At 61.6% G+C, this 57,671-nt stretch carries 48 protein-coding genes and 1 tRNA gene (1 of these 49 running past the window's edge); 24 read left to right on the top strand and 25 right to left on the bottom strand.

From position 1 onward, the window contains the following. Nucleotides 1-437: the 3' portion of an AlkZ-related protein gene (locus B5G16_RS10060; protein ID WP_087263613.1), read on the top strand. 256 nt of this gene lie to the left of the window's left edge; only the last 437 of its 693 coding nucleotides appear in the window; its start codon lies beyond the left edge, outside the window; it ends in the stop codon at nt 435-437. Nucleotides 438-496: 59 nt separating this feature from the next. Here B5G16_RS10060 and fsa read toward each other — a convergent pair whose 3' ends face one another. The 4 genes from fsa to pyrH all read right to left on the bottom strand — a co-directional run bounded on the left by fsa (nt 497) and on the right by pyrH (nt 3,253). Further along, complete coding sequence (gene fsa / locus B5G16_RS10055) at nt 497-1,156, bottom strand: fructose-6-phosphate aldolase (protein ID WP_087263612.1); 660 nt, start codon at nt 1,154-1,156, stop codon at nt 497-499. 145 nt (nt 1,157-1,301) lie between these two features. After that, a complete protein-coding gene (gene frr, locus B5G16_RS10050) occupies nt 1,302-1,859 on the bottom strand; it encodes a ribosome recycling factor (RefSeq protein ID WP_087263611.1) in 558 nt (185 codons plus the stop codon). Nucleotides 1,860-1,932: 73 nt separating this feature from the next. Then, on the bottom strand, nt 1,933-2,541 hold the full coding sequence (locus tag B5G16_RS10045; RefSeq protein ID WP_087263610.1) for a TlpA family protein disulfide reductase: 609 nt from the start codon (nt 2,539-2,541) through the stop codon (nt 1,933-1,935). 4 nt (nt 2,542-2,545) lie between these two features. After that, nucleotides 2,546-3,253 carry a UMP kinase gene (gene pyrH / locus B5G16_RS10040; protein ID WP_087263609.1) on the bottom strand — a complete coding sequence of 236 codons (708 nt, stop codon included), beginning with the start codon at nt 3,251-3,253 and terminating at the stop codon, nt 2,546-2,548. 79 nt (nt 3,254-3,332) lie between these two features. On the opposite strand from pyrH, the gene dxs reads away from it, so the two are divergent. Next, on the top strand, nt 3,333-5,231 hold the full coding sequence (dxs, locus tag B5G16_RS10035; RefSeq protein ID WP_087263608.1) for a 1-deoxy-D-xylulose-5-phosphate synthase: 1,899 nt from the start codon (nt 3,333-3,335) through the stop codon (nt 5,229-5,231). A gap of 109 nt (nt 5,232-5,340) precedes the next feature. On the opposite strand, the gene B5G16_RS10030 is transcribed toward dxs, so the two are convergent. Together B5G16_RS10030 and B5G16_RS10025 are read right to left on the bottom strand one after the other, a co-directional pair. Further along, the gene (locus B5G16_RS10030; protein ID WP_087263607.1) at nt 5,341-6,096 is read right to left on the bottom strand and encodes a YaaA family protein; all 756 of its coding nucleotides are present in this window, start codon (nt 6,094-6,096) and stop codon (nt 5,341-5,343) included. A gap of 36 nt (nt 6,097-6,132) precedes the next feature. After that, on the bottom strand, nt 6,133-6,906 hold the full coding sequence (locus B5G16_RS10025) for a radical SAM protein (RefSeq protein ID WP_087263606.1): 774 nt from the start codon (nt 6,904-6,906) through the stop codon (nt 6,133-6,135). A 49-nt stretch (nt 6,907-6,955) separates the two neighbouring features. Between B5G16_RS10025 and B5G16_RS10020 the strand changes: the two genes are divergently transcribed. Continuing rightward, nucleotides 6,956-8,122, top strand: coding sequence for a dicarboxylate/amino acid:cation symporter (locus tag B5G16_RS10020; protein WP_087263605.1), 1,167 nt, complete (start codon nt 6,956-6,958; stop codon nt 8,120-8,122). A 39-nt stretch (nt 8,123-8,161) separates the two neighbouring features. After that, nucleotides 8,162-9,133: an acyltransferase gene (locus B5G16_RS10015; protein WP_087263604.1), complete on the top strand. Its 972-nt coding sequence runs from the start codon at nt 8,162-8,164 to the stop codon at nt 9,131-9,133. Nucleotides 9,134-9,139: 6 nt separating this feature from the next. Here B5G16_RS10015 and B5G16_RS10010 read toward each other — a convergent pair whose 3' ends face one another. Further along, nucleotides 9,140-10,018, bottom strand: coding sequence for a hypothetical protein (locus B5G16_RS10010; RefSeq protein ID WP_087263603.1), 879 nt, complete (start codon nt 10,016-10,018; stop codon nt 9,140-9,142). Between the two features lie 65 nt (nt 10,019-10,083). Here B5G16_RS10010 and B5G16_RS10005 point away from each other — a divergent pair, with 65 nt between their 5' ends. Together B5G16_RS10005 and B5G16_RS10000 are read left to right on the top strand one after the other, a co-directional pair. Next, nucleotides 10,084-11,013 carry a glycosyltransferase family 2 protein gene (locus B5G16_RS10005; protein ID WP_087263602.1) on the top strand — a complete coding sequence of 310 codons (930 nt, stop codon included), beginning with the start codon at nt 10,084-10,086 and terminating at the stop codon, nt 11,011-11,013. A gap of 19 nt (nt 11,014-11,032) precedes the next feature. Beyond that, nucleotides 11,033-11,896 (top strand): alpha/beta hydrolase family esterase, encoded by an 864-nt coding sequence (locus B5G16_RS10000; RefSeq protein ID WP_087263601.1) that lies wholly within the window; start codon nt 11,033-11,035, stop codon nt 11,894-11,896. Nucleotides 11,897-11,995: 99 nt separating this feature from the next. Here B5G16_RS10000 and clpB read toward each other — a convergent pair whose 3' ends face one another. Beyond that, entirely contained in the window at nt 11,996-14,593 is a 2,598-nt protein-coding gene (clpB, locus tag B5G16_RS09995; RefSeq protein WP_087263600.1) for an ATP-dependent chaperone ClpB, read from the bottom strand. Between the two features lie 180 nt (nt 14,594-14,773). Continuing rightward, on the bottom strand, nt 14,774-15,196 hold the full coding sequence (gene uraH, locus B5G16_RS09990; protein WP_087263599.1) for a hydroxyisourate hydrolase: 423 nt from the start codon (nt 15,194-15,196) through the stop codon (nt 14,774-14,776). 201 nt (nt 15,197-15,397) lie between these two features. Between uraH and B5G16_RS09985 the strand changes: the two genes are divergently transcribed. The 12 genes from B5G16_RS09985 to B5G16_RS09935 all read left to right on the top strand — a co-directional run bounded on the left by B5G16_RS09985 (nt 15,398) and on the right by B5G16_RS09935 (nt 36,019). After that, nucleotides 15,398-17,347 carry a DNA polymerase III subunit gamma/tau gene (locus B5G16_RS09985; protein WP_087263598.1) on the top strand — a complete coding sequence of 650 codons (1,950 nt, stop codon included), beginning with the start codon at nt 15,398-15,400 and terminating at the stop codon, nt 17,345-17,347. A 76-nt stretch (nt 17,348-17,423) separates the two neighbouring features. Further along, a complete protein-coding gene (gene tyrS / locus B5G16_RS09980) occupies nt 17,424-18,728 on the top strand; it encodes a tyrosine--tRNA ligase (RefSeq protein WP_087263597.1) in 1,305 nt (434 codons plus the stop codon). 1 nt (nt 18,729) lies between these two features. Further along, nucleotides 18,730-19,083, top strand: a complete 354-nt coding sequence (folB, locus tag B5G16_RS09975; RefSeq protein ID WP_087263596.1) for a dihydroneopterin aldolase — start codon at nt 18,730-18,732, stop codon at nt 19,081-19,083. 64 nt (nt 19,084-19,147) lie between these two features. Further along, complete coding sequence (locus tag B5G16_RS09970) at nt 19,148-20,500, top strand: sodium-dependent transporter (protein ID WP_087263595.1); 1,353 nt, start codon at nt 19,148-19,150, stop codon at nt 20,498-20,500. Nucleotides 20,501-21,438: 938 nt separating this feature from the next. Next, nucleotides 21,439-22,821: a sulfatase-like hydrolase/transferase gene (locus tag B5G16_RS09965; protein ID WP_087263594.1), complete on the top strand. Its 1,383-nt coding sequence runs from the start codon at nt 21,439-21,441 to the stop codon at nt 22,819-22,821. A gap of 72 nt (nt 22,822-22,893) precedes the next feature. Further along, the gene (locus B5G16_RS12905) at nt 22,894-23,196 is read left to right on the top strand and encodes a metallophosphoesterase N-terminal domain-containing protein (protein WP_239406081.1); all 303 of its coding nucleotides are present in this window, start codon (nt 22,894-22,896) and stop codon (nt 23,194-23,196) included. A 24-nt stretch (nt 23,197-23,220) separates the two neighbouring features. Further along, nucleotides 23,221-24,300 carry a calcineurin-like phosphoesterase C-terminal domain-containing protein gene (locus tag B5G16_RS09960; protein WP_335340998.1) on the top strand — a complete coding sequence of 360 codons (1,080 nt, stop codon included), beginning with the start codon at nt 23,221-23,223 and terminating at the stop codon, nt 24,298-24,300. Nucleotides 24,301-24,343: 43 nt separating this feature from the next. Beyond that, complete coding sequence (locus B5G16_RS09955; protein ID WP_087263593.1) at nt 24,344-26,533, top strand: calcineurin-like phosphoesterase C-terminal domain-containing protein; 2,190 nt, start codon at nt 24,344-24,346, stop codon at nt 26,531-26,533. Nucleotides 26,534-26,552: 19 nt separating this feature from the next. Then, the gene (locus B5G16_RS09950) at nt 26,553-29,195 is read left to right on the top strand and encodes a BACON domain-containing protein (protein ID WP_087263592.1); all 2,643 of its coding nucleotides are present in this window, start codon (nt 26,553-26,555) and stop codon (nt 29,193-29,195) included. An 82-nt stretch (nt 29,196-29,277) separates the two neighbouring features. Beyond that, the gene (locus tag B5G16_RS09945) at nt 29,278-32,613 is read left to right on the top strand and encodes a SusC/RagA family TonB-linked outer membrane protein (protein ID WP_087263591.1); all 3,336 of its coding nucleotides are present in this window, start codon (nt 29,278-29,280) and stop codon (nt 32,611-32,613) included. 13 nt (nt 32,614-32,626) lie between these two features. After that, on the top strand, nt 32,627-34,300 hold the full coding sequence (locus B5G16_RS09940; RefSeq protein WP_087263590.1) for a SusD/RagB family nutrient-binding outer membrane lipoprotein: 1,674 nt from the start codon (nt 32,627-32,629) through the stop codon (nt 34,298-34,300). A gap of 21 nt (nt 34,301-34,321) precedes the next feature. Further along, the gene (locus B5G16_RS09935) at nt 34,322-36,019 is read left to right on the top strand and encodes a BACON domain-containing protein (RefSeq protein ID WP_087263589.1); all 1,698 of its coding nucleotides are present in this window, start codon (nt 34,322-34,324) and stop codon (nt 36,017-36,019) included. Between the two features lie 408 nt (nt 36,020-36,427). On the opposite strand, the gene B5G16_RS09930 is transcribed toward B5G16_RS09935, so the two are convergent. The 4 genes from B5G16_RS09930 to B5G16_RS12895 all read right to left on the bottom strand — a co-directional run bounded on the left by B5G16_RS09930 (nt 36,428) and on the right by B5G16_RS12895 (nt 38,734). Beyond that, nucleotides 36,428-36,700: a DUF721 domain-containing protein gene (locus B5G16_RS09930; protein WP_087263624.1), complete on the bottom strand. Its 273-nt coding sequence runs from the start codon at nt 36,698-36,700 to the stop codon at nt 36,428-36,430. 14 nt (nt 36,701-36,714) lie between these two features. Beyond that, on the bottom strand, nt 36,715-37,803 hold the full coding sequence (gene recF, locus B5G16_RS09925) for a DNA replication/repair protein RecF (RefSeq protein ID WP_087263588.1): 1,089 nt from the start codon (nt 37,801-37,803) through the stop codon (nt 36,715-36,717). A 149-nt stretch (nt 37,804-37,952) separates the two neighbouring features. Beyond that, nucleotides 37,953-38,360 carry a helix-turn-helix transcriptional regulator gene (locus tag B5G16_RS12900; RefSeq protein WP_239406079.1) on the bottom strand — a complete coding sequence of 136 codons (408 nt, stop codon included), beginning with the start codon at nt 38,358-38,360 and terminating at the stop codon, nt 37,953-37,955. After that, nucleotides 38,336-38,734, bottom strand: a complete 399-nt coding sequence (locus B5G16_RS12895) for a hypothetical protein (protein ID WP_239406078.1) — start codon at nt 38,732-38,734, stop codon at nt 38,336-38,338. The genes B5G16_RS12900 and B5G16_RS12895 overlap by 25 nt, the downstream gene beginning before the upstream one ends. 153 nt (nt 38,735-38,887) lie before the next feature. On the opposite strand from B5G16_RS12895, the gene B5G16_RS09915 reads away from it, so the two are divergent. From B5G16_RS09915 to ribH, 3 genes are all read left to right on the top strand, one after another. Then, complete coding sequence (locus B5G16_RS09915) at nt 38,888-39,559, top strand: YczE/YyaS/YitT family protein (protein ID WP_087263587.1); 672 nt, start codon at nt 38,888-38,890, stop codon at nt 39,557-39,559. 121 nt (nt 39,560-39,680) lie between these two features. Further along, complete coding sequence (locus B5G16_RS09910; protein ID WP_087263586.1) at nt 39,681-40,367, top strand: tetratricopeptide repeat protein; 687 nt, start codon at nt 39,681-39,683, stop codon at nt 40,365-40,367. 15 nt (nt 40,368-40,382) lie between these two features. Continuing rightward, the gene (ribH, locus tag B5G16_RS09905) at nt 40,383-40,913 is read left to right on the top strand and encodes a 6,7-dimethyl-8-ribityllumazine synthase (RefSeq protein WP_087263585.1); all 531 of its coding nucleotides are present in this window, start codon (nt 40,383-40,385) and stop codon (nt 40,911-40,913) included. 522 nt (nt 40,914-41,435) lie between these two features. On the opposite strand, the gene B5G16_RS09900 is transcribed toward ribH, so the two are convergent. From B5G16_RS09900 to B5G16_RS09890, 3 genes are all read right to left on the bottom strand, one after another. After that, on the bottom strand, nt 41,436-42,638 hold the full coding sequence (locus B5G16_RS09900) for an OmpA family protein (protein ID WP_087263584.1): 1,203 nt from the start codon (nt 42,636-42,638) through the stop codon (nt 41,436-41,438). Between the two features lie 173 nt (nt 42,639-42,811). Further along, complete coding sequence (locus tag B5G16_RS09895) at nt 42,812-45,367, bottom strand: adenosylcobalamin-dependent ribonucleoside-diphosphate reductase (protein ID WP_087263583.1); 2,556 nt, start codon at nt 45,365-45,367, stop codon at nt 42,812-42,814. A 225-nt stretch (nt 45,368-45,592) separates the two neighbouring features. After that, a complete protein-coding gene (locus B5G16_RS09890; protein WP_087263582.1) occupies nt 45,593-45,967 on the bottom strand; it encodes a RidA family protein in 375 nt (124 codons plus the stop codon). A gap of 74 nt (nt 45,968-46,041) precedes the next feature. On the opposite strand from B5G16_RS09890, the gene B5G16_RS09885 reads away from it, so the two are divergent. Then, the gene (locus tag B5G16_RS09885; protein WP_087263581.1) at nt 46,042-46,470 is read left to right on the top strand and encodes an META domain-containing protein; all 429 of its coding nucleotides are present in this window, start codon (nt 46,042-46,044) and stop codon (nt 46,468-46,470) included. 218 nt (nt 46,471-46,688) lie between these two features. On the opposite strand, the gene B5G16_RS09880 is transcribed toward B5G16_RS09885, so the two are convergent. The 5 genes from B5G16_RS09880 to B5G16_RS09860 form a co-directional block, all read right to left on the bottom strand. After that, nucleotides 46,689-47,687, bottom strand: a complete 999-nt coding sequence (locus B5G16_RS09880) for a malate dehydrogenase (protein ID WP_087263580.1) — start codon at nt 47,685-47,687, stop codon at nt 46,689-46,691. A 28-nt stretch (nt 47,688-47,715) separates the two neighbouring features. Beyond that, on the bottom strand, nt 47,716-48,312 hold the full coding sequence (recR, locus tag B5G16_RS09875; protein ID WP_087263579.1) for a recombination mediator RecR: 597 nt from the start codon (nt 48,310-48,312) through the stop codon (nt 47,716-47,718). Nucleotides 48,313-48,325: 13 nt separating this feature from the next. After that, nucleotides 48,326-49,171 (bottom strand): tetratricopeptide repeat protein, encoded by an 846-nt coding sequence (locus tag B5G16_RS09870; RefSeq protein WP_087263578.1) that lies wholly within the window; start codon nt 49,169-49,171, stop codon nt 48,326-48,328. Nucleotides 49,172-49,178: 7 nt separating this feature from the next. Next, a complete protein-coding gene (locus B5G16_RS09865; protein ID WP_087263577.1) occupies nt 49,179-51,032 on the bottom strand; it encodes a BatD family protein in 1,854 nt (617 codons plus the stop codon). A 232-nt stretch (nt 51,033-51,264) separates the two neighbouring features. Beyond that, a complete protein-coding gene (locus B5G16_RS09860; RefSeq protein ID WP_087263576.1) occupies nt 51,265-52,878 on the bottom strand; it encodes a fumarate hydratase in 1,614 nt (537 codons plus the stop codon). Between the two features lie 191 nt (nt 52,879-53,069). On the opposite strand from B5G16_RS09860, the gene B5G16_RS09855 reads away from it, so the two are divergent. Next, on the top strand, nt 53,070-54,071 hold the full coding sequence (locus tag B5G16_RS09855) for a class II fructose-bisphosphate aldolase (protein WP_087263575.1): 1,002 nt from the start codon (nt 53,070-53,072) through the stop codon (nt 54,069-54,071). 112 nt (nt 54,072-54,183) lie between these two features. Here B5G16_RS09855 and B5G16_RS09850 read toward each other — a convergent pair whose 3' ends face one another. From B5G16_RS09850 to B5G16_RS09835, 4 genes are all read right to left on the bottom strand, one after another. After that, the gene (locus B5G16_RS09850; RefSeq protein WP_087263574.1) at nt 54,184-54,444 is read right to left on the bottom strand and encodes a hypothetical protein; all 261 of its coding nucleotides are present in this window, start codon (nt 54,442-54,444) and stop codon (nt 54,184-54,186) included. Then, nucleotides 54,441-55,139: a hypothetical protein gene (locus B5G16_RS09845; RefSeq protein WP_087263573.1), complete on the bottom strand. Its 699-nt coding sequence runs from the start codon at nt 55,137-55,139 to the stop codon at nt 54,441-54,443. Before B5G16_RS09845 ends, B5G16_RS09850 begins: the two co-directional genes overlap by 4 nt. A 104-nt stretch (nt 55,140-55,243) precedes the next feature. Next, nucleotides 55,244-56,218 (bottom strand): alpha/beta hydrolase, encoded by a 975-nt coding sequence (locus B5G16_RS09840; protein ID WP_087263572.1) that lies wholly within the window; start codon nt 56,216-56,218, stop codon nt 55,244-55,246. Nucleotides 56,219-56,307: 89 nt separating this feature from the next. Further along, on the bottom strand, nt 56,308-57,258 hold the full coding sequence (locus tag B5G16_RS09835; RefSeq protein ID WP_087263571.1) for an NAD-dependent epimerase/dehydratase family protein: 951 nt from the start codon (nt 57,256-57,258) through the stop codon (nt 56,308-56,310). A gap of 111 nt (nt 57,259-57,369) precedes the next feature. Here B5G16_RS09835 and B5G16_RS09830 point away from each other — a divergent pair. Then, nucleotides 57,370-57,441: transfer RNA gene (locus B5G16_RS09830), tRNA-Thr, on the top strand. Nucleotides 57,442-57,671 lie beyond the last annotated feature (230 nt).

Raw genomic sequence — 57,671 nt, 5'->3', positions numbered from 1 at the left:
ACCGGCGTTCGCGACCGCTGGCCCCCGACGAGGACACCGCGGCGCTGGACGACGTGGTCATGCAGACCATCCTGACCGAGGGCACGGCCACCATCCGGGAGCTGCGCCGGATGCTCGGATTCGCCAGGGGCCGCGGACGCCGCACGGCGGCGGATCCCGAAGCGGATGTGGCCGAGGAGGAGAAAATCGCACTGGACCCGATCCTGACGCGGTTGCAGATGGAGATGCGGCTCGTGATCGCCGATTTCGAATACAACCTCGACCGCCACGGCAACCCTTACGGCTGGGGCGTAGCCCGCTATACGGCGCCGGAGACACTCTATGGCCGGCTTGCAGCCGACTGCCCGCCGTCCGAATCGTTCGCACGCCTGTACGACCATTTCCGGCGGCTGCTCCCCGACGCTCCCGAAAGCCGGCTGCGGAAAATCATCGGATAAGCGAAAGGCGGCATGCTCTCGGAGCATGCCGCCTTCGGTTCAGGAAGACCCCACGTCCGTCACGCCTGATTCACGCGGGCATGGTCGGCCAGGAACTGTTTCAGACCGCTCTCGGTGAGCGGATGTTTCAGCAATCCCAGGATGGCGGCAAGCGGACACGTGACCACGTCGGCCCCGGCATCCATGCACTGCACGATATGGCGGGTATGGCGGATGGAGGCGGCCAGCACCCGGGTTCTGAATCCGTAGGTGCGATAGATGCGGACGATGTGCGCGACCAGCTCTACGCCGTCCTCCGAGATGTCGTCGAGGCGCCCGACAAAGGGTGAAACATAGGTTGCGCCGGCTTTGGCGGCCAGCAGCGCCTGCCCGACCGAAAAGACCAGCGTACAGTTGGTCCGGATACCCATCTCCGTAAAGCGGGTGATGGCGCGGATGCCGTCGGCCGTGCAGGGGACCTTGACGACGATGTGCGGATCGAGGGCGGCAAGGGCTTCGCCTTCACGCAGCATGCCCTCGAAATCGGTCGCAATCACCTCGGCGCTCACATCGCCGCCGACGATGCGGCAGATTTCGACGTAATGGCGGTTGCAGGCCTCCTGCCCGCGGATGTTTTCCCGGGCCATGAGCGACGGATTGGTCGTCACACCGTCGAGCACGCCCAGTTTGTGGGCTTCGCGAATCTGTTCGAGATTCGCCGTGTCGATAAAGAACTTCATAGGAACGAGGTTTAGGGTTGGCTGAATAAAGATACGAAAAAATCCTGCTCTCCCGTCGACACGGGCACAAAAAATCCCGGCAGCCGTCTCCGGCAGCCGGGAAGCCGACAGGGGATCCCCTTCCGACGGGAATCCCGACGGTGCATTATACCGTCATGATCTCCTTCTCCTTCTTGGCCAGCACCTCGTCGAGGGCTTTCGAGAACTTTTCAAGGAGTTTCTGCAACTGGGTCTCGCCGTCTTTCGACTCATCCTCGGGCATGCCCTCCTTCTGCGCCTTCTTGAAGGCGTCGACGGCTTCGCGCCGGGCGTTCCGCAGGCTGATCCGGGCCGTTTCGGCCTCGGCGCGCACCTGTTTCACCAGCTCCTTGCGGCGCTCCTCGGTCAGCGGCGGAATCGTCAGGCGGATGGTCTCTCCGTTGTTCGAGGGGGTCAGTCCGATGTTGGAGTCGATGATCGCCTTTTCGATCGGACGCAGCATGTTCTTGTCCCAGGGTTGGATCAGGATGGTCTTGGCATCGGGAACGGTGACGCTGGCCGTGCCCGACACGGGCATCTGCGAGCCGAAATAGTCGACCATCACGCCGTTGAGCACATTGGGTGAGGCTTTGCCGGCACGCACGTTGAGCAGTTCCTCCTCCAGGTGGTCGATGGCTTTCTGCATGCGCGCGGAGGCGTCGTTGAGAATCGTTTTGGTATCCATAGCGGTATCAAATTTGAATTATTGGCATCTGCATATCTCCCCGTCCCCGGCAGTTGCGGGAGGCATCCGCGCCCTACTTTTCGCAGGGCGTATCCTCGCCGAGCGCGGCCTCGACGGAGCGGATCAGCTCCTCGAATTCGGACTTTTCGAATCCGACCGTGGCCGAGACGACCCGGCCGTCGGCGTCGATGAGGAAGTTGCGGGGGATGTAATTGGCGGCGTAGCGTTTGTAGACGCTCTGCGTGGAGTCGAGGCCCATGGGGAATTCATAACCGGTTTTCTCCCGGAAGGCGGCGACGGTTTCGCGGCTCTCTCCGCGCGAAACGGGCAGGAAGACGAACGGACGTCCGGCGAAACGGTCGATGAGCTCCGTCTGGACATGCGTCAGCTCCTCGCGGCAGGGCGGGCACCACGTGGCCCAGAAGTTGAGCAGCACGACCTTGCCGCGGAGATCGGCGAGCGTGACACGGCTGCCGTCGAACATCTCCACGGTGAAGTCGGGCGCCTGATCCCCGGCCTTGACGAGCGTCGCGGCCTCGATTTCGGAGTCGGGGTTCCGGTCGGGAGCGGCCGCACCGTCGCCCGAAGGCAGCAGCGCGATGACGGCGATAACGGCGACGAGCAGCGCCAGGAGGATCCACAGCTGGCGGTTGTTTTTTCTGCGGGGTTTCCGGATGGTCATGGCATCAGTGTTTTATGAGGGTTCCGATGGGTTCTCCGGCAAGGACCTTGCCGAGGTTGCCCGGGGTGTCCATGTCGAAGACGATGATTTCGAGTCCGTTCTCGCGGCAGAGCGTGAAGGCCGTGAGGTCCATGACTTTCAGTCGGCGGTCGAGGACCTCCTCGAAGGTGATCTCGGCGAATTTCGTGGCCGCAGGATCCTTCTCGGGATCGGCCGTGTAGACGCCGTCGACGCGCGTGCCCTTCAACAGCACGTCGGCCTCGATCTCGATGCCGCGCAGCGCCGAGGCCGAGTCGGTGGTGAAATAGGGATTCGAGGTCCCGCCGCCGATGATGACCACGTAGCCGGCTTCGAGGTACTCGATGGCGCGGGCCTTGGAGAAGTACTCGCCGATGGGCTCCATGCGGATCGAGGTGAGCACCTTGCACTTGACGTCGTTGTCTTCGAGCGCCGATTGAAGAGCCAGGGAGTTGATGACCGTGGCGAGCATGCCCATCTGGTCGCCCTTCACACGGTCGAAGCCCTTTCTGGCCCCGGAGAGCCCGCGGAAAATGTTGCCGCCGCCGATGACGATGCCGATCTGCACGCCCGTCTGCACGGCGTCGCGGATCTGCGCGGCGTAGGATTGCAGCACCTCGGGCGAAAGCCCGTATTTCTGGGTTCCTTGGAGCGATTCGCCGCTCAATTTCAGGAGAATCCGTCTGTATTTCATGTGCGAGTCGATTTACCGTAATGCGAAGATAGGAAAATTTTCGAAAAAATTCCCTATAATTTCGTATCTTTGTCTGCTCATGGCTTCCGAAGATTACAAACTGCTCGGACGGGTTTCGTCGCCGCAGGAGCTCAAAAGGCTCTCGCCGGAGGAGCTGCGCCGTTATTGCGACGAGCTGCGCCGCTACATCATCGAGGAGTGCTCGGTCAACCCGGGGCACCTGGCGTCGAGTCTCGGAGCCGTGGAACTGGCCGCGGCGCTGCACTACGTCTTCGACACGCCCGAAGACCGGATCGTCTGGGACGTCGGACACCAGACCTACGCCCACAAGATCATCACCGGACGCCGCGAAGCCTTCCGCACCAAACGCCAGCTGGGCGGCATCAGCGGATTCCCGCGCATGACCGAAAGCGAGTACGACGCCTTCGGGGGCGGACACGCCTCGGTGTCGATCTCGGCAGCCTTCGGCATGGCCAAAGCCGCGGAGCTGCGCGGCGAGAAACACCAGGTGGTGGCCGTGATCGGCGACGGCTCGATGACCGGCGGCCTGACCTTCGAGGGGCTCAACAACGCAGGAGCCTCGAAACAGACCAACCTGCTGGTGATTCTCAACGACAACCACATGGCCATCGACCAGGCCACGGGAGCCCTGAAAAACTACCTGCTGAAAATCTCCACGTCGGTGCACTACAACCGCTTCAAACAGCGGCTGTGGGGCATCCTCTCGCATACGCCGCGGCTGCTGCGCCTCTGCCAGAAGGCGGGCAACGCCGTGAAACAGGGGCTGCTGAACAACAGCAACCTCTTCGAGAGCCTCAACTTCCGCTACTTCGGGCCCGTGGACGGCCACAACCTCAACGAACTGGTCCGGACGCTCCGGGCCCTGCGCGAAATCGAGGGTCCGAAGCTGCTGCACGTCATGACGGTAAAGGGCAAGGGCTACCTCCCGGCCGAACACGACCAACCGGCCTGGCACGCCCCGGGGCGCTTCAACCCCGAAACGGGACAGCGCATCGCGCCGCCCCCGGGTCCGGCGCGTTATCAGGACGTTTTCGGCGAAACACTGCTCGAACTGGCCCGGCAGGACCGGCGCGTCGTGGGCGTCACGCCCGCCATGCCGACCGGCTGTTCGATGAACATCCTCCTGCGCGAAATGCCCGACCGCTGCTTCGACGTCGGGATCGCCGAAGGCCACGCCGTGACCTTCTCGGCGGGACTCGCCGCCGCGGGGATGGTGCCCTTCTGCAACATCTACTCGACCTTCATGCAGCGCGCCTACGACAACGTGATCCACGACGTGGCGATTCAGGACCTTCCGGTGGTGATGTGTCTCGACCGCGGAGGGCTGGTCGGCGAGGACGGCGTCACCCACCACGGCGTCTTCGACATGGAGGCCTTCCGGGCCATCCCGGGGTTGACGATCGCCGCCCCGATGAACGAACCCGAACTGCGCAACCTCATGTACACGGCCCTGCAATTCGGCCACCCCTTCATGATCCGCTACCCGCGCGGGAACGGCGAGGGGATGCCGTGGCGCGGCGAGCCGTTCGCGACGCTGCCCGTGGGACGCGGGCGGCAGCTGCGCGACGGCGCGGACGTGGCGGTGCTGACGATCGGCACGGTCGGGAACGACGCCGCACGGGCCGTCGAACGCGCCGCGGCCGAAGGCATTGAGGCGGCCCATTACGATCTGCGCTTTGTGAAACCGCTGGACGAGGTGCTGCTCGACGAGGTGGGACGCCGCTTCCGGCGGGTCATCACCGTCGAGGACGGATGTCTGCGGGGCGGGGTCGGCGAAGCCGTGACGGTCTTCTTCGCGTCGCGCGGATACGACGTGCAGGTCACGCGCCTCGGCATCGGCGACCAATGGGTGGAGCACGGCACGCCGGCACAGCTGAAAGCCTTGTGCGGCTATGACGAGGAGAGCATCCTCCGGACGCTGCTGGCAAACGGCTCCGGCAAAGGCCCGACCGAATAGCATTCCGGCTCCCCGCCGATCGGCGAGGGTCATCCGAACGTCTCCGGGAGCAATTATACTTTTTATTTATCGGGGAATGCGGATCTGCCGCGGAAAAGGCGGCACAGCCCTACATCGTAAAGAGCCAGTCATCGCCGCGGCTGCCCGCCGGATCGAACCGAAACCCCTCCCATTCGAACGTTTTCACGATTTCGGGATCGTTGATCCGGTTTTTCAGCACGAACCGCGTCATCTCGCCGCGGCACATCTTCGTATAGACCACAACGGTTCGCAGCCGTTCTCCCTCGCGGATGCGGAACTCGGGCGTAAGGACCCGCACCTCGCGGCAGAGACGCCGCCAGTCGAAGAGGCGTTTCATCTCCGCACTGGCCAGATTCAGCAACAGGCCGTCATCGGCCCGAATTTTGTCCAGGAACAGATCGGTGAGACGCTGCTGCCAGAAGGCGAAGCGCGTCTCCTCGTCGCCGCCGGGCAGGATGGCGTCGCCTTCGAGCCGATAGGGTCGGATGGCATCCAGCGGACGGAGCAGCCCGTAGAGAAACGACGTGATATTCAAATGATTCTGGGCATATTCGAAATCCGCATCCGTGAAGGAGGAGGGATCGAGCCGCTTGAAGACGATCCCCGTATAGGCCGCCAGGGCCGGCAGGGTTTCGGCATCGTGAAACGAGGCATAACGGCGGCGGTTCTCGGAGGCGATCGCGCGGTTCACGCGCAGGATCCGCGCCAGATCGTCGGCCGGGAGTGACGCCAGGGCTGCGGCCGCCGCATCGGCTTCGGCCCGGAACAGGGGTTCGGTCGTGCGGGGCGGACGGAGGGCCGTGCGGTCGGCCATCGTCTTGGCACAGGAGAGCAGGATCTGCATGATTCTACGATCGTGAAGCGGATTTGGGAAACGGGGTCAGGCCACCGAACAGGGGATGCCCAGCGCCTCGACCCGGGCGGCAATGCGCAGCAACTCCTCGCGGGATACCTTTTCGAGCGTCGGGCAGGGGGTGTCGCGGTCGAGCGAGTAGACCATCACCTGCCGCGGGCGGATCTCAGCGACGAGCCGCAGCCACGCCGCGACCTCCTCCCCGGTGGTGTTGTCGATGCGTTCGCCATTGCACGTGCCGCGCAGAAACATCGTTTGCAGAATCATGTGTCCCTCGAAGCGCTTCATCCGCGCAACGATGTCGCGCACCGTATAGTTCGGGTTCTGCGGGTTGTCGATCCGCCGCACCGTAGCGTCGAACGCCGAATCGAGTTTCAGGATGTTGTTGTCCACGCGCAGCAGCGCCCGGCGGACATCGTCGCGGTGGATCTGCGTGGCATTCGACAGCACGGAGACCTTCGCCCCGGGGCAGTAGCGGTCGCGCAGCGCCAGCGTGTCGTCGATCACCCCCTCGAAATCGGGGTGCAGCGTCGGTTCGCCGTTCCCGGCGAAGGTGATGACATCGGGCGGCGTACCGGCTTCGGACATGCGCCGCAGCGCGCTTTCGAGGTGCGCGCGGACCTCCTCCCGGGCGTTGAAACGCCGTCCTCCGGGATGCTCGGCGTTCCACCCGCACTCGCAGTAGATACAGTCGAACGAGCAGAGTTTCGACTCCGTGGGCAGGAGATTGACCCCGAGCGAGAGGCCCAGACGCCGCGAATGAACCGGGCCGTAGATGATGTCGTGATAAAGCGCTGTCATACGGCAAAAGTAACTAATTTTTTCGTACCTTTACAAAAATCGTTCTCCGATGAAGCGAAAATTCGGTCTTCTGCCGCGCGTCCTCCTGGCCATCGGGCTGGGCATCGCCTGCGGCTGTTTCACGCCCGGATGGGTGGCCCGCGTGGCGCTGACGTTCAACGCCGTCTTCGGGCAGTTTCTCGAATTCGTCATCCCGCTGCTGATCTTCGGGCTGGTGGCGCCCGGTATCGCCGACCTCGGGCGCAGCGCCGGACGGCTGCTGGCCCTGACCGCGGCGCTGGCCTACGGCTTCACGCTGATCTCCGGGTTCGGGACCTTCTTCGCCGGACGCGCCCTCTTCCCGTCGCTGCTCGCCGGAGCGGAGACCGCCCTCCCCGAGGAGAGCGTCGCCCTGACCCCCTACTTCACCATCGAAATGCCGCCCGTCATGGGCGTGATGTCGGCGCTGATCCTCGCCTTCGTCCTCGGGCTCGGCATGGCCTACACCCACTCCGTGACGCTGAAATCCGCCCTCGACGACTTCAAACGCATCATCGAACTGGTGATCGTACGGGTCATCATCCCGCTGCTGCCGTTCTACATCTTCGGCATCTTCCTCTCGATCACACAATCGGGGCAGGTGGCCGCCGTGATGGGAGTCTTCGTGAAGCTCATCGTCGTGATTTTCGCGCTGACCCTCGTGCTGCTCCTCTTCCAGTTCTCGGTGGCGGGGCTCGCGGCCCGGCGAAACCCGCTGCGGATGCTGCGCACGATGCTCGCCGCCTACGTCACGGCCCTCGGCACGCAATCCTCCGCGGCGACGATCCCCGTGACGCTCGAACGCACGCTGCGGCTCGGCGTGCGTCCCGAACTGGCATCGTTCGTCATCCCGCTGTGCGCCACGATCCACCTGTCGGGCTCGATGATGAAGATCACGGCCTGTGCCCTGGCCGTCTCGATGATCGCCGGACTGGATCTGTCGGCGGGGACCTTCGCGGGTTTCATCCTGCTGCTGGCCGTGACGATGGTCGCGGCCCCGGGCGTGCCGGGCGGGGCCATCATGGCCGCGCTGGGGCTGTTGGAGTCGATGCTCGGGTTCGACGAAACGCTCTGCGGACTGATGATCGCCACCTACATCGCCATGGACAGTTTCGGCACGGCGACCAACGTCACGGGCGACGGCGCCGTGGCGGTCATCGTCGACGCCATCGACCGGAAACGGAGAAAGACGGCATAAAGAGAGGTTTTTATTCCGGTTTTCACTACCTTTGCAGGGATGATCTCCACCGACGACATATTCCGCCTGCCCGAGGGCGATCCGGCGGTCTTCGACGCCGCGGCACTGGAACTCTTCCGCTTCCAGGCCGCGGCCTGTCCCCCCTACCGCGAATACCTCGAACGCATCGGCGTCCGATGCGGGGACGTCCGCGAATTCCGCGCGATCCCCTTCCTGCCCATCGAACTCTTCAAGAGCCACGAGGTCTACTGCGCTCCGGAACCTCCCGAAGCGGTCTTCACCTCGTCAGCCACCACCGGCATGGTCCCTTCGCGCCATCCGATGCGTTCGCTGGCCCTCTACGAGCAGGCCTTCCGCGGGGCGTTCCGCACCTTCTACGGCGAACCGGCGCGGTGGAGCCTCTATGCCCTGCTGCCCAACTACCTGCGGCGCAAGGGCTCCTCGCTGGTCTACATGGCCGACCGGCTGATCGCCGACTGCGGCTCGGGCGGGTTCTATCTCGACGACTGCGACGCCCTGCTGCGCGACATGGCCGCCGACCCGAAGCCAAAGATTCTGTTAGGAGTAAGCTATGCGTTGTGGGATCTGGCGGAGCGATACGCCCCGAAACTGCGGGACACCATCGTCATGGAGACCGGCGGCATGAAGGGATACCGCGAGGAGATCCCCAAGGAGGAGTTCCACCGCATTCTGTGCGACGCCTTCGGCGTCGAAACCATCCACTCGGAGTACGGCATGGCGGAGCTCACCTCGCAGGCCTACTCGCAGGGCGGGAACCGCTTCCGCTGTCCGGCGTGGATGCGGGTCGTCTGCCGCGACGTGAACGACCCCTTCGACCTGCTCCCGGCCGGGAGCCGCGGCGGATTGAACATCGTCGACCTGGCCAACCGCTGGTCGTGCGCCTTCATCCAGACGCAGGATGTCGGGCAGGTCGCCGCGGACGGATCGTTCGTCGTCGAAGGCCGCATCGACCACGCCGAAATCCGCGGCTGCAATCTGCTGGTACAATAAGAGGGATCAACCCCGTTCGTAGGCGTCGATGAGCGACCCGCGCGTGTGGTTGATGATCCGCGCCCCGAGATGCTTCGCATAGCGGGCCAGCACCTCATGTCCCCGGAAGAGTTCGCACTTCTCGGCCAGATAGGCATGAACCGTATAGGGACGCGGCGGATTCGAGGCCGTGAACAGCAGGGGTTTCAACTCCGGTTCGGCGTCGTAGAAATAGGTCCGGCGCATGCAGGTCCGGTTCTGTCCGTCGACGCAGAAGCCGTCGAAGAAGGTATGGTCCACACCGTAGAGGTGCAGGGTCCGGTAGCCCAGGTGCAGGGCGATGAACTCCCCGTTCTGGATCACCGACCCGAAATTCCCGTTGCCCCAGCCGTGGCGGTAGCAGAAGAATTCCAGCGACGGAAAGCCGCAATAGAGCTGCGAATGGAAGGGCACGATCCGGATCTGCGGATTGGGAAGGGCGGCCCGGTAGTCGAAACGGTCGGGGTTGTAGTACTGCACGTAGAGCGTCATCGGCCACGTGACCCGCTCGTTGAGCGTCGCATAGAGGCGTTGCACCCGGTCCCAGTCGCAGCAGCGGCGGAAGAACGTCGGGTCCGAAAGCACGTAGTATTTGGGGCGCACGAGGGTGAAGCGTTCGTCCTCGGCGAAGTAGTTCACGGCCAGAAAATCCTTGTGCAGATGCTCCTCGCGGGCGATCAGCTCCGGAAGTTCGTCGCGCAGCGACGGACCGTTGGCCAGCAGCACGATCTCGTCGGAGGGCGTACCCTGCGGTCCGGCCCGGCGGATGTAGTCGCGGAAGTTCTCCTTGACGGCCATCACGGCGAAATAGAACGCCGTATCGTAAAGATTACGCAGGAAACGGTCCAGTTTTTCGAATGCGGTCATGCCTCGGGGATTTTCTTGCAAATGTAGCAAAAGATCGGTATCTTCGCAAAAAATCAGCCGTACAGATGTCGAAGCCCACCTTCTCGGTCATCATCCCCCTCTACAACAAGGAGTGCGAAATCGAAGGTACGATCCGCTCGGTGCTCTCCCAGACGCGCCTGCCCGACGAAATCGTCGTCGTGGACGACGGATCGACGGACCGCAGCGCCGGGATCGTGCAGCGGATCGACTCGCCGCTCATACGGCTCGTCGCGCAGCCCAACGCCGGGGAGTGTGCCGCCCGCAACCGCGCCATCGCCGAAGCCCGCGGCGAATACCTCGCCCTGATAGATGCCGACGATGAGTGGGAACCCGGGTTCCTGGCCGAAATCGAGGCGATGATCGGCGAATTCCCCGGATGCGGACTCTACTGCACGGGCTTCTCGGTCGTCAGCCACGACGGCCTATTCCCCGCCCGGGGGCTCGACCGCCGGGGCGTGGTCGGAAACTTCTTCCGCGACTCCGCCCACCGCTACATCGCCATCCCCTCGGCCAGCTGCATTCCCCGCGAGGTCATCGACACGGTCGGCGGATTCCCCGAAGGGATGAAGATGGCCGGCGACCTCTACATGTGGATCAAGATCGCACGCCGCTACCGGGTCTGCTACTCGCCCGAACGGCTCGCCCGATACTCGAAGGTGGCCTCGAACCGCTCGGCAACCAGCTATACCCCCGAACGGACCGCCTACTCGTTCGAAGAGCTCTACGACCCGGCTGCCCCCGAGGAGGAGCGGGAGTTCATTGCCCGGGCCGCCCTGGGCAAAGCCTTGATCCAGAGCGTGAAGGGCGGAACCGAAGAGGCGCGCCGCGCCGCCCGGGTCTTCGGGTGGACGAAGGTCTACCGCCGCACGCTGCGCAAGGTCCGGCTGCTGAACCTCCTGCCGGTACGCTGGCGCGGCCCGCTGCTCGATCTTTACAATGCCGTAGCGTGGCGGCTGGCCCGGAAAGGATTATGAAAAACACCATTCGATAACCATGAAAACACTGCTGAAAACACTGCTGACGGTACTCCTGCTGTATGGCGCCACGGGCGTCACGGCCCAGGAGACCCGCACCGAAACCCTCCGTTCCGGCGGAGTCGAGCGAACCTATCGCCTGCACCTGCCGGCCAACCTGCCCGACAATGCCCCGCTGGTCATCGTCCTGCACGGATACGGAGGAGATGCCAATCCCGAAGCCTTCGGAATGAACGCAACGGCCGACCGCCACGGATTCGCCGTCTGCTATCCGCAGGGCGAACGCGACAGCCGCGGCAAACGGGGCTGGAATGTGGGTTATCCGTCCCAGGCAGAGATGCCGATCGACGACGTGCAATTCCTCGAAGAGCTGATCGGCCATCTCCACCGGCATTACGGATTGAGCCGCCGCAACGTCTTCTGCACCGGCATGTCGAACGGCGGAGACATGTGTTACCTGCTCGCCGCGCAACGTCCGGATCTCTTCGCGGCCCTGGGGCCCGTAGCAGGCTTCATGTCGGTTGCTATCCTGCGGGAGGACAAGTCATTGCAGCCCGTGCCGCTGTTCGAAATCCACGGAACGGCAGACCCCACGACGCGTTGGGAGGGCGACCTGACGGGCGAGGACGGTTGGGGTGCCTATCTCCCGATCCCGATGGCCGTTGGATACTGGGCCGCCAAAAACAAATGTCTCGAACACCGCATCGACACCCTGCCACGGGGTGCCGACGGACTGCAAGTCATCGCACACCGCTACACGGGCGGCACCGACGGCAACGAAGTATGGCTCTACGAAACCCTCGGCGGCAAACACTCGTGGAAAAAGACCGGCGTGGACACCTGCGAGGAACTTTGGCGCTTTTTCAGCCGCTACGTTCGATAGGCCGCCGGTCCACCGACCACAAAAAAAGGGTTCCGCCCCGCATGGGGTGGAACCCTTCGTCATTCAACGGCCGGCCGCAAACCGGTCGGATGCCGGGCGTCAGTTCGCAAAGGTCAGGCCGTCGGCCGTGGCGTCGATCGAGATCGGTTTCGAACGGTCGACCTCGCCCGCCAGAATCCGCTTCGAGAGGTCGTTGACCACGTAACGCTGGATCGTCCGCTTGACGGGCCGCGCTCCGTAGAGCGGGTCGTAACCGGCCGTGGCGATCCATTCGCGCGCCCGATCGGTGTATTCAAGACGGATGCCGTTCTCCGAAAGCATCTTCCGCACCGATCCCAGCTGGATGTCGACGATCCGTTCGATGTCGCGGCGCGTCAGCGGCTCGAACATCACGATCTCGTCGATCCGGTTCAGGAACTCCGGTTTCAGCTGCTGCTTCAAGAGGTCGATCACCTCGCGGCGCGTCCGCTCGACCACCTCCTCCGGGATCTTCTTCCCGTCGAAGTCCTTCGAAAAGTTTTCCTGGATCACCTGCGACCCCATGTTCGAGGTCATGATGATGATCGTGTTGCGGAAATCCACCGTACGGCCCTTGTTGTCGGTCAGACGCCCGTCGTCCAGCACCTGCAACAGGATGTTGAAGACATCCGGGTGCGCCTTCTCGATCTCGTCCAGCAGCACCACCGAGTAGGGCTTGCGCCGCACGGCCTCGGTCAGCTGTCCGCCCTCGTCGTAACCGACATATCCCGGAGGCGCCCCAACGAGCCGCGACACGCTGTGCCGCTCCTGATACTCGCTCATGTCGATACGGGTCATCATCTGGTCGTCGTTGAAGAGGAACTCCGCCAGGGCCTTCGCCAGCTCGGTCTTGCCGACACCCGTCGTGCCGAGGAAGATGAACGACCCGATCGGCTTGCGGGGATCGTTCAGCCCCGCCCGCGAACGGCGCACGGCGTCCGAAATGGCCGCAATGGCCTGTTCCTGACCCACAACCCGCTTGTGCAGCTCCGTCTCCATGTGGAGGAGCTTCTCCCGCTCCGAGGCCAGCATCCGCGTCACCGGAATCCCCGTCCAGCGCGAAACCACCTCGGCCACGTCCTGCGCGTCGACCTCCTCCTTGATCATCGAACCGTTGGCCGAGGCGAGTCTGTACTCCTCCTGGAAGGCCGCGATCTCCTTCTCGGCCTCCTGGATCTTGCCGTAACGGATCTCGGCCACCTTGCCGTAGTCGCCCTGACGCTCGGCCTGCTGCGCCTCGATCTTCAACTGCTCGATCCGATCCTTGTTGGCCTGGATCTTTTTCAACAGATCCCGCTGGCCCTGCCACTTGGCCCGCATCTCGGAATCCCGGGCTTTCAGGTCGTCGATCTCCTTCGTGAGCGACTCGATGCGCTCCTTGTCCTTCTCGCGGCGGATCGCCTCGCGCTCGATCTCCAACTGCCGGATCCGCCGGTCGAGGGCGTCGATCTCGTCGGGCACGGAGTTCATCTCCAACCGCAGCCGCGAAGCCGCCTCGTCGATCAGGTCGATCGCCTTGTCGGGCAGAAACCGCGACGTGATGTACCGCGTCGAAAGCTCCACGGCCGCCACGATCGCCTCGTCCTTGATCCGCACCTGGTGGTGGTTCTCGTAGCGCTCCTTCAGGCCGCGGAGGATCGAGACGGCATCCTCCTGCGTAGGCTCGTCGACCATCACCTTCTGGAAACGCCGTTCGAGCGCCTTGTCCTGCTCGAAGTACTTCTGGAACTCGTCGAGCGTCGTGGCGCCGATCGTCCGCAGCTCGCCCCGGGCCAGCGCCGGTTTGAGGATGTTCGCCGCATCCATCGCCCCCGACGACTTGCCGGCCCCGACCAGCGTGTGGATCTCGTCGATGAAGAGCAGGATCTCGCCGTCGCTGGCAATCACCTCCTGCACGACGGCTTTCAGCCGCTCCTCGAACTCGCCCTGGTACTTCGCACCGGCGATCAGCGCACCCATGTCGAGCGAGTAGATCACCTTCGATTTCAGGTTCTCGGGAACGTCGCCGTCGATGATCCGGCGGGCGATGCCCTCGGCGATGGCGGTCTTGCCCACACCGGCCTCGCCCACGAGGATCGGGTTGTTCTTCGTCCGCCGCGAAAGGATTTGAAGCACGCGGCGGATCTCCTCGTCACGCCCGATTACGGGATCGAGTTTGCCGCTGCGGGCCTGTTCGTTCAGGTTGATGGCGTACTTGCCCAGGGCATCGAACTGCTGCTCGGAGGTCTGCGAATCGACCGTCGCCCCCTTGCGGAAGGTGCGGATCGCCTCGATGAGCTCCTTTTCGGTGGCTCCGCTGCGTTTCAACAGGTCGGAAGCCTCCCCGCGCTCGGCCACGAGCCCCAGCAGCAGGTGTTCGACCGACGCATACTTGTCGCCGAAATTCTTCGTGAAGTCCACGGCGCGCTGGATCACCCGCGAGGCCTCCTGCGAGAAGAACTGCTCGCCGCCGCCCTCGACGCGCGGCAGCCGGTCGACCGTGCGGTTCACCTCGTCGCGCAGTCCGCGGACGTTCACGCCGACGCGCCCCAGCAGGAATGTGGACAACGAATCGTCCTCGCGGATCAGCACCGCGAGCAGGTGGAGCGGCTCGACAGCCTGCTGTCCCCGCTCCCGGGCCAGGGTCAACGCTGCTTGCAGCGCCTCCTGTGCCTTGATGGTCAAAGTGTTGATGTTCATATCCGTGTTGTTTTTATTTGTTTCACATACTGCCTCTCTCTACCGCAAAAGGCCTGCCAGGACGTCGCATCGGCCAAAGTGTCACCTTTTGTCACAAATTGTCACTCCCCGACTGACAGCACCCGCCATTCCGACACAAAAAAGGGAGGCCGAAGCCTCCCCTGACGCATGCCGCAACGGTCAGTTCCCGCGATAGGTCGCGTAACCGTTCGCCGACATCGTGATCGGAATGTGGTAATGTCCGTCGCCCTCGACGCGGAAAGTCACCTCCACGAAGGGGTAGATCGACGCCAATCCCTGCGCCGCAAAGTAAGGCTCGGTCTCGAAACGCAGCCGGTAGAGGCCGTCATTGCCGTTCGGACGCCCGACGGGCAGCAGGTCTCCGATGCGGCCCTTGCCGTCGGTCCGCCGCTCGGCCACCGGCTCCCATTCGCCCCCGGGGCCCTGCCGGTAAAGCGATACGGCCACCCCTTCGGCCGGCGTGCCCCGCGAAATGTCCAACATGTGCGTACTCAACTGACAGACGGGTTCCTGTGCCACCGACCGTCCCGCAAACAGCAGGGCCACAACCGCCACTGCTCCCATTCGAATCCATCCTTTCATAAGGTCCGTAATGTTTTGAAGGTTTGACTGCATCCCGGGTCCGCGACTCCGGCCGCAACCGCCGTCCCGCCCCCGGTCGGGGAATCCCGTCCGCCAATCCCGCGCCCCCGACCGGAAAAGCGTCCCGGACGAAGACCCGAAACCGCAGAATTTCGTTCCCCGGCTCCAAAATAAGAATAATATTTCTATCTTTGCAACACCATGAGTGATTTCATCGTCAGCGCACGCAAATACCGCCCCGCGACCTTCCGTTCGGTCGTCGGGCAGAAACATATCACCTCCACGCTCCAAAATGCCATCGAGCGCGGACAGCTGGCTCACGCCTATCTCTTCTGCGGGCCCCGCGGCGTCGGGAAAACCACCTGCGCGCGGATCTTCGCCAAGGCCATCAACTGTCTCTCGCCCCACGGCGCCGAAGCGTGCAACGAGTGCGAATCGTGCCGCTCGTTCAACGAGGGGCGTTCGCTCAACATCCACGAACTCGACGCCGCGTCGAACAACTCGGTAGAGGATATCCGCACGCTCATCGACCAGGTGCGCATCATCCCGCAGGTGGGACGCTACTCGGTCTTCATCATCGACGAGGTCCACATGCTCTCGGCCGCGGCCTTCAACGCCTTCCTGAAGACGCTCGAAGAGCCCCCCGCCCATGCCATCTTCATCCTCGCCACCACCGAGAAACACAAGATTCTCCCGACGATCCTCTCGCGCTGCCAGATCTACGACTTCAACCGCATCCGCGTCGAGGACTCCGTCGAGTACCTCAAATACATCGCCGCGCAGGAGGGAATCACGGCCGACGAGGAGTCGCTGAACCTCATCGCGCAGAAGGCCGACGGCGGCATGCGCGACGCCCTGTCGATGTTCGACAAGGCCGTCTCGTTCTGCGGCACGACGCTCGACTACCGGCACGTGGCCCAGACGCTCAACGTCCTGGATTACGACACCTACTTCGGCGTCACCGAGATGCTCCTCGCGGGAAACTACGTCGAAGCACTCGTCACCTTCGACCAGGTGCTCTCGAAAGGTTTCTCGGGCCAGACCTTCATGGCGGGCCTGAACCGCCACATGCGCGACCTGCTCATGGCCAAGCGCCCCGAAACGCTGCGGCTGATCGAAATGACCGGCACCCTGCTCGAACGATACCGCGTGCAGGCGGAGGCCTGCGGTGTCGACTTCCTCTTCGGGGCCATCGCCCTGCTGACGGAGCTCGACGGGAAAATACGACAGTCGTCGAACCAACGACTGCTCGTCGAGCTGGGCCTGATGAAGATCTCCGGGCTCGGCCAAAAAAAAAATAACGACCTGACATCCTTCGGGGAGGTTCCGCTTCCCGAACTGACGCCCCGCCCGACGGCCCAGACGACCCCGGCAGCCCAGACGACCCCGGCAGTCCCGGCTTCGAATCCGAATCCGGCGGCGGCTCCGACGATGACGGACCCGGTCACGGCGGCAGCCCCGACGGCGCCGACAGACACGGGACAAACGGCGACACAGGCAACACAGGTGCCGCAAACACCCCCGGGAACAGCCCCGACGGCCGCCCCGCAACCGACCCCGGCATCTCCGACGGCAACTCCGGCAGTTCCGGCCGCAACCCCGGTCCCGACTCCCGCCGCAACGGACCCGAGCGCCGAAGCGGCTCCTGCCCGAGCCCCGCGCCCGACGGGTTCCCCGCATCGCAGACCACTGATCTCGGGGACTTCGCTGGCAGAACTGCTGGCCACGGGCGGAGAACGACCCGAAGAACAGGCTGGTGCGGAAGAGACGGCACTCCCGGCCGATATTCCGGTCGACCCGGCCTGCGAAAGCAAGTTGCAACAGGCCCGGGAGCAGATTCTGAATCTGATCCGGGAGCGGCGTCCGCGATTCGTCCCGGCATTCGAGCAGATGCGCTTCCGCGGCAATACGATCGCCGTGAGCGTCCCGACCGCCGAATTGCGCGAGGAGATTCTCCGCACCAAGACGGCCATGCTGACACGCATCGCCGAACTGGCCGGCATCTCGGGAGCCCTGGAGCTGGAAGTGACCGTCAACGAGGAGATCCGGGCCGCCCGCCCGATCAAGCTCGAAGACCGCGTCAAATACATGACCGACAAAAATCCGCTGCTGGCGGAATTCCGCAAGGTCCTGGACCTCGAAGTGGAATAAGAAACGGAATAACGAGAAGGAGGAAGGAGTCTCCGGACTCCGACCCGGAAAACAGACAAGAAAAAACAACAAGAATATGGCAACGAAGAACTTTATCGAAGAACTCGAATGGCGCGGCATGATCCACACGATCATGCCCGGAGCCGAAGAACAACTCAAAAAGGAGATGACGACGGCCTACCTGGGCATCGACCCCACGGCCGACTCGCTTCATATCGGCCACCTCGTGGGCGTGATGATCCTCAAACACTTCCAGATGTGCGGCCACCGTCCGCTGGCCCTCGTGGGCGGCGCCACGGGCATGATCGGAGACCCCTCGGGCAAATCCCAGGAGCGCAACCTCCTCGACGAGGCGACCCTCCGCCACAACCAGGAAGCAATCAAGGCCCAGCTGGCCAAACTCCTCGACTTCGATTCCGACGCCCCGAACGCCGCACGCATGGTCAACAACTACGACTGGATGAAGAATTTCACGTTCCTGGACTTCATCCGCGACATCGGCAAGTGCATCACCGTCAACTACATGATGGCGAAGGATTCGGTCAAGAAGCGCTTCAACGGCGAGGGCGACGGCATGTCGTTCACCGAATTCACCTACCAGCTCGTACAGGGCTACGACTTCCTGCACCTCTACCAGACCATGAACTGCAAGATCCAGTTGGGCGGCGCCGACCAGTGGGGCAACATCACCACCGGCACGGAGCTCATCCGCCGCAAGCTGGGCCCCGAGGCCGAGGCTTTCGCCATCACCTGTCCGCTCATCACCAAAGCCGACGGCACGAAGTTCGGCAAGACCGAGAGCGGCAACGTATGGCTCGACCCGCGCTACACGTCCCCCTACAAGTTCTACCAGTTCTGGCTCAACGTGAGCGACGAGGACGCCAAGCGCTACATCAGGATTTTCACGCTGCTCGACCGCGAGACCATCGAGGCGCTCATCGCCGAGCATGAGACGGCGCCCCACCTGCGCGTGCTGCAGAAGCGCCTGGCACAGGAGGTGACCACCATGATTCACTCGCGCGAGGAGTACGAGAAGGCCGTCGAGGCGTCGAACATCCTCTTCGGCAACTCGACCTCCGAAGCGCTGCGCCGGCTCGACGAACAGACCCTGCTGCAAGTCTTCGAGGGCGTGCCGCAGTTCCGCGTGGCCCGCACCGACCTCGAAGCCGGTGTCCCGTTCGTGGACCTCTGTGCCGAGAAGACCCAAATCTTCCCCTCGAAGGGCGAATGCCGCAAGATGATTCAGGGCGGCGGCGTCTCGATGAACCGCGAGAAGATCGCCGACCCGATGCGTCCGGTGACGACCGACGACCTGATCGCCGGAAAGTACCTCCTCGCGCAGCGCGGCAAGAAGAACTACTACCTCGTGATCGCCGAATAGCATGGAGTACCGCATCGTTCTCCAACGCATGGAGTTCCGGGCCCTGCACGGCTGCTACGAACTCGAACGCAAGGTCGGGAACCGCTTCACGGTCGACGTGGAGATCACGGCCGAACTGGGAGACGCGGCAGCCGAGGACAGCGTCGAGAAGGCTGTGAACTACCTCACGGTCTATGAGGTCGTCCGGCGGCAGATGGCCGTCACGCAGCGCACCATCGAGCGCGTCTCCATGAACATCATCGACACGATCCGCACCGAATTCCCGCAGGTTCGGCACGTGAAATGCACGGTTTCGAAACTGGCCCCTCCGCTTGGCGGCAAGCTGGACCGGGTCAGCGTCGTACTGGAAAAATAACCCGAACGCCGGACGGAGGGGACGGGCTTCCCTCCGTCCGGCGTTTCGCCAAAAAAGTCCGAATATGCACCATCACTCGCACAACCGCGCCACGTTGGGCGGAAAATTGAGCGCCGTGCTCGTCGCCGCGGGAAGCTCCGTCGGGCTGGGCAACATCTGGCGCTTCCCCTACGTCGCCGGCGACAACGGCGGCGGGGTTTTCCTGCTGATTTACATCGGCTGCGTCCTGCTGCTGGGGCTTCCCATCATGCTGGCCGAGTTCGCCGTCGGCCGCACGACGCGCCGCAACGCCGTCGGCGCCTACCATGCACTCGACCGCCGCTGGAGCTTCATCGGCTACAACAGCGTGCTGGCCGCCTTCCTCATCCTGGGTTTCTACTTCGTGGTCTCGGGGTGGACGGCCGAATATACGGTCCACTCGCTCACGGGCGAGCTGGCCAGCCTCTCGACGGCCGAGGAGTACGCCGCACAGTTCGAAGGCTTCATCTCCAATCCGTGGCGGCCGCTGCTCTACACGCTGCTCTTCATCCTGGCCACGCATGCCGTCATCGCGCTCGGCGTCCAGAAGGGTATCGAACGCTCGGCCAAGGTGCTCATGCCGCTGCTCTTCATCATCCTCATTGCCCTCTCCATCCACTCGCTGCTCATGCCCGGCGCCGCCGAAGGCATGCGCTTCCTCTTCCGGCCCGACTTCTCGAAGGTCACCGCCTCGACGCTGCTCACCGCGCTGGGACAGGCCTTCTTCTCGCTCTCGGTCGGCATCGGCACGATGGTGACCTACGCTTCCTACTTCAAACCCGAGACCAACCTGCGCCACACGGCACTCAACGTCACGCTGCTCGACACGCTCGTAGCCGTACTGGCCGGCGTGGTCATCTTCCCGGCGGTCTTCACGGCCGGCATCGCCCCCTCGTCGGGCCCCTCGCTGGTCTTCATCACGCTGCCGGGCATCTTCAACGGCATGCCGCTGAGCATGGTCTGGTCGACGGTCTTCTTCCTGCTGCTCGTGGTCGCCGCCCTCACCTCGACCATCTCGCTGCACGAGGTCATCACGGCCTACCTGCACGAGGAGTGGCACCTTTCACGCCGCTCGGCGGCCTGGCTCACCACCCTCTCGACCGCCGCTCTGGCCACACTGGCCTCCCTGTCGCTGGGTCTGCTCGGCGGATGGCGCATCTGCGGGCTGACGCTCTTCGACGCCCTCGATTTCGCCACGGCCAATATCCTGCTCCCGCTCGGCGGCCTCTTCACCTGCATCTTCGTCGGCTGGAAGCTCGACCCCGAACGGTTCAGGGAGCAGCTCTCCAACCACGGAACGCTCCGCTGCCGCATCCACGGGCTGCTCATCTTCCTGCTGCGGTGGGTCTGCCCGGTCATCCTGCTGCTGGTCTTCCTCGACAACCTGGGGCTCTACTGAGCCGGCACCTCAAAAACTTCCGAAAGGGCCGTCCGACGATATCGGACGGCCCTTTCGGCTTCGCGAGCCATCGGGCCCCGACAGAGAGCCCATGTTGCGAACCCGAAAGTTTCGTTTTGAAATAACACCCTCCCAAAACGCCCAACCCGTATGACACCGCAACGTCCGCGCAATCCCCCGTTACGACCCGCGTATAACAGATTCAGCAACTTTTATGACGCAAGGCAGCGACGACTGCGACGGCCAAATCTTTCCCCTTTTGACCGAATTGATATACCCTTTCCGACAAACCGGACGAAAACCGGACACGCGACCCCACTCTGCCATGCGCGAAAGCGGCTGAAAGCCCTTTTCGGAAGAGCATTCGTTACAAAGAGATGAAATCTTTACAAAAGAATGGTTATCTATTTTGAAATATAAAATATAATCCCTACATTTGTTTTGAAATAAAATAAAAATAATTACGCAACGCAACAACGATATTAAAAACACGGCCTATGAATCATTAGTCTACTAAAATCAGTCTTATCACCACCAACGGGCTCCGCAAAGCGGACCCGGGTTCTTTGAAAAGTTTGTCGACAGTCTGCACATTTGGAGACCCCGAGCGTGCGAAGCACCCCATCAACCGTCCAGGCTACAATACACCCCGGACCGGCCGCAGGCCCGCACATCGCCCCGCCTCGCGCGAAGGGCAAACACGCCCCGGACCGGAGAACGGTCTCCGGCGACGAAACGGCGCCCAGACCCGGCGACTGCCCCCGACAAACTCTTCCCGTGAACCTCCTCCCTACCTGCCTTTACAGACTCAAAGATTCGACAGGACCATAATATATAGGTACAACCGAAATCCCACTGAGTTCACCCAGCCCCGCAACAGCAAGACGCCCCAACCGACCCGACTCGGAACATTACCCCGACCCATATACCCTCCCACTATGAAGAAGCCCTCGAAATTACCCCTGTACCTTGGCGTTGCTTCGACCGCACTGGCCGGATGTCAGAGCGCGGAGCAAAAGCCCAACATCGTCTTTTTCCTGGCGGACGACATAGGAACCGAAGCATTCGGATGCTACGGCGGAGCCGAATATGAGACCCCCAACGTCGACAGGCTCGCAGCCGAGGGCCTGATGTACACCAACGGAAACGCCCAGCCGCTCAGCTCCCCCTCGAGAGTGCAGGCCATGACCGGTCTCTACAACGACCGCAACTACGTGGCGTTCGGCTACATGAACCCCGACGAGACCACCTTTGCGCAATGCATCAGGGAGGCTGGCTACAGCACCGCCATGGTCGGCAAATGGCAGTTGGGCTGCGACCGCAGGCTGCCTCACGAACTGGGATTCGACGAGACCTTCCTCTCGCAGGTGAAGCTCTACCGCGAGTCGCGCGGACCCGAAAAGACCGACCGGTATGCCAACAGCATGTGGGACAACAACGGAAAGCACTACGAATATGCGCAATACGGCCCGGATGCGATGCAGGAATATGCCTTCGACTACATCGACCGCCAGGTGGCCGGGAAGCAGCCGTTCCTGCTCTACTACACCGAGCCGCTCGTACATACCCCCCATGTGACGACGCCCGACTCCGAAGACTGGGACATCCTCTACGAAAGCCGCTTCACCGCAGCGCAGGACACCAGCCGCTTCCGCGACATGGTCAAATACATGGACAAGCAGGTCGGCGAACTGGTCCGCCACCTCAAGGAGAAGGGGGTGTGGGACAACACCATCTTCATATTCGCAGCCGACAACGGAACCTCCACCCGCATCGTCTCCCGCCAGAAGGACGGAAGCACCATCCGCGGCGGCAAGGGAGAGCCCAACTGGCGGGGAACGCACGTCCCCTACATCATCACCTGGGGCAACCGCATCGAGCCGCGCAGGATTGACCACATCGTCGACTTTACGGATATCATGCCCACCATGATTGAGGCTGCCGGAGGCAGGATTCCCGAGGGGCTCGACGGCGTCAGCCTCTACCCGGAGCTGCTGGGCGGCACCGTGGAGAAGGAACTCGCCCTCATCCACTTCAACCCGCTCTGGCCGACCGCACCGTCACCCAAGGCGTCGCGCTATGCCATGAACGACGAGTATGCCTACTTCTGGGACGGCCGAATCTACCGCTACAAGGAGGACCCCACGTTCACCAACCCCACCTATTACGACAGCGCCTCCGAGGAGGTGCGGAGCGCCGTTGCCGCACTCAAAGAGCGGGTCGATGAATACGACAACTTCTATCCGGACTGCCCCGGAGCTCCGCGCCGGGGCGACTACGGAACGTTCTACGACTGGGCCCCGCCCCAGAATCCCTTCTGACAGAGCTCTGTTTCTCCGCGAAACTGACTGATGCGATTGTTCAACCTGATTGCCGGTTTAATCCCTGAAACCATGAAAAGAGCGCTCCTCTGCCTGCTGGCGAGCATCCTCTGGCTCGAAACCGCAGCCCGTCCCGTCAAGGGTCGCGTTCTCTGCGACAAGAGTCCCGTCGGAGACGTCCTGGTCACCGACGGATACTCCTTTGCACGGACCGACGCAGCGGGCAACTACACGCTCGACCTCGACGAGCGGGCCCACTTCGTCTCGGTGGTGACCCCTTCGGGCTACATCGCCCCCTCGGACGAGGGCTTCCCGCGCTTCTACCGCGCGGTCGAGGAGCGGACGTCGCGCTACGACTTCGAGCTGCTGCGCTAGGAGGCGCCCGCCGCCGGATACGAGCTGCTGGCCATCGCCGACCCGCAGCCCAAGACAGAGGCCCACTTCGAACGCCTCTCGACCGAAATCATCCCCGTACTGAAGAGCCGCTGCGCCCTTGCCGCCGCCGAAGCGACCCCGCAGGCCGCATTGATCCTGGGCGACATCGTCTGGGATTCGCCCCAGCTGATGGCCGGCGTGAAGCGCCTCTTCGGCGAGCTGGGCATCGCCGTCTATCCCGTCATCGGCAACCACGACCACGACCTCACGGTGAACGACGATGACGCCTCGGCTGCCAACTACCGCCGCCACTTCGGCCCGACCTACTACGCATTCGACCTGGGCCGCACCCACTACATCGTCCTCGACGATATCGTCTATCACGGCAAAAAGCGTTACGACGAGCAACTCGATTCGCTGCAACTCGACTGGGCGTCGCGCTACGCCCGGCTGCTGCCGCAAGGCTCGCGCGTCTGCATCGCCATGCACGCCCCGGTCTACAAGGCGTGGATAGACCACACGATGGAGTCCATCGAGCCGCTTCTGGCGGCTTTCGCCGGTTTCGAGCTGCATTTCATCACGGGACACACCCACATCAACTCGAACTACGAGCTGCGCGACGGCGTCACGGAACACAACGTCGCCCAACTCTGCGGCAACCTCTGGCACGACCCGATGAATGCCGACGGCACGCCGAAAGGCTACCAGCTCTTCCGCGAGGAGGGCGACAGCTTCGCATGGCAGTACCAGCGGCTCGACGAGCCGGCCCAACGCCAGCTGAAGGTCTGGCTCCCGGGCCAGACGGCCGCGAATCCCGACCGCCTGGTGGTCAAGGCATGGAACTGGGACTCGTACTGGACGGTCGTCTGGTACGAGGACGGCTGCTACAAGGGCTCGATGCAGCGCACCCGCATGGCCGACCCCGACTATACGGCGCGACTCGACTCGCTGCGCGGCGCCGGCGTCAAGCTCGCCCGTCCGCAGGCGGCACGCCCCGCCGTCTTTTACTTCACGGCCCGTCCGTCGGCCGGCACGCGTGAAGTCACCGTCGTGGCCACCGACCGGTTCGGGCGACGCTACACCGAACAGGTCCGGCTGCGATGACCCGAAACCGAACATTACCGACAAAACCAAAAACCAATACCGTATGAAAAAACTCTTTACGCTGCTAACCGTTCTGTCGCTGTCGTGCGCGCTGCTTTGCATCTCGGGATGCGAAGACAGCGGCGACACCGTCTATGTAGACGAAGGACGACTGGTTTCCGACGTGGTGATTGACACCTCGATGGAGGTATTCGAAGGTATGACGATTTCCATCGAAGGCCAAGGCTTCGAATCGGGAGACCGCATGCTGCTCCGCGCCGAAACCGACATCGAAATGGAGACCGAAGTCTCCGCTTCGGACGCACTTGCCTTCACGCTGCCCGAGGAGATTGAGGACGGACACACCTACAAGTTCGTTCTGGTCCGCGGCGACGACTACCAGGTGCTCGGCGCCTCGACGCTGACCGTCAAACTGGTCATCAACGTCGACCTGGGCGGAACCATCTCCGCCTCGTGGGAGGGTCCCGCCGTCATCCGCGGCGAGGGATTCCGCGCCACCGACGTACTGGTGCTCAGCCAGGGCGACGACTCGTGGGAAATCACGCCGAGCGAAGTGGACGACCTGTCGCTCACCTTCATCGTTCCGGCGGGCGTTGCCGAGGGTGAGAGTTCCTTCACGCTCCGCCGCGGCACGGAGTCTCAGGAGCTCGGCACGGCCGACCTCTTCCTCTCGACCTCGGCCGTCGTTCCCGACAAGGAGGGCATGACCATCAAGGGCATCGTCCACGCCAACGGCCGTGGAATCGCCGACGTGCTCGTCTCGGACGGCGACCTCATTACCCGCACCGACGAAAACGGCTTCTACTGGCTCGCCTCCGAGAAGCGCAACGCACTGGCTTTCGTCATCCTGCCTTCGGGCTACGACGTCCCGACCAGCAAGGCCATGCCGCAGTTCTGGAAGCCCTGTACGCTCGACGCCTCGACGTGCGAACAGCTCGACTTCAAGCTCATTCCGACCCAGAACGACAACCACACGATGCTCGTTGCGACGGACATGCACCTGGCCAACCGCAACACGCCGCTCGACTATGTACAGTTCGGCGACGGATTCGTCAAGGAGATTACGACCACCTACAACGCCGCAGCCGGCAAGGTCTACATGCTCAACCTGGGCGACTTCTCGTGGGACCTCTACTGGTACTCGAACAAGTGGGCGCTGCCCGAGTGCAAGGCCGCCATCGCGGACTTCAACTTCCAGGTATGGTCCGTCATGGGCAACCACGACAACGACCCCTACGTGGCCAATGACTTCGGCGCCGAGGTCCCCTACCGCCAGTACATGGGCCCGGTCTACTACGCGATGAACATCGGCCAGATTCACTACATCATGCTCGACGATACGGAGTACACCAACGACGGCGGCTCGCAGGGCGTCATCGGCGACCGCGAATACAACCGCCGCTTCGATGCCAAGCAGCTGGCCTGGCTGCGCGAGGAGCTCAAGTATGTCGACAACAAGTCGACCCCGATTGTGGTCGGCGCACACTGCCCGCTCTACAACTATTCGAGCATCAACAACGTGACCACCGCCGTGACCAACGTGAGCGAGGTGCTGAGCTGCTTCGACGGCTTCACCGACGTCACCTTCGTGACGGGCCACACGCACGTCAACCGCAACATCCAGTCGCCCTCGTTCAGCAACGTCTACGAGCAGAACGTGGCCGCCGTCTGCGGCACCTGGTGGTGGACCGACCAGTACGCCGGCATCAACGTCTGCACGGACGGCTCACCGGCCGGCTACAAGATTTTCACGGTCAACGGCACCGACTTCAAGTGGCAGTACAAGGGTGTCGGCCTGCCCGTCGAGCGGCAGTTCATGACCTACGACATGAACGAGGTCAAGAGCTACTGGGCAACCAACGAGAAGGCCCAGCAGGCCTTCGACTCGGGCAACCTGCCCAACCGCCGCAACGACTACAGCTCGGTGGGTGACAACGAGGTATACATCAACGTCTGGGCCTACGAGCCGGGATGGGACATCACCGTGACGGAGAACGACCGCGAACTCGAAGTCTCGAAGGTATGGAAGCGCGACCCGCTCCACACCATCTCCTACGACATCCCGCGCGGCGTTTCGAACTCGCTCACGTTCCCCTCGACCTACTGTCCGCACATGTTCTCGGTGACGGCTTCGTCCGAGAACTCGACCCTCGAAATTTCGGTTACCGACCGCTTCGGCAACGTCTACAGCGAGAGCATGACGCGTCCGAAGGAGCTGGATACCTCTTTCTAATCCGCAAAAATCTGAACCCATGAAAAAATTACGCAACAAATGGTTTCTGCCGCTCTTCTGCGCAGCGCTCCTGGCAACGGGAGCCTGCTCGGAGGACGACACGGAGAGCGGCACCCGTGAACCGCTGCCTCCGACGCTGACCACCGAGAACATACCCGACGGAGGCTTCTCGTTCCTCTATTCGGCCCAGGAGCCCCAAACCTTCCTGCTCAGCACCGACGCTCCGTGGGAAATCACCAAAACGTCCGGCTGGTTTGTCGTCTCGCCTAAGGAGGGCGAAGCAGGCCAGGGAATCGAAATCACAGTGCTCGCCGACCAGAACGAAGGCGAGGAGCGCACGGGCGAATTCACCATCCGCGCCAACAGCGGCAACAACCTCCATCCGGTCTACACCGAATACACTGTAGAACTGCGTCAGGATGCGTTCCGTGCCGCAGGCATCACGGTTGAGGGACTTACGGAGGATGTGCTGACCTTTGCCGCCGAAGAGTCGGCCGCCACGACGCTCTACGTAACGGCCTCCTACGACTGGAACATTACGCTTAGCGACGACTCGTGGGTCGGCATCTCGCCGATGAACGGTACGGCCTCCGAGCGTACGGCTGTGAAGGTGACGCCCAAACCCAGCACCGACGGCAAACGCCACGAGGCAACGATGACCATCACGGCAACCGACCCGATTTACCCCGAAAATACGGCTACACGCGAAATCGCACTCGTCCAGATGCTGCCTTCGGATTCGCATCCCGAGGGAACCGTCTTCTGGCAGGACGACTTCGGCTGGGTAACCGAAAACTGGGTTGAGCCCTACACCAAGTACGGCTGGCCTTCGGTCGCCATCGACGGCAGGAACAACAACGAATTCGCCCTCTCGACCGACGGCATGGCTTCGGCAGCAGCCGAAAAGGGATACACCTACAGCCCGTCGGTATACGCACGCTACGAAGGCCACCTCAAGTTGGGCAAGACGGCTAACATGGGCTCCATCACCACCCCCTCGCTGTCGGACATCGACGCCGGCAAGAATGCCACGCTGCTCGTGCAGTTCGACGCGGCGGCCTACTCGTCGGCTGGCGGCTCGGTCGACAACGGCGACACGCACTTCTATGTCTCGGTAACGCCCCCGGCCACCATCGGCGGCATGGAGGAGAGCGAAGTCGGCATCGAGGTGACCAACGTCTGGAGCTGGACCCGCTACTCGGTACTCGTCTACGGCGCAACGGCCGAGACGAAGATTACCTTCGGCAGCGAGCGCGCCGTGAAGTGCCGTCTCTATCTGGACAACATCTCCATCTCGCGTGCAGCCGACGAAGGGACCGAGACTCCCGAGCCGCAGCCCGTCGAGACGCCGCTCGACAAGGAGATTGTCGACAACTCGCCGGCCGGCACCTACAACTCCTCGAACGAGGTATCGAAGGATGGCGCCACGCTGCTCTACTCCGTCCGCGTCAACAAGGCATGGAGCGCCGAGAGCGACTGCGACTGGCTCACCATCACGGCCGTACGCTGCGGTTCGACCGGCACGGGCGCCGACAACGGCGCATCGCTCTCGGGCGGCATCGCCACGGTGAGCGCCACGGGCCTGCCCTACAACCAGACGCTCTTTGCAGCCGCCGAGAACAAGACGACCGAAGCCCGCACGGGCCATATCCTCATCAAGGTCAACGGTGAGACCATCGAGACCGTCACCGTCAAGCAGGAGGCCGGCGCACCGGCCAGCTTCGACATCCAGGGGCTGAACGACAACGCGGTCACGCTTGCGTCCGACCCCGCATCGTCCGAGGCGAGCGTAACCTTCACCGTCACGGGCACCCACGACTGGACGGCTTCGGTTCCCTCCGGTGAAACGTGGTATACGGTATCGCCCCTCGAGGGCGCCGCAGGCCAGGCGGTCGAGGTGACCGTCAGCGCCGCCGAGAAGAACGAAGGTGCCGCCCGCAATGGTTCGTTCACCCTCACGATGACCCCCGAGGGACTCGAGCCCGTCACCGAGACCATCACCGTGACGCAGAACTCGCCCGAGGAGATGTGGGACCTCTCGGCCCCCGTACAGTGGAACTTCTCGGCCGAGAACATGCCCAACTACCAGGACTTCTTCAACGGCAAGGCCAGCGACCCGACCTCCAAGAACGCCCTGCCGGCCGACCAGGGCTCGGGCTACATCTCCTTCACCCACAACTATGAAGGACTGCCCGACGTCTGCGAGCGCCAGGTCGGCAGCACGGGACATCCCTTCGTAACCGGCGTATGGCCCGGCGACTACTGGAGCTTCCGCGTACCCGTCGCCTCGCTTGCGGCCGGCAGCAAGATTCGCTTCACGGGCATCACCCGCACCTCGAAAACGGGTCACAAGTTCTGGAAGCTGGTCTACAACGACGGCGGTGAGTGGAAGCCTGCCGCAACGCTCCTGACCAAGGAGGTCAACAGCGAGACGGTCGAGTATACCCACGCCATGGCAAACGACGGAGGCACCAACATCGAGGTCGATGCAACGGTAACCTTCACCAACGCCATCAACAACGGCGACATCGAGTTCCGCTTCATCTGCATGGCCAACGCACAGTCGAGCAACGAGGCCCCGCTTTCGGCTCCCAACACCGGCACAAGCCGCTGGGCCGGCGCCGGAACGGCCGACAGCCCGCGCATCGAGGCGGTTCAATAACAGCTGAACATCGGGACGGCGGAGACTCCGCCGAGCCGCCGCCGTCCCGTTCCTTCCGAACAAATAACTAAAGAAACGCGATATGAAGCTGAAATTTTACCTACGAAACTTACTCGCGACCATCGTGCTCGTGCTGCTTGCGGGCAACGCATGGGCGCAAAGCCGAAGCGTTATGGGTATCGTCTACGACACGGACGGTAAAACACCGATGGTCGGCGCCACGATTCTGGTCAAGAACACGACCAACGGCGTCATCTCGGGCATCGACGGAAGCTATACCATCGAGGTGCCGGGCGACGACGCCACTCTGATATTCCAGTCGCTGGGTTACGACTCGCAGGAGATTACGGTCGGTCCCCGCACGCGGCTCGACGTCACGCTGAAGGAGGCCGCACAGAAAATCGACGAAGTGGTCGTCACGGCACTCGGTCTGACCCGTTCCGAGAAATCGGTCGGCTACGCCATCTCGAAGGTCGACGGCGACATCCTCACGCAGTCGACCACCACGAACTGGGTGAGCAACCTCAACGGCAAGGTGGCCGGTCTGACCATGTCGTCGGCCGGTACGGGCCCGGGCGGTACGATGCGTGTCACGCTGCGCGGTGACTCGTCGCTCAACTACGGCGCCAACGAGGCGCTCTACGTCATCGACGGTATCCCGATGATGACCAACACGGTCGCTTCGGGTTCGGGCGCCAACTACGCCAACGCCGACGCCCCGGTGGACTTCGGTAACGGCGTGACGGACCTCAACCCCGACGACATCGAGAGCGTATCGGTGCTGAAGGGCCCCGCCGCCGCAGCCCTCTACGGCTCGATGGCCCAGAACGGCGTCATCCTCATCACCACCAAGCGCGGCCGCGAGCAGAAGGGTATCGGCGTGACCTACAACGGTACCGTATCGTTCGAGCAGGCCGGCTTCTGGCCCGACTTCCAGACCGAGTACGGTCCGTCGGCCGTCACCACGTCGCTGACCAACCGCGAGGCATCGGCCTGGGGTCTTCCCGCCTCGATGACCAAGGACGGCATCGCCGTACGCCAGCAGATTTCGCGCTACACCTACGGTGAGCGTTTCGACCCCAACAAGAAGCGTTACCTCTACATGTCGAAGAACTGGGAGACGGGCGAATTCACCCGCCTGCCGTGGGTCTATGCCGACGACTGGTACACGGGACTCTTCGAGACGGGTGTGACGTGGACCAACAGCGTCACCATCGACGGTTCGACGGGCAAGGGCACCAGCGCCCGATTCTCGTTCACCGACACGCGCAACGACTGGATTATGCCCAACACGGGATACAACCAGCAGTCCTTCGCACTGGCCCTGAACCAGAAAATCAGCAAGCGCATCCAGTTCTCGGCCAAGGTCAACTACGTCCGCAAGGACAGCGACAACATGCCCATGTCGGGCTACAGCCAGGCATCGCCCATGTACGGCCTCATCTGGGGCTACAACACCAACCCCATCTCGGCCTACCGCGACGAGTACATGAAGGGCCGCTACACGATGGCCAACTTCAACGCCGGTAACTCCGAGGACAAGTACAACGTCACCTCGAGCCTTATCTACAACAGCCTCGAGGGCCACAACCCCTACCGTACGCTCTATGAAGAGCTGAACAAGCTCGACCGCGACCGCATGTTCGGTAACGTGAACATCACCTTCGAGATTCTCCCCGAGCTGACGCTCAACTTGCGCGGCGGTATGGACATGAACATCGAGTGGCGTTCGCAGCAGAAGCCCAAGATGTCGCTCGACTATCCCGACGGTATGTACCGCACCAAGGAAATCCGCCAGTACGAATACTCGTCGGACTTCCTGCTCAAGTACGACAAGAGCTTCTGGGAGCGCTTCCACATGACGGCGGCATTCGGCGGCAGCTCGCTGCGCAACAAGTACTACTCGATTACCACCGAGGCTTCGCAGCTGCTGGTCGAGGGTCCGGGCATGTACTCGTTCGCCAACTCGGCCGTAGCGCTCGAGGTATCGCCCTACCGCAGCAACAAGGCCATCCACAGCCTCTACGGCTTCCTCAACCTCTCGTGGGACGACACCTACTTCCTCGACATCACGGCCCGCAACGACTGGTCGTCGACGCTCCACCCCACGCAGTGGTCCTACTTCTACCCCTCGGTGAGCACCAGCATCCTGCTCGACAAGGCGCTGAAGTTCAACTCGCGCTGGGTCAACATGGTGAAGCTCCGCGCATCGTGGGCCAGCGTCGGTAACGACACGAGCGTCTTCTCGCTCTATCCCGACTACTCGACGACGGACTACCCCGGCGGATTCACGCTGCCCACGACGCTGCCCAACGCCCTGATTCGTCCCGAGAAGACCAACAGCTGGGAAATCGGTCTCGACACGAAGTTCTTCGAGAGCCGGCTGAACATCGACCTGGCCCTCTACAAGACCACGACCACCGACCAGATTATCAGCGCCTCGCAGAGTGCCGAAATCGGCGCCACGTCGATGAAAATCAACGCCGGCCGCATCGAGAACAAGGGTATCGAGGTTTCGTTCCGCGCCGTACCGGTCCGCACGAAGGACTTCTCGTGGGAAATCAACGGTAACTGGTCGCTCAACAAGAACAAGCTCTGCGAGCTGCAGGGCGGCTGGGACCCCAAGACCCCGCTCCAGACCTCGACCTCGACGACCATCGGCGGACGTGTCTACATCTACTCCTACGTCGGACAGGCCATGCACCAGATTTACGGTAAGGACTGGGTGCGCGCCCCGGAGGGCTCGTACTACACCGACGAGAACGGCAAGCGCATCGACTGCTCGGGCATGCCCATCATCAACGAGACGACGGGTTATCCCTCCTTCACGGACCCCGACCAGTACATCGCCCAGGTGAATCCCGACTGGCGCGCCGGCTTCGGCACGACGCTCCGCTACAAGGGCCTCTCGCTGAGCGCCACCTTCACGGCGCAGGTCGGCGGCAACGCCTACTCGGCGACCAACTTCGCGCTCTCGTACCAGGGCAAGCTGAAGAACTCGCTCGCCGGTCGTGACGACGGTCTGGTCGTTTCGGGTGTGAACGCCGTGACGGACGCCGACGGCAACGTGACCTACAAGAAGAACACGACCATCACCGAGAACGTCTACACCTACTACCAGACCTACAAGTGGAACCGCGACAATGCCCGGACGAACACCTTCAGCACCGACTTCCTCAAGCTCAAGGAGCTGCGTCTGGACTACCAGCTGCCGGCCCACCTGATTAAGAAGACGCGTTTCCTGCAGGGCGCCTCGATTGGCTTCTTCGCGACGAACCTCTTCTGCATCACCGACTGGCCGCAGTACGACCCCGAGGCCGCCAGCCTCGTCAACGGCACGAACATCTACCCCGGTATCGAGACCGTCACCTTCCCGATGACCCGGACCTACGGTTTCAACCTCAAACTTCAGTTCTAAAACGATGCAAGCCATGAAATACTTGAAACATACGCTCTATGCCGCAGTGGCCGCACTCGCCGTCACCACGGCCTGCACGGGGGATTTCGAGGAGTACAACACCAACCCCAACAAGCTGACGCAGGGCTCCATCACCCCCATCTCGATGCTGGAACCGCTGCTCTATTCGGCAACCAATTCGTTCGACAACTACATGCTCGCCATCGCCAACGAGATTTCGCAGGTGACCGTCGCCAAGTCGACGCCCCGCCGCGAGCACTGCTACAACCTCAGCAACCAGAACTTCCAGCAAATCTGGAACCTCTGCTACAAGTGGGCCAAGAACGCCGACCACATGTATGACCTGGCCGTCGAGCAGAACCAGCCCAACTTCCAGGCCATCGGCCTCACACTGAAGGTCTACTACATGTCCATCTGCACCGACATGTTCGGCTCGGTGGCCTACACCGAGGCGCTGAAGGGCGACGAGGGCATCCTCAAACCCCGCATCGACTCCCAGAAGGAGGTCTACGAGGCGATGATGGCCGACCTGGAGACCGCCAACTCGCTCTACAACCCCAGCCAGGAGATGGAGGACCCCGCGAAGGATGCCATCTATGCGGGTGACATCACCAAGTGGCAGAAGTTCACCAATACGCTCCACCTGCGTCTGCTGATGCGTGTGAGCGGCCGCAACGACGCCTTCAACCCGACGGTCGGCGACCGCATCCGCGCCATCATCGACAACCCGACGACCTATCCCGTCTTCACGTCGAACGCCGACAATGCGACGGTGAAGTTCTCGGGCACGGCGACCTACTACCGCAACTACTTCAACACCACGACCTTCCCCAACGACACGAGTCTTTCGGGCGACCACCATGTGGCCAGCCAGTTCCTGGGCATGATTTACAACGCCGAGACGGGATTCGCCGACCCGCGCATGTATGTCTGGATTAAGCCCCGCTACGTGAACAACGAAATCCGCGAGATGGTGGGCGCCCTCTCGGGCTGCACCATCGAGTTCAACTCGAACTCCATCCGTTCGGACAAGGAGCCTTACCTCCACTACGAAACCCTCGTGCGCGACACGAACCCCAACCGTCTGCTCGACTACGACGAGCTGCTCTTCATCAAGGCCGAGGCGGCGATGAAGGGATGGATTGGCGGCTCGGCCCAGGAGTACTACGAGGCGGCCGTCACCGCATCGTGCGAGAAGTGGAACGAATACGGACAGTATGCCGCCTATCCGGTGCTCAACGCTTCGGGCGAGGTGGTTCTGTCGACCGTATCGATTGGCTCCAAGGAGATTGCGGCCTTCCTGGCCAGCGACGAGGGCAAATGGGACGGCACGGAGCAGCGCCTGGCCGAGCAGAAGTGGCTGGCACTGTTCTGGGTGGTCGGCTTCCAGATGTACCACGAGATGCGCCGCACGGGTTATCCCGAGTGCATGACCGGCGAGGGTACCGTCGACCTGGGTTACACCGACGGCAAGTTCATCGCCCGCTACGCCTACCCGCAGATTGCCATCGCCAACAACCGCGCCAACTACGAGGCCGCCTTCGTCGAGCAGGGAGCCACGCTCAACGACAACAACATGATTCTGCCCGTATGGTGGAGCGGCCAGGCCGTGGCCAAGGATGCCGGCACGCCGTGGGAACACTCGTTCCGTCACAACATCATCGCCGACGAGAGTCAAATCGAATAATCCTTCAACCGTAGAACGATTATGAATACCAAAGATTTATACCGCAAGATACGCCGAGGGGCAGGAGCCGCAGCGCTTCTGCTGGCGACGCTGCTGACCGGAGCGTGCAACGACGACGACACGTCGACGGGAAGCCCCTACTTCCGCCTCGAGAATGTCGTTGTATCGAGCAAGATGGTCACCTCCTCGTCCGAACTGGGCTTCGATGTCGAGGCCATGGTGGGCGACCCGACACTCGAACTCATCCGCTACGACATCCGTTCGAACTGCGACTGGACGGTCGAGGCCAACTCGACCGACGCCGACTGGCTGCTCATCTGGCCCGACCACGGTTCGGGTGACGGCAAGGTGCGCTTCTGCGTGACGGACAACGACAATCCCGACCCGCGCGCCACGACGGTCGTCTTCCGCTATGCCGACGGCCGTCAGACCGAGGCAACGCTGGCCGTCAAGCAGGCCGCCAACGTGCCCCATATCACCATCTCGGTCAACAACTCGCTGACCAACGAAATCGTTGCCGGTCGCTATGCACAGAGCTACGACATCAGCGTCAACGCCAACGTCGACTTCTTCTACTCGCTCGAAAAGAACGACTGGGCGACGCTGACCGAGACGGGCAACGGCCAGTTCAAGCTGGATGTTGCCGCCTATCCCGAACAGCCGACCGAGCTCGAGCGCAGCTGCGCCATCACCTTCAAGGGTGTGGGCGAATATGAATCGACGACCAGCCGCATCGACATTCTGCAGACCATCACCCCGAAAATCGAGGTGACGAGCGAAGACCTCGACACGTCGGACAACTCGCTGCCCCCCTTCGCCGCACAGGGCGCCAAACCGATTTCGGTAACGCTCAAGTCCAACTGGGACTGGTCGATTGTCGAGGAGGCCGACGCATGGTACAGCGTATCGCCCGCCGCCGGCGAGGCCGACCAGGAGTACACGCTGACCATCACGCCGACCGACAACACGGGCGACATGCGCTACGGTCTGGTCACCATCCGTACGGTCGAGGTGCTGGGCCAGAGCGGCATCTTCGAAATCACGATTTCGCAGGAGACCGGTTCGGGCTCGAGCGCTCCGATGACCGGTCTGGACAAACCCGTCGAGTGGTTCTTCAACGGAGCCTCGGGCACCGACTACACCACGCCGACCAAGCAGTTCGTCGAGGAGAACAGCCTGCGCGCCGTCTCGGGTGTCGGCTACCTCTCCTTCACGCACACCTACGTCGACAGCCAGGGCAATCCCGACCCCGACTGCGAGCGCTTCATCGGCGGTACGGGCCAGCCCTACGTGACGGGCGTATGGCCGGGTGACTACTGGCTCTTCAGAGTTCCGGTGAAGAACTTCAAGGCCGGCACGAATGTCCGCTTCTCGGGCGTAAGCCGTATCTCGGGTACGGGTCAGAAGTACTGGAGACTCGAGTATCTCGACGGCACGACGTGGAAGGCCGCCAGCGAGCTCAAGACGACCACCTTCAACGGCGAGGAGGTATCCTATACCCACATCCTGCCGACCAGCACGCCCAACCTGGAGGTTTCGGCCACCGTCTCCTTCAAGCGTGCAATCCCCGACGGCGAGGTACAGTTCCGCTTCATCTGTGCCGCCAACTGCACGGGCGGCAACCTGGCGCTGGAGAATCCCAACGGCGGTACCTGCCGCTGGGCCAGCTCGGTGGACACGGGTTACAAGGACAGCCCGCGCATCGAAGTGGTCGAATAAACCGACTGCCGACAACCAAAGAGCGGTGTTTCCCTGCGCGGGAGACACCGCTCTTTGCATTTCGCCCGCCATCCCGACTGCGTAGGCGGCAGATTGGCTCGATGACAGGATGCGGCGATACGCCGGACAGACAGGCCGGAGCTTATCCGGAGGCGAGCCCCGGGAATGCGGAAGCAGAGGCGCAAAAGGACCCGCCGGAGAAGTCGCAAACAACATCCGGGGGAAGACCGGGAAGAGACCGGAGAAAGAGGGAAAGAGGGATAAAGAGGATAAGGAGGAGGCCGCAGCAGCAGCGCCGTCACCGGGCCACGACCGAGGAGACCGCCGCAGCGTCACCGGGCCACGACCGAAGATACCTGCCGCAGCGCCGTCAGCGGGCCACGACCGAAGATACCTGCCGCAGCGCCGTCAGCGGACCACGACCGAAGAGACCAGCCGCACACCCGAGCGGCGGTTGATTTCGTCGCGCAGCGCCTCGCGCTGATAGAGCAACTCGGAACGCAGCACGCTCGAACGCAGGCGTACGTAGAGCACGCGGTTCTCCAGACGCAGCTCGACAGTCTGGCGGGCCGCCTCCTCGCCGACGATGTCGCGCCACGTGTCGGGCAGCTTGCCTTCGGCCACCTTGGCGGCGACATAGGGGCGCTTGAAGAACTCTTCGAGCAGGTCGCCCATCAGCATGGTCTTCGTCCGTCTCATCGGGTGATTGTTCCGTTCTCGACCTCGAAAAGCGAATAATCGGCCCCCGCACGGTCGAGAATCGAGCGCAGGCGCGTCTTGTTGCAGTCGGAGATGAAAATCTGGCCGAACTTCTCCTCGGAGACGAGGCGGATGAGCTGTTCGACCCGCCCCGCATCGAGCTTGTCAAACAGGTCGTCGAGCAGCAGGATGGGGCGTTCGCCGCCCGCCTCGGCCACGACGGCGTACTGCGCCAGCTTGAGGGCGATGAGGAAGGACTTCTGCTGCCCCTGCGAGCCGTACTTGCGCAGCGGATAACCGCCGATGCGAAGCACCAGGTCGTCGCGGTGGATGCCCGAGGTGGTATACTCGTTGGCCAGGTCGCGGGCCCGCGACGCCTGAAGCAGCTCCTCGAACGGCCGGTCGTTGAGCTCCGAGCGGTACGTCAGCTCGACCTGCTCGCGGTCGCCCGACAGCCGGCGGTAACACTCCTCGACGACGGGCTGCAGGCGGGTGACATACTCGCTTCGCCGCGCATGGATTAACCGCCCGTGTTCGGAGAGCTGACGGTCGTAAATCGAGAGCATCGTCTCGTCGGGCATGCTCTTGAGCAGGCGGTTGCGCTCGGCCAGCACGGCGTTGTAGCGCATGACGGCAGCCAGGTAGGGCCGGTCGAGCTGCGAGATGAAGGCATTGAGGTAGCGGCGCCGCTCGTCGGCCGCATCGCTGATGAGCGCCGTATCGGCGGGCGAGACTATCACCACGGGGACAAGCCCCACGTGGTCCGACAGACGGTCGTACTCCTTGCCGTTGCGCTTGAGCACCTTGCCGCCCTTGCGCGCAAACGAACAGACGACCTGCTCGGTACGCCCCGCATCGGTCTGGTAGAGCCCCTCGACCACGAAGAAGTCCGCCCCGTGGCGGATGCTCTGCCCGTCGGTCATGCCGAGCGACGACTTGCACATCGAGAGGTAGTAGACCGCCTCCATGATGTTGGTCTTGCCGGCTCCGTTGTCCCCCACGAAACAGTTGATGCCCGGGACGAGGCTGAGCTCCTCCTGGGCTACATTCTTGAAGTTGAGCAGCGACAATCGTTTCAGATACATGGCCTGTGGGACAGCACCTGCGGGCGCACCTTCCACCTGCAAAGATACGACATGCGCGAGGGAACACCAAATTTATTTCTCATCACGGCCCGCAATCCCGCACGGCCAACCGGACGGAGCACCCGGCAGGCACAGGCCGACGCGCCGGGCTACAGGCCGCGCTGACGCCGGAAAGCGAGCGGCGTACAGCCGACATGGCGCCTGAAGAACTTGCAGAAGACGGCCGTATCGCCGAAACCGAGCCGTTCGGCCACCTCGCCCACCTGCAACATCGTCGAAAGGAGCAGCGAACGGGCCTCGGCCAGAAGCAGCTCGCTGAGGATGTCGGTCACACCGCGTCCGGTCTCGGCCCGAAGCACCCGCGTGAGGTACTGGCGGCTCACGGCCAGCCGGTCGGCATAGAATCCGACGGTATGCTCCTCACGGAAATGCTGCAGGGCAAGGGTGTGGAACTCGTGGAGCAGCCGCTCGCGGCGGCTCACATGTTCGCGCACGACGGTCCGGCGGACGACCGAGTCGGCGATGTCGAGCATCAGCGTCTCGCAGAGCAACTGCACGCGCCGCCGCAGGAAGCGACGACCCGCGAGACGGTACGCGCCAGCGACGGCACCTCCTTCCACAGCGAGGCGGAGAGCGACAGGGTGATGAACTCGATATCGGGCGTCGCATAGCGGTGGTCGGTCAGATAGCCCGGACCGTGCAGCAGCAGCGTCCCGGTCTCGAGCGGCACGGCCCAGCCATTGAGCCGGATATCGGAGCGTCCCGCCAGCAGCAGCACCAGAATCAGTTCGCGGTTGAAGTAGCGTTCGCCGAGCGGATGATGGATATCGTCATACCGGCTCATGAAGCAGACCACTTCGTTGCCCAGGTGGGGCAAACTGGGCCAGCGATGCAGTATCTGGTCGATGTCGCAGGTTCGCAATTCACTCATTCGGGTAGCATTTTTCATCATAAAGATAGGCTTTTATTTCCAATTCGACAAAAAATGGCCGTTTTCTGCCAACTCATTCTGCGGAAAATTCGGGACCTTTGCACGTCGGTTTCCGGCCGAGGCCGGAGGCCGCCGAAAAAAAAGACTTCGCCCATGGAATCCAAACAACTGGCCACCCGTTACGCCATTTTCATCGGAGGGCTCTACCTTCTGGCCCTCGGCATCGTACTCATCGTCCGCTCGTCGCTCGGGACAACCCCCATATCAAGCGAAAACTACGTACTGAGCCTCCACACCCCCATCTCGCTGGGATGGTGGACCTTCCTGACCAACCTGCTGCTCATCGGCGGACAGTTCTGGCTGTTGCGCGGCCGCAGAACCCGCCGCGACACGGTCGAAATCCTGCTGCAGCTCCCCTTTTCGTTCCTCTTCACGCTCTTCATCGACCTGAACATGGCGCTGACCGCAACGCTCCGTCCCGACGGCTACCTCGCGGCCCTGGGGCTACTTCTGTGCGGATGCCTCATCCAGTCGGCGGGCGTGGTGCTCGAACTCAAGCTGCGCGTGGCGATGATGAGCGCCGAGGCCTTCGTCAAGTATGCCGCACAGCGTTACGGCATGGAGTTCGGCCGCGTCAAGGTGCGTTTCGACGTCACGCTGGTGCTCATTGCCGTGGCGCTCGGCCTGCTCTTCTCGGGCCGTATCGAGGGGGTGCGCGAAGGGACGGTCATCGCAGCCTGCATCACGGGCCACATCGTCTCGTTCCTCAACGGCAAGGTGATGACGCGCCGCACGCTCGGACGGCTGCGTTCGGCGCTGAAATAGGCGCACTTTACGCTGCTGCGCGCCGCAAAAAAATCGGAGTCCCGCATTGTACATTCTGAATAGTTTTGTATCTTTGCTGCCTACTGTGTGAAATTATAAACCCAAAACACCGATATTTTTTATGGCAAAGGAGCAAGTCGCCGCGCAGGAAGCACTCGGCACGGCGATGAACAAAACGGAACTTTTCTTCGAGAAGAACGGCAAACTGATGTCGTACATTTTCATCGGACTGCTCATCATCGCAGCCCTCGTATTCGGCTACCGCAGCCTCATCGTGCTGCCGCGTGCCGAGAAGGCCGCCGAGATGATTGCCCAGGCGCAGTCGCGCTTCGAGGCCGAGAATCCCGACTATGAGCTGGCCCTCAACGGCGACGCCAACGGCGCCGGTTTCCTCGACGTCATCGACCAGTACGGCTCGACCCCCTCGGGCAATCTGGCCAAGCACTATGCCGGCATCTGCTACCTGAAGAGCGGCGACCTGGAGAACGCAGCGCTCTATCTGGCGAAGTTCTCGCCCGTGAAGGGTCTGCCCGGCGCTCTGGTCAACGCCCAGAACTACGGTCTGCAGGGTGACGTGGCCGTCGAGCAGGGCGATTATGCCGCAGCCGTGAAGTTCTACGAGAAGGCCATCGCGGCAGCCGACAACAACATGACCGCTCCGCTCTACCTCCGCAAGGCAGGTCTGGCAGAGAAGGCCCAGGGCAACAACGCCGGTGCGGCCGCCTATTTCCAGCGCATCCTGGACACCTACCCCTCGTCGATGGAGGCCCGTGAGGCCGAGAAACTCCTCGGAAGCATCAACCAATAACATCCGCGCGACAAGATGGCAACGAAAAACCACAACCTTTCGCAGTTCGATTCTCCGTTGCCTTCGGCCGCCGACATGCGCTTCGGCATCGTCGTGGCCGAGTGGAACCGCGAAGTGACGGAGGCGCTGCTCGAGGGAGCCGTCCGGACGCTGCGCAGCGCCGGATGCCCCGACATCAACATCCAAATCAAGTATGTTCCCGGCACGTTCGAGCTTTCGCTCGGCGCCCAGTTCTTCGCAGAATACACCGATGTGGATGCCGTCATCGCATTGGGCTGCGTCGTTCAGGGTGACACGCGCCACTTCGACTTCATCTGCCAGGGCGTCACGCAGGGTATCACGCAGCTCCAGATTCAGTGGAACATGCCCATCGCTTTCGGCGTGCTGACGGTCAACGACATGCAGCAGGCGCTCGACCGCTGCGGAGGCCGCCTGGGCAACAAGGGCGACGAGGCTGCAGCTGCAGCCATCCAGATGGTGAAGCTCCAGATTGACATGGAGGCCGCTTCGCCCAACCACGAGCCCGACCGCCGCAACATCAACTGACGAAACGGAGCTACAGAAAACGTCGACAAAAGGAACGGGGGACCGAACATCATCGGTCCCCCGTTCCTTTTATCCCGTGCAGGAGCCGTCCACAACTCCCGCCTCAACTGTACAGGCCGACATCTCTTCCAATCGGCAGCATACGTCGCCCCTCTACCCGCGAAAAACGCCCGAAACAGAGCATGCACCATCCCGCACCGGCTCTTCCGAAGGGTTTCACACGCGCAGCCAGCGCCCTCCGTACAGCCATGACCATACCCGGTCCATTCGAACACCGGCAGCCGCAGGCAGCGACTCCCCTGCCCCGAAACCTCCCCATCCATCGCTAGACATCCAGGTTCCGCTATCCATACCCCTCTCCGGAAGCGCCCGCACAAACGCACACGCAGCCTGCCTCGGGAGATTGCCGCCGCATAACCCCACCCCTCCCGAGACGACCTGAGAAGACAAAAAAACGCATCCCGCATTTGATGCGGGATGCACTCTTTCGACGGAATCCGCCGAGCGGACTACTTACCGGCCTTACTTGATAATCACGGCACGGTTGGCCTGCTGGTTGTTTTCGTAGATGTTGGCTTCGTTGCCCTTGCCCTCGTAGGTCAGCTGCTTGGGGTTCACACCGCATTTTACGAGGTAGTCGTAAACACTCTTGGCGCGGTTCTCCGCCACCCGCTTGTTGCCGGCCGGCGTACCCGTCTGCTGGTCCGCGTGGCCCTCGATGCGGTAAACCCGATCCTTCGGACCGTTCTTGATGACATCGGCCATCAGTTCCAGGCGCGTCTTCTCTTTCGAGGAGAGTTTCGACATGCTGTAATCGTAGAGGATCACCGACGTCGGGCTCAACGTATTCGCGTTGCGTGCAGCAGCCGCTTCCGCAGCAGCCTTGGCCTCGGCCTGTGCGGCGGCAGCCTCGGCAGCCTTCGCGGCATTCCGTGCAGCCGTCAGGTCGTCGTTCAGACGGGCATTCTCGGCCTTCGCGGCTTCAAGGGCGGCATTGCCTGCGCTCACCGCATCCTGAAACGCACGGATATCGTCGGCCGTATATCCCGGAACGCCGCGCTCCCAATGCCGCCGGTTGAAGCGGTAGGTGATGCCGGCCGTCGCCGAAAGACCGAAAAGGTAGGAGCCGTTCATGGCCGCCGGGCAGATCTCCGAGTTTACCAACAAGCCTTTGAGCTCGATATTGAAGTCGAAGGCCGGAGAGAGACGGAACTTGTTGAGCAGACCCGCCGTGAAGGCGAACGTCTGCGACGTCCCCGCCAGATTCTCCCGCTGGCTGCGGTCCGTAAAGTTGGAGGCCATGTAACCGAACCCGAAGAACGGAACCCCGTACCAGGCACGATCCTCCCGATAACCGCCGATCCAGTTCGAGGCGTTGATCAACACATCCGTATGAACGAACAGATAGGGCCACGTCATCAGGCCCCGATCGGCATCGAAGTTATTGAACCAGCCGCCCTGCAACTGTCCGCGGAACCCTACTACCGGGTGTATCCACTTCGTGACGGAGAAGTTGCCCTCAAACCCGAAACGATCCCCGAGTGCACCCGAGTTTCCGCTGTTCGAAAGAGCGGTACCGCCGCCCAGACCGGCCGATATTTCCCAGTTATCCCAAAATCCATTGGAGACGAATCCCGCAAAGCTCGGTTTCTTGGGCGTATCCTCCGCCCGGGCCGAAGCCGCGGCAAATGCGACGAGCGTAAAAGCGAGAATTAGTTTTTTCATCTTTCTCAAACAAAAAAAATCATTGCAATATGCAGGCGTAAAAGTACACATTTTTTAGACAAAAACGATCTTTTGCCCCCAAAAAAAGAGAAGAAACGACAACCCGGACAGCGAAAGAGCCCGGACGAGACGTCCCGGCCCTTTCAGATCACGTCCGCGATGACGCCCGAGCATCATCCGCACTTCGAGTAGCCGCACGACATGCAGGTCAGACAGCCGTTCTGGTAGGCCATGTTCTCCTGCCCGCAGCTCGGACACTTGCCCTTGGACTTCGTGCCGTCGAGAATGTACTGTTTCAGCGCCCGGCAGACGCCCGTCTTCCACGTATTGATCGACACGCTGTCCAGATGCAGCGACTCGATCAGCGAGACGGTCTTCTCGATCGGCATCCCGTGGCGCAAGACGCCCGAGATGAGTTTGGCATAGTTCCAGAACTCCTCGTTGAACAGGCGCGAGATGCCGCCGATCGTGTTCGTATAGCCGTAGCGATCGACATACTGGAAGTCGTAGCGCTTCGTGCCGTCCTCCTCGCGGACCTTGATGATGTAACCCTTCTTGATCTTCGGCGGGATGTACATCGCATCCTCCTCGATCTTTCCGGTGAAGATCTCATACGGACGTCCGTTCTGCAACCCCACGAAGGCGATCCAGTCCTCCGAACCGTTCTTGAAGCGCACGATGTCCGCCGGAATCGACTTCGGGCGTTTCAGCACCTCGCCCGGATGCTCCTCGCAACGCGACTTCTTGCCCTTGGCGTTCTTGTCCAGCAGCACGCCCGAGCGGCAGCCGTCGCGGTAGACCGTGACACCCTTGCAGCCGCACTCCCAGGCCGTGCGGTAGACATCCGCCACGAGCGCCTCCGAGACGTTGTTCGGCAGGTTCACCGTCACCGAGATCGAGTGGTCGACCCACTTCTGGATCGCGCCCTGCATCTTCACCTTGGCCACCCAGTCGATGTCGTTCGCCGTGGCGCCGTGGTAGGGCGAAGCCTTCACCCACGTATCGAGCTCCTCGTCGGTGATCGTCGCCAGTTTCGACGTGTCGTAGCCGTTCGCTTCCAGCCACTTCACGAAGTTGTGGTGGTAGACGTTGTACTCCTGGAACTTCTCGCCCGTTTCGTCCTCGTAGTCGACGTGCGTGTCGTGGTCCGAGGGGTTGATCTTCCGGCGGCGCTTGTAGACCGTGCGGAATACGGGTTCGATACCCGACGTGGTCTGCGACATGAGCGACGTCGTGCCCGTCGGCGCGATGGTCAGCATGGCGATGTTGCGCCGTCCGACCTTCGTCATCTCCTCATAGAGCGCCGGATCGGCCTCGCGGATCCGCGCGATCATCGGGTTGTCCGCCTCTTTGGCGGCATCGTAGATCGGGAAGGCACCGCGCTCGGCGGCCATCTTCACCGAAGCCCCGTAGGCGGCCAGCGCCAGCGTCTTCTGCACCTCCACGGCGAAGTCGATCGCCTCCTGCGAGCCGTAGCGCAGCCCCAGTGCAGCCAGCATGTCGCCCTCGGCCGTGATGCCGAGACCCGTGCGGCGGCCCTTCTGGGCCATCGTGCGGATCTTCTTCCAGAGTTCCAGCTCCACGCGGCGGACATCCATGTCCTCGGGATCGCCCTCGATCTTCGCGATGATCTGCTCGACCTTTTCGAGTTCCAGGTCGATGATATCGTCCATCATGTGCATGGCCTTGCCCACGTGGTTGCGGAACTTCTCGAAATTGAACTTCGCATCCGCCTTGAACGGATTGTCCACATAGCTGAACAGGTTCATCGCCAGCAGGCGGCACGAGTCGTAGGGGCAGAGCGGAATCTCACCGCAGGGGTTCGTCGAGACCGTCACGAAGCCTTCGTCGGCATAGCAGTCGGGGATGCTCTCGCGGATCACCGTATCCCAGAACAGCACGCCCGGCTCGGCCGACTTCCACGCATTGTGGATGATCTTCTCCCAGAGTTTCTTCGCGTCGATGTCCTGCTCGTACTTCGGCTGCTCCGCGTTGATCGGGAACTGCTGGTGGTATTTCTTCCCGGCCAGGGCCGCACGCATGAATTCATCGTCGATCTTGATCGAGACGTTCGCACCCGTCACCTTGCCCGTGTCGACCTTGGCGTCGATGAAGCGCTCGGCATCGGGGTGCTTGATCGAGAGGGTCAGCATCAGGGCGCCGCGGCGTCCGTCCTGCGCCACCTCGCGCGTCGAGTTCGAGTAGCGCTCCATGAAGGGGACGATACCCGTCGACGTAAGGGCCGAGTTGAGCACCGGACTGCCCGTGGGGCGGATATGCGAGAGGTCGTGGCCCACGCCGCCGCGCCGTTTCATCAGCTGCACCTGCTCCTCGTCCATGCGGAAGATGCCGCCGTAGGAGTCGGCCGGATGCTTGTGGCCGATCACGAAGCAGTTCGACAACGACGCCACCTGGAAATTGTTTCCGATACCGGTCATCGGACCGCCCTGGGGAATGACATACCGGAAATGGTCGAGCAGTTCGAACGCCTCGGCCTTCGACAACGGATTGGGGTATTTGCGTTCGATGCGTTCGATCTCGGCGGCGATACGTTCGTGCATCTCCCGCGGAGAACGTTCGTAGATGTTCCCGAAAGAGTCTTTGAGGGCGTACTTGCTCACCCACACGGTTGCCGCGAGGTCATCGCCGTCGAAGTAGGCTTTCGACTCGGCGACCGCATCGTTGTAATCGACCTTGCGCGGCGTCTCGGTGTTCGTGGTTTTTGACATAATTCCTTGATTCTTATCTATTTTTTTCCAATTTTTCATCTTCCCGACCTGCATCCCTGCCGACCTGCATCCCTGCCGGTGGAAAAGCCCGGTTTTACAAATTTCAGACTTTTCCCACGAAAAAGCCAGCCTGCGGAACCAAACTTATGCACAATTTATTTACAAAAGGCGAAAAGGCGCGCCCCAGGCTTCCGGAGCGCGCATGACCGCTGCGCGGACAATGATTTATTTCACCGCTACGGCGTCGATCTCGACCCGCGCGCCCATCGGGAGGGCCGCCACCTCGTAGCAGATCCGCGCGGGTTTGTCGCCCGTGAAGAACTCCGCATAGACGGCGTTCATGGCCGCGAAGTCCCCGATCGACTGCAACAGCACCGTCGTCTTCACCACATCCGGGAAGTCGTAGCCCGCTTCGCGGAGGATATGTCCGATGTTCGTCAGCGACTGACGCGTCTGGGCCTCGACACCTTCGGCCATGCGGCCCGTTGCGGCGTCGATCGGCAACTGTCCCGAAACATAGAGGGTCCCGCCCGTCTCAACGGCCTGGGAATAAGGCCCCACGGCTTTGGGGGCCTGCGGTGAAGCGATGATCTTTTTCATAGGCAAATGGATCGTTGGGACACCAAAGGTACAATTTATTCTCTATATTTGCAGCATCGCTCAATCGAAAAAACATGAGATTCATCTATCGAATCGCGGTAGTCGCTGGACTTGCGGCCCTTACGGCCGGATGCTGCAACTGCCGCTCCTACCAGAAGAAAACCCGACGCCCGCTCGTCGGCACCGAATGGCAGCTGGTCCAGTTAGGCGGCGAGACCATCCGCCCCGAAGAGGGTCGTTTCACCATCACGCTCTCGGCCGAGAACGGACAGCTCTCCGGCGTGGGAGCCTGCAACCGCCTCTCCGGGCCCTGCAAGAGCAACGACCGCCGGGGGCTGAAAATCGGCCCGCTGGCCTCGACCCGCATGGCCTGCCCCGATCTGAAACGCGAACAGGACTTCATCGAAGCGCTCGAATCGGCCACCCACTACGACATGGACGGCCCGATGCTGCTGATCCTCTCCGACGGCGAACTGCGCGCCGTCTTCCAGGCCAAGCCATAACCTCGTCAGGACGCCACACCGGGACATCACCGGGACATCGAACCGTATCCCGCACCGGGGCGCCACAGGAACGCCACCCCGGGACAAAACCGAGCCGTCGGGACACATCGCGCTCCGGGTCACCGCACTACACTCCGGATCCTGTACCGATGCCCTCACACGAAAAAGCCCTCCTCCCCGTCGGGGAAGAGGGCTTCGTCATACGATCGCCCGTGCGATTATTTCAGATGCGGGTTCAGCTCGCCCCACTTGTCGATAGCGGGCAGCACCCCCATCCCGATCACCTCGTCACGCAGCTTGCAGAGGTGCTCGTAGCTCTCCTGCAACTTCCTGTGCTCCTCGGGCGTGCCCTTCACATCCTTGTAGCGTACGCCCTCCTTCGTGATCTCGGTCTCCATGGCCATCAGGATGTGGTTGAACTCTCCGTTGTGCACATAGACGCCGGCCGGATAGGTGAACGGTTTGCCGCCCATGGCCGCAGCGATCATGCAGATCGAAATGTAGGCCGGGCTCTGGAACGACGAACGGCCCCGCAGGTCGATGATGTGCTTGCCGCCCTGGATCACGCGCTGTTGCAGATCGGCCCAGTCATTTTCGGGCATCTCCTTGCCGATCAGCTCCGACAGGGGACGTCCGGCCACCAGCGTCGTCGAGGCGAAGACGGCCATCTGCTCGCCGTGACCGCCGTAGGTGCGGCAGTTGCGGATCTCGTCGGGCGAGATCTTGAAGTACCTGGCCAGTTCCGAACGCAGGCGCGTCGAGTCCAGCGCCGCGAGGGTCGTCACCTGCGAGGGTTTCAGACCGCCGTAGATCAGCGTGATCAGGCCCGTGATGTCGGCCGGGTTGAAGATCACCACCACGTGTTTCACATCCGGGCAGTAGGCCTTGATGTTCTTGCCGAACTCCTCGGCGATCTGTGCGTTGCCTTTCAGCAGGTCTTCGCGCGTCATGCCCGCCTTGCGCGCAGCTCCGCCCGACGACACCACGTAGGCGGCGCCCGTCAGCGCCTCCCTGATGTCGGTCGTCCACGTGATGTTCACGCCCTCGAAGGCGCAGTGGTACAGCTCCTCGGCAACGCCTTCCAGCGCCGGACCGAAGGGGTCGTACAGGCAGATGTTCGGCGTAAGACGCATCATCAGCGCCGTCTGCGCCATGTTCGAGCCGATCATGCCGGCCGCACCCACGATCGTGAGTTTCTCGTTTGTCAGAAATTCCATAATTCTCTCTATTTTTTAGAAAACATGCTCATTCGATCTCCCGCCGGTTGCGCAGCGCATGCGTAATGGTCAGTTCATCGACGTATTCCAGTTCGTCGCCGAAGCCGATCCCCCGCGCTATCGACGTGATCTTCAAACCCGGATAGTGCCGCAGGCGGTTCATCAGGTAGAAGAGCGTCGTCTCGCCCTCCACCGAGGTCGAAATCGCCAAAATCACCTCCTTCACGCCCCCCGCCGCGATCCGGTCGCACAGCAGGTCGATTTTCAGGTCCGAGGGCGAGATCCCCTGCATGGGTGAAATCACGCCCCCCAGCACGTGGTACAGGCCCCGGTACTGGTGCGTGTTCTCGATCGACAGCACGTCGGCCACCTGCTCCACGATGCAGATCGTCGTGTGGTCCCGCTCGGGATCCGCGCAGATCGGGCACACCTCCTCGTCCGAGAGGTTGTTGCACCGCGAGCAGTACTTCACCTCGTTGCGGAAGCGGTCGATACTCTCCGTCATGCAGGCCACCGACTCCCGGTCCATCCGCAGCAGGTGGATCGCCAGCCGCAACGCCGTGCGCCGCCCCACTCCCGGGAGTTTCGACAACTCCCCGACAACGTCCTGCAAGAGCTTCGACATCCGAATCCGTCCGCTAAATCGTTTCGATCGTCTTCGATTCGAGCCACCCCTTCTTGCCGTCGGCGATCGTGATCTCGCACCATCCGTCGAGACGGTTCGTGATCTCCACCAGCGTCCCTTCGTGCAGCACGAAGAGGTCCGTGGCCGACCGGTCCGGCGAACTCTTCACGGCCGTCGAGAGCGACATCACCACCGCCTGCGAATCGTCGAGCATCTCCCGCCGCTCGCCCAGCGCGAACCACGTCGTCAGCATGAACACCACGGCCGCGGCCATCGTCCCGTAAAAGCCCGTCTTGCGCAGCGACAAACGGCGTGCCAGCAGGTAGCACAGGAAGAACGACAGCGCACAGACCAGCGCCAGGAGCGAAAGGATGCTCCAGGCCGTGCAGCTCATCGTATGGCGCACGCTCCGGGCCCACTGGGTCAGGAAAAACTCCGGGATGCGCTCGATGTTGTCCTTCGTGCGCGCCTCGGCGACTCCGAGGTTGTAACGGATGTCGTCGTTGCCCGGAGCCAGGCGCAACGCACGGCGGTAGTAGAGGATCGACTCGCCCAGACGCCCCTCCTTGAAGCAGGAGTTCCCCAGGTTGTAATAGAGCTTCACGGAGCTCAACCCCCGGTCGAGGATCTCGCCGTAGATCTCCGTGGCCGTATGGTAGTCGCCGTTGATATAGGCCGTATTGGCACGGTCCCACAGCTCATCGGGCGTCGCCTCCGAAGCCGGGGCATCCGCCTCCGGGGCCGGCGAGACTTCCGTCGCCGCGACATCCGCCGCAGCCACGCTGTCGGCGGCCTCCTGCGCCTGTACGCCGGCGGATACGCCCCAGACCCATGTCAGAAACAGAATCAGTCGTTTCATAATCCGTTCATCGTTTGATTGCGGACTCGATCCGCGAAATCAGGTTCACACCCTCCGAATAGACGTCCGCCATGCGGGCCGACTCCACCGGCGAATACTGCGCCTCGTCGCAGCGCGTGATGATATCCGTAAACCGCTGCGAATCATCCGCCGAGACGCCCCGCTTGTGCAGCTCCTCGCGGACGTTCTCCTTCGTGAGGTTCGCCATCGGAATGTTGAACTTGTCGCTCATGTACCCCCACAGGGCCCGCAGCATCTCCTCGTAGAAGGAGTGGCGGTTCTGCTCCTCCATGTAGCGCTTGGCCGTGCGGAAACGCTGCACGGCGACCTTGTTCGCCCGTTTGCCGCGCACCAGCGCCAGGTTCTGCGACTCGCGGATCCGGTGCCGAAGCGCCGCGTAGGCCAGCACGAAGAGCAGCAGAATGCACGCCAGCAGGATCCAGTAGGGGGCGCTGAACAGGAACGGAACGGATGCCGAACGCAGTTGTCCGCTGCCGATCTTGATGAAGCGGATGTCCTCGCCCAGAAGCTTCACCTCCTCCTTCGACATGCCGCGGCCCTGCATCACCACGGCGCCGCCCCCGCCCTGCGTATCGGGCGTGATTTCGAGGGGCTGGCTCTTCGACTTCAACGTCATGTAGGCCATGCGCTGCGGGTCGAAATAGGTGAATTCGACGGGTTCGAGCTCATAGGAGCCCTCGGCCCGCGCAATGAACGGGTATTCGAACTGCCGGTAGCCGGAGATCCCCGACGCCGAGGCGTTGATCGACTCCGTGGTCTTCACGTTATACAACTCGAACGACGAGGGCAGTTGCAGCTTCGGAGCCTGTACGAAGGTCAGGTTTCCGCGCCCCGAGATCTTCACCGTGATGTTTGCGCCCGAATTGGCCGCCAGGCGTTCCGACGGGAACTCCGTATCCATCGTGAAGCTTCCCACGGCGCCGCTGAAGCTGGCCGGAGCCCCGTCCGGAAGCGGTTTGACCGAGATCGTCGTCCGCTGGCTCTTCACCTTGCGCGGCACGTTCAGCACCTCGCGACCCGTTCCGAAGAAGGGGTCGGCATTCCGGCTCTGGATCACCACCTGCGCCACGACCGTCATCTCCACGGGGTCGATCGTCAGCGTCCCGACCTGCTGCGGATAGAGCAGGTAGTCGAGCAGCACGCGCGTCTCGTAGACCTTGCCGTTGTAGGTTTCGCGGCTCACCTGCGCACTGTTCGGGTCGGTGAGGTCCTGCGACCAGAAGCCGTTGAACGACGGCGCCGACTCGGGAACGATGTTCACGTAGGGTACCCGCGTATAGAGCTTGAAGGCCACGTGGATCGGCTCGTTCTTGTAAACCGACGAGCGCGACACCACGGCCCGCAGCAGGATGTCCTCCTTGCCGATCTGGTTCTGCACCTCGTCGCTTCCGCTGCCGGAGTGCCGGTCCCGGGGCTGCTGCCGGGGCTGTGCGCTCTCGCCCTCGTCCACGATCTCGATCGGAAGCGGCTGCGTGCGATAGGTCCTGCCGTCGACCTTGACCTCCGCGGCGCCGATCGTCACCGTACCTGCGGCCTGCGGCAACAGCACGTAGGTGTAGGTATGGCTGACGCTCTTGGTCATCGAGCCGTTGATGATCTGGATCGACGAACCCGTGGACTCCGCCGGGCCTGCAAGCACGTCGAAGCCTTCGAACGACGGAGCCTCGAACGACCCTCCGTCCGGCTTGGCATTGAGTGCGAACTCCACGCGGAACGCCCCGCCCACGGAGACCGTCAGCGGAGAGTTGGCCTCGAAGGTGACCTCCTCGTCGGCAAAGGCCGGGAAGACCACCAATGCGAAGAACGCCGCCAGCGATAATTTCGCAAAGAAAACTCTCATGTATTTTATCCGATAGATCGTTAATCGGACCTCCCGCTTCCCGTTCCGCACTCCGCAACCCGCTCCGCACCGTACGTCCGGAAACCGGAACCGGAAAGCCCGAAAAAGTGTTGTCATACCCCTTGCCGACCGCCGCGAAGGGTCCCCGGAAACCCGGAGACCCCGCTTACGGCCGCAAGTCCGAATTTACAACGCAAAGCGTTGCCGTTTAGTATCTCCGAAGGGCGGATTTTCAATGCTTGAAATCGGCAAAGAAGTCGTTGCCCTTGTCGTCGACGATGATGAATGCCGGGAAGTTCTCCACGTAGATCTTCCGCACGGCCTCCATGCCCAGTTCGGGGAAGTCCACCACCTCGACCGACTTGATCGAGTTTTTCGCGAGGATGGCCGCCGGTCCGCCGATCGACCCGAGGTAGAAGCCGCCGTTGGCCTTGCAGGCGTCCGTCACGGCCTGCGAGCGGTTGCCCTTGGCCACCATCACCATCGAACCGCCGTGCTTCTGGAACAGGTCCACATAGGGATCCATGCGCCCGGCCGTCGTCGGACCGAACGACCCCGAAGCCATGCCCTGCGGCGTCTTGGCCGGACCGGCGTAGTAGACCGGGTGCTTCTTGAAGTATTCCGGCATCGGCTTGCCCTCGTCGAGCATCTGCTTGATGCGGGCATGGGCGATGTCGCGCGCCACGATGAGCGTACCTTTGAGGTTCAGGCGCGTCTTGATCGGGTATTTCGTGAGGATTTCGCGCACCTTGTCCATGCCCTCGTCCAGGTCGATGTCCACCGCCGGCGACATGGCCGGAGCCTCGGCCGGCAGGAAGCGCGCCGGGTTCTTCTCCAACTCTTCGAGGAAGATGCCCTCGGGCGTGATCTTCGCCTTGATGTTGCGGTCGGCCGAGCAGCTCACGCCGATGGCCACGGGGCACGACGCCGCATGGCGCGGAGCGCGGATCACGCGCACGTCATGCACCAGGTACTTGCCGCCGAACTGCGCGCCCACGCCGCTCTCCCGGCAGATTTTCAGCACCTTCTCCTCCCATTCCAGGTCGCGGAAGCAGCGCCCGCCCTCGTTGCCCGACGTGGGCAGCTCGTCGAGGTAGCCGGCCGAAGCCTTCTTCACCGTCGAGAGGCACATCTCGGCCGACGTACCGCCGATGCAGAGGGCCAGGTGATAGGGCGGGCAGGCCGACGTCCCGAGGTCGAAGATATGCTGCTGGATGAACTTCGTCAGCGACTCCTCGTTCAGGAGCGCCTTGGTCTGCTGGTAGAGGAAGGTCTTGTTGGCCGAACCGCCGCCCTTGGTGATGAACAGGAACTCATACTCCATGCCGGGCTTTCCGCCGTAGATGTCGATCTGCGCCGGAAGGTTCGTGCCCGAGTTCTTCTCGTCGATCATCGTGAAGGGAACCACCTGCGAATAACGCAGGTTCCGCTCCTTGTAGGTCTCGTAGACGCCCCGGGCGATGCAGGCGGCATCGTCGGCCCCGGTCCAGACATCCTCGCCCTTGTGGCCGATACAGATCGCCGTACCCGTATCCTGACAGGTCGGGAGTTCGCCCTCGGCGGCCACGCACTGGTTCAGCAGCATCGTGTAGGCCACGAACTTGTCGTTGTCCGTCGCTTCGGGATCATCGAGGATGTTGCGGAGTTTTTGCAGGTGCGCCGCACGCAGGTAGAACGAAACGTCGCTGTAAGCCGCCTTCGACAGCAGTTCCAGACCCTTCGGGTCGACCTTCAGGATCTTGCGCCCGTCGCACTCGACGACCTTCACGTAATCCTTCGTCAAAAGACGGTACTTCGTTTTGTCCTCCTGAATCGGAAACGGTTCCTGATAGATGAATTCTGCCATGATCGTATGTATTTTGTGTGTTTGCCGGATGGGGTTCGGTTTTATCCATGCAAAAATACAAAAAACAATCCGGATTGCACAACTATTTCGGCCTCTCTGTTATTTTTTTCACAAAAAGAGGGCATTATTTAGATTTTTTAGTAAATTTGTGCGGTTTTTGATCGCCACAAATTTTTTAACACATATTAGCTATGGTATCGTTCAAGGAAATCGGCCTCGTAAACACCCGCGAGATGTTTGCCAAGGCCATCAAGGGCGGGTACGCCATCCCGGCCTTCAACTTCAACAACATGGAGCAGCTCCAGGCCATCATCCAGGCCGCTGCCGAGACCAAGTCGCCCGTGATCCTTCAGGTGTCGAAGGGTGCGCGCAACTACGCCAACCAGACCCTGCTGCGCTACATGGCCGAAGGCGCCGTGGAGTATGCCAAGGAGCTGGGCTGGGAGAAACCCCAGATCGTCCTGCACCTCGACCACGGAGACTCGTTCGAGCTCTGCAAGAGCTGCGTCGACATGGGCTTCTCGTCGGTGATGATCGACGGTTCGTCGCTGCCCTATGACGAGAACGTCGCCCTGACGAAGAAGGTCGTTGAGTATGCCCACCAGTACGACGTGACGGTCGAAGGCGAGCTGGGCGTGCTGGCCGGCGTCGAGGACGAAGTTGCCGCCGAGGAGAGCCACTACACCAAACCCGAAGAGGTCGTCGACTTCGTAACCAAGACCGGCGTCGACTCGCTGGCCATCTCGATCGGTACGTCGCACGGAGCCTACAAGTTCACGCCCGAGCAGTGCACCGTCGACCCGAAGACGGGCCGTCTGGTTCCGCCCCCCCTGGCTTTCGACGTGCTGGCAGCCATCGAGAAGGAGCTTCCGGGCTTCCCCATCGTGCTCCACGGATCGTCGTCCGTACCCCAGGAGGAGGTCGACACGATCAACAAGTACGGCGGCGCGCTGAAGGCTGCCGTAGGTATTCCCGAGGAGGAGCTGCGTCAGGCTGCCAAGAGCGCTGTCTGCAAGATCAACATCGACTCCGACTCGCGTCTGGCCATGACCGCCGCCATCCGTGAGGTCTTCGCCACGAAGCCCGCAGAGTTCGACCCCCGCAAGTACCTGGGTCCGGCCCGCGACAACATGAAGAAGCTCTACATCCACAAGATCAAGGAGGTGCTCGGTTCGGACGGAAAGGCCGAATAAGCGGAGTATCCTATACTGCATGAAAAACAAGCCGGGCAAATGTCCGGCTTGTTTTTATATATGATCAAAAAGAGAACTTCGGTTCTAAAAGTCCAAACGAGTTAACCGATTCTCAATCTGTATCAGGACGAAAGGTGGTATTATCTCCAATAATAAACAAGATTATCCAGGTAAGTAACGGAGAAAAAAAGAATGATAAAAGCACCCAACCCAAAGGATCACGATGTCTGTTCTTCGCCATTCGATACGCGATGTGTATACGCAAGAGATACACTAATCCCAATGCAACCGTACTCCCCAAAATAATCAGCAACACATCCCATACAAGCGGGTCAACAACCACACGGATCGTTTGTAGAATCAAGCTGGTCATCTTACCTTGTAGGATTTCAATTCGAATTTTACCTTGTATTTACGATCGGGATTTGTCGGAACTGCACCATTCTTATAATAGGCATAATGATCCCTATACCCATATCCATCCAGCGTGATACTCTTTACCATTCCAGATTCGATGGTTACAGACCTCGTAAAATCTTGATAGTCAAGCATATTATCACTCATATCATAGTAAATTATGCGGCCTGTTATACTCGATACGGTGCGGTCGGTATTGTTTTTGAAAGCAACAGTAGCCTCGGAGTTAACCCAGTCATGAGAATAATTAGCAAGCGTAATATCTCCGGACTTGCCTGATGGAGCCGTAGATGGAGTCGTAGATGGAGTCGTAGATGGAGTCGTAGTTTGCCGGGTGGTAGAGACTTGATGTGTCATGGCTGGCTTCGTGCTACCTTGCTTCAACTGGTTTACTTCACTACGCAACCTCTTCACTTCGTTTTGGAGCGCTTTCCATTCGGTTTCAGTCACTATGAAATCAGACGAAGATGTTGCGGCAACTTCTTCCACCGAATTTTCCTGCTCCATGATTTCAGGCGCACTTTCAATACGAATAAGTCCGGTCGCCCAAAAGATAATAAAAAGAATTATCGCAACACCAACAATGAGCAACATTTTAATAAAACAACCACCTTGCTCACTTCTGCCCTCGTTTATAGAATTCTCTCTCATAGTGCATCTGCAATTTATGGTTAAATTTGTGTTTTACAAATATATAAAATAAAATTTCAAATCTAACGACACTTGCAAATACTTTTGCACCTCACTCCATCCGTTTATTCCTGAACCGCCGGAATCCGGTCATCCGGAATATACTTCCCGACAAACTCCCCGACACGCCGGGTATACTCCTCACGGTTGTCGCGGTACGACAGGGCGTGGGCTGCGCCGGGAACCACCCACAACTCCTTCTCGCCAGGTTTCGCCTCATACAACGGATAGACCATCCACGTCGGCACGTAATCGTCGGCATCCCCGTGGATGAACAGCATCGGACGGTCGCACTTCGCCACCTGTTTCAGGGCCGAAGCCTCGCGGAAATTCCAGCCGTATTTCACGTCGCACAGCCCGCTCGCCACATTCAGCAGAGGGAAGGCCGGCAGCGAGAACTGCCCCTTCAACTCCTTCGCGAACTGATCCCACACGCTCGTATAGCCGCAATCCTCGACAAAACACTTCACGTAGGGCTGCTGCTCTTCGCCCGAAACCATCATCGTCGTCGCGGCGCCCATCGAGATGCCGTGCACGACCATCCGCGTCGCCCCGCCGAAGATCCCGTTGGCCACCTCCATCCATTGCAGGACGTCGAGCCGGTCCTTCCACCCCATCCGGATGGCCCGGCCCTGGCTCTCGCCGTGGTAGTAGAGGTCCGGCAGCAGGATATTGAAACCCAGATCGTGGTTGTAGAGGTAGCCGATCATCAGCATCCGCACGGCATTGTCCGTATAACCGTGGACGATAACCGCCGTGCGGTCCGTGGGCTCCGGCGCCCACGCATACAGGGCATGGAGCCGTTCGCCGTCGCGCCCCGTCATCGTCGTGTCGCGCAGCGCATCCCGTTGCCGGAGACTGTCGACCCACGATTCCAGAAAGGGATATTCCTCATACATATATTCATAAGAGGCGGCGTTCTTGGCCTCCATCGTCGCGTCGGGGCGCAGCGAATAGCGGAGCAGGTAGAGACTCCCGCCCACCAGGATCGCCGCCACGACCAGTATGACAAGGACAATGATGCGAATAATCCGTTTCATAAACTGCTCTGTTTTGGTTTATACGAAACGGCCGCCGGCGCAAAAATCCTGCCCCGACGACCGCTTTCAGACGTCAAGTCCCGGAAAAATCAGTTCATGCCCAGTTTGGCACGGATATGGGCCAGCATGTCGTCGGTCATCCGCGAAAGGTCCCATTCGGGTTTCCAGCCCCACTCCTCGCGGGCGCAGGTGTCGTCCAGCGAATTGGGCCAGCTCTCGGCAATCTCCTTCTTCACGGGGTCGATATCGTAGTTCATCGTGAAGTCCGGCAGCCGTTTCCGGATCTCGGCGCAGATGATCTCCGGGGTGAAGCTCATCGAGGCGAGGTTGAAACTGTTGCGGTGGACGAGTTTCGCGGGATCGGCCTCCATCAACTCGACGCACGCACGCAGCGCGTCCGGCATGTAGATCATGTCCATGTAGACATCGGGCGGAACGGGGCAGGTGAACTTCCCGCTGCGGATCGCCTCGTAGTAGATCTCCACGGCGTAGTCGGTCGTACCGCCGCCGGGGAGCGTAACGCTCGAAATGATACCCGGAAAGCGGACCGAACGGGTATCCACGCCGTATTTGTGGTGGTAGTAGTTGCCGAGGAGTTCGCCGGTAACCTTGCAGATGCCGTAGATGGTCGTCGGCTGCATGATCGTATCCTGCGGGGTTTTGTCCTTGGGGGACGTGGGCCCGAAGGCGCCGATCGACGAGGGGGTGAAGAGCGAGCAATGGTGCTGGCGGGCCACTTCGAGCGAATTGTTGAGCGCACCCATATTGACGTTCCAGGCCATCTGGGGGTTGCGCTCGCCGACGGCCGAAAGCAACGCCACGAGATTGAAGATCGTGTCGATATGATACCGGGCCACGACGGAAGCCATGGCCGTGGCATCGAGGGCATTCAAGACCTCGAAAGGTCCGTCTTCACCCAGATTCCGGCATTCGCGCATGTCGGTGGCGACGACGTTGGCGCCGCCGTAAATCCCACGCAGAAAAACTGTCAGCTCGGAACCAATCTGACCTCCGGCGCCTACTATCAGAATACGTTTCATCTGTTTTTGTTATAATTCGGTAGTAAAGATAGAAAATAATTGTGAAAAGCACACATTTTTTTGGTCTTTTCATTTTTCTTGTGTACTTTTGCACCACTCAACAAGGGAATTGCTGTTGTAGCTCAGTGGTAGAGCACTTCCTTGGTAAGGAAGAGGTCACGAGTTCAAGCCTCGTCAACAGCTCTGGAAGGCGTTGTAAAAAGACGCCAAAACAAGCAAAAAGCCTTATGTATCAATGATATGTAAGGCTTTTTCATTTTTGGCTGGTTCCTGAAAATGCATTCTCAGGCAACAAGTCCGAGACCAAATCGTGACCTGTTTTGCTCCGGACCGAAAACAGGTCACGATTTACGCACAATACACTGTTTTACACCGACTTGCGTCGCAATATCGCCCATGCTGCAAACGTTTGT

The sequence above is a fragment of the Alistipes sp. An66 genome (assembly GCF_002161445.1).
GTDB lineage: Bacteria > Bacteroidota > Bacteroidia > Bacteroidales > Rikenellaceae > Alistipes > Alistipes cottocaccae.
This window is presented reverse-complemented; position numbering and strand designations above follow the sequence as displayed.

Bases quoted from the DNA above. Each gene is read 5' to 3' on its own strand.
- uraH (WP_087263599.1), bottom strand. From the start codon at position 15,196: ATGAAAGGATGGATTCGAATGGGAGCAGTGGCGGTTGTGGCCCTGCTG.
- B5G16_RS09970 (WP_087263595.1), top strand. From the start codon at position 19,148: ATGCACCATCACTCGCACAACCGCGCCACGTTGGGCGGAAAATTGAGC.
- tyrS (WP_087263597.1), top strand. From the start codon at position 17,424: ATGGCAACGAAGAACTTTATCGAAGAACTCGAATGGCGCGGCATGATC.
- B5G16_RS09910 (WP_087263586.1), top strand. From the start codon at position 39,681: ATGGCAAAGGAGCAAGTCGCCGCGCAGGAAGCACTCGGCACGGCGATG.
- B5G16_RS09870 (WP_087263578.1), bottom strand. From the start codon at position 49,171: ATGAAACGACTGATTCTGTTTCTGACATGGGTCTGGGGCGTATCCGCC.
- B5G16_RS09880 (WP_087263580.1), bottom strand. From the start codon at position 47,687: ATGGAATTTCTGACAAACGAGAAACTCACGATCGTGGGTGCGGCCGGC.
- recF (WP_087263588.1), bottom strand. From the start codon at position 37,803: ATGTATCTGAAACGATTGTCGCTGCTCAACTTCAAGAATGTAGCCCAG.
- B5G16_RS09915 (WP_087263587.1), top strand. From the start codon at position 38,888: ATGGAATCCAAACAACTGGCCACCCGTTACGCCATTTTCATCGGAGGG.
- B5G16_RS09955 (WP_087263593.1), top strand. From the start codon at position 24,344: ATGAAAAAACTCTTTACGCTGCTAACCGTTCTGTCGCTGTCGTGCGCG.
- B5G16_RS10020 (WP_087263605.1), top strand. From the start codon at position 6,956: ATGAAGCGAAAATTCGGTCTTCTGCCGCGCGTCCTCCTGGCCATCGGG.
- B5G16_RS09950 (WP_087263592.1), top strand. From the start codon at position 26,553: ATGAAAAAATTACGCAACAAATGGTTTCTGCCGCTCTTCTGCGCAGCG.
- B5G16_RS10030 (WP_087263607.1), bottom strand. From the start codon at position 6,096: ATGCAGATCCTGCTCTCCTGTGCCAAGACGATGGCCGACCGCACGGCC.
- B5G16_RS09835 (WP_087263571.1), bottom strand. From the start codon at position 57,258: ATGAAACGTATTCTGATAGTAGGCGCCGGAGGTCAGATTGGTTCCGAG.
- folB (WP_087263596.1), top strand. From the start codon at position 18,730: ATGGAGTACCGCATCGTTCTCCAACGCATGGAGTTCCGGGCCCTGCAC.
- B5G16_RS09865 (WP_087263577.1), bottom strand. From the start codon at position 51,032: ATGAGAGTTTTCTTTGCGAAATTATCGCTGGCGGCGTTCTTCGCATTG.
- B5G16_RS09940 (WP_087263590.1), top strand. From the start codon at position 32,627: ATGAAATACTTGAAACATACGCTCTATGCCGCAGTGGCCGCACTCGCC.
- B5G16_RS09840 (WP_087263572.1), bottom strand. From the start codon at position 56,218: ATGAAACGGATTATTCGCATCATTGTCCTTGTCATACTGGTCGTGGCG.
- B5G16_RS09850 (WP_087263574.1), bottom strand. From the start codon at position 54,444: ATGACCAGCTTGATTCTACAAACGATCCGTGTGGTTGTTGACCCGCTT.
- B5G16_RS09885 (WP_087263581.1), top strand. From the start codon at position 46,042: ATGAGATTCATCTATCGAATCGCGGTAGTCGCTGGACTTGCGGCCCTT.
- B5G16_RS12895 (WP_239406078.1), bottom strand. From the start codon at position 38,734: ATGAGTGAATTGCGAACCTGCGACATCGACCAGATACTGCATCGCTGG.
- B5G16_RS12905 (WP_239406081.1), top strand. From the start codon at position 22,894: ATGAAAAGAGCGCTCCTCTGCCTGCTGGCGAGCATCCTCTGGCTCGAA.
- pyrH (WP_087263609.1), bottom strand. From the start codon at position 3,253: ATGAAATACAGACGGATTCTCCTGAAATTGAGCGGCGAATCGCTCCAA.
- dxs (WP_087263608.1), top strand. From the start codon at position 3,333: ATGGCTTCCGAAGATTACAAACTGCTCGGACGGGTTTCGTCGCCGCAG.
- B5G16_RS10005 (WP_087263602.1), top strand. From the start codon at position 10,084: ATGTCGAAGCCCACCTTCTCGGTCATCATCCCCCTCTACAACAAGGAG.
- frr (WP_087263611.1), bottom strand. From the start codon at position 1,859: ATGGATACCAAAACGATTCTCAACGACGCCTCCGCGCGCATGCAGAAA.
- fsa (WP_087263612.1), bottom strand. From the start codon at position 1,156: ATGAAGTTCTTTATCGACACGGCGAATCTCGAACAGATTCGCGAAGCC.
- B5G16_RS09930 (WP_087263624.1), bottom strand. From the start codon at position 36,700: ATGCTGATGGGCGACCTGCTCGAAGAGTTCTTCAAGCGCCCCTATGTC.
- ribH (WP_087263585.1), top strand. From the start codon at position 40,383: ATGGCAACGAAAAACCACAACCTTTCGCAGTTCGATTCTCCGTTGCCT.
- B5G16_RS10000 (WP_087263601.1), top strand. From the start codon at position 11,033: ATGAAAACACTGCTGAAAACACTGCTGACGGTACTCCTGCTGTATGGC.
- B5G16_RS10010 (WP_087263603.1), bottom strand. From the start codon at position 10,018: ATGACCGCATTCGAAAAACTGGACCGTTTCCTGCGTAATCTTTACGAT.
- B5G16_RS09890 (WP_087263582.1), bottom strand. From the start codon at position 45,967: ATGAAAAAGATCATCGCTTCACCGCAGGCCCCCAAAGCCGTGGGGCCT.
- clpB (WP_087263600.1), bottom strand. From the start codon at position 14,593: ATGAACATCAACACTTTGACCATCAAGGCACAGGAGGCGCTGCAAGCA.
- B5G16_RS10025 (WP_087263606.1), bottom strand. From the start codon at position 6,906: ATGACAGCGCTTTATCACGACATCATCTACGGCCCGGTTCATTCGCGG.
- B5G16_RS10045 (WP_087263610.1), bottom strand. From the start codon at position 2,541: ATGACCATCCGGAAACCCCGCAGAAAAAACAACCGCCAGCTGTGGATC.
- B5G16_RS09860 (WP_087263576.1), bottom strand. From the start codon at position 52,878: ATGGCAGAATTCATCTATCAGGAACCGTTTCCGATTCAGGAGGACAAA.
- B5G16_RS09845 (WP_087263573.1), bottom strand. From the start codon at position 55,139: ATGAGAGAGAATTCTATAAACGAGGGCAGAAGTGAGCAAGGTGGTTGT.
- B5G16_RS09965 (WP_087263594.1), top strand. From the start codon at position 21,439: ATGAAGAAGCCCTCGAAATTACCCCTGTACCTTGGCGTTGCTTCGACC.
- B5G16_RS09945 (WP_087263591.1), top strand. From the start codon at position 29,278: ATGAAGCTGAAATTTTACCTACGAAACTTACTCGCGACCATCGTGCTC.
- B5G16_RS09895 (WP_087263583.1), bottom strand. From the start codon at position 45,367: ATGTCAAAAACCACGAACACCGAGACGCCGCGCAAGGTCGATTACAAC.
- B5G16_RS09985 (WP_087263598.1), top strand. From the start codon at position 15,398: ATGAGTGATTTCATCGTCAGCGCACGCAAATACCGCCCCGCGACCTTC.
- B5G16_RS10015 (WP_087263604.1), top strand. From the start codon at position 8,162: ATGATCTCCACCGACGACATATTCCGCCTGCCCGAGGGCGATCCGGCG.
- B5G16_RS09900 (WP_087263584.1), bottom strand. From the start codon at position 42,638: ATGAAAAAACTAATTCTCGCTTTTACGCTCGTCGCATTTGCCGCGGCT.
- B5G16_RS09935 (WP_087263589.1), top strand. From the start codon at position 34,322: ATGAATACCAAAGATTTATACCGCAAGATACGCCGAGGGGCAGGAGCC.
- recR (WP_087263579.1), bottom strand. From the start codon at position 48,312: ATGTCGAAGCTCTTGCAGGACGTTGTCGGGGAGTTGTCGAAACTCCCG.
- B5G16_RS09855 (WP_087263575.1), top strand. From the start codon at position 53,070: ATGGTATCGTTCAAGGAAATCGGCCTCGTAAACACCCGCGAGATGTTT.